Here is a 56566-nt window from a genome sequence, read left to right on the forward strand (position 1 = left end):
TCCGCCACCGGGTCGCCCTGCGGCTCCTCCGGCGACTCCACGTCCCGGAAGGTGGGCGCCTCACGGGTCATCCCCCACAGGCGCCACCGCTTCGAGCCATGCAGTTGCATCACGACGACATCGTGGTCGTCCCAATGCCGGCCGAAGCCCTCCCGCTCGGTCCACGAGGCGTACACGTTGGCCTGCACAGAAGTCCCGAGGAAGCGTTCCAGCCCCTCCGCAGCCGCCCCCACGGCGGGGTGGATCTTCTCCACCGCGTCGAGGACCAGCGACGCCCCGTCCCTGAGCTGGGCGTGGAAGTCGGACGGCTGGATACGGGACCAGGTGACCGCGCGGCGGTTCGTTGTCGGGATCGCGTAGCGGTGCAGCGGCACCATCTCGCCGTCAGCCGACAGGCGCAGCCGGGGCGGCTCCAGCCGCTGCGTGGCAATGATCCGGTTCAGGTCGTCCCAGGAAAACAGACCCGCCGCGTCGGCGACCCCGGGGAAGTGCGCGTACGAGCGGTGGTACGTCTGGGCGAGGAACCTGTCCCCGCCCAGACGCCCCGCCCACGAGGCTGCATCAAGCAACGCGGGCGCTCCCGTCAGTCGTTGCCGTCGGAACGGCCACTGCTGACGTCCGACTCCTGCTCGGCACGCGTGCGCGCGGCCACGATCTTCCGCTTCGCGACGAGCAGTCCACCCCCCTCGGGGGCGGCCGACGTGGTGTTCTCTTCCACCATCGGGCTTACCTCTCTCTTCTCGGGGACTCCCACCGGGATTCCGGCAGGAAGCAAAGGGACAGCGACGAGCGCGGCGGACGCCGACCTTGGTGACGACGGGCGCCCCGTGCACCGAGGGCACGCGCACGGCGGGTACTTGGTCGGCAAGCCAAGATCACCGGGATGCGGTGGTTCACCTGCACCATGCGCACCGGGTCGTACATCCGGCGCCCCTCGTATGACACCCGGAGAGTCATGCGCCCGGTCGTCATGAGCGCACACCAGCGTCAGGGCCGAACCTCCGCCGGTACCCCAGCCGCCACCCCACGCCGTAGCGGACCCACTTTTCGTTTCGCTCGGTCGCTGCCATGGGGGAAATCATTGGCCTACAAAGCGACGGCTGTGTAGTTCTTTCCCGTCATGGACTAAAGATCATGAACGGCAGGCGGCGGACCACTCTGCCAACAAGGCTCGCGCTTCGTCCCCGAACAGCGCATAACCCTCCAGTGTGGAGAAAAGTTCCAAGTGCATTTCGATGTCGCGTGGATCTCTCAGGATCACGACACCGGTGGTGTTCTCCACGGTGGCCAGGGTGTCGTCATAGATGGTGAAGGTGTCCATCGGAGCCATGGGCTTGTATCCCGCGATGGGGATGACGCCGAGCTTCACGTTCGCAAGGTGGGTCAGTGAGGCCAGCCGGTCAATCTGCATCGCCATCGCAGCCGGGGGCAGGAGTGGCCACCTCACTGCCTGCTCGGTAAGAATGAAAGTGAACCGCTTCTCCGTGTTGTAAAGAACCTCCTGCCGCTCCAGCTTCCTCGCGATCGTCTTGGTTACATCAGCCGGAGAATGGGCAAGGCTGGCGCGGATGTACTCAGGGGTGGACAGCAGTCCTGTAATCATCGAGAGCAGGAAGAAGCGGAACTCCGTGGACGAGGATTCAAGGGCGGCAAGTTCAGTCTGTTTCTTCTCCAGGCCCCTACGTCGGAGCGAGCGCAGGTCTTGCCATTCGGTGTTGGCCAGCCTCGCGAGGGCAACGACCTCCTCGATGACCTCGGGTGGAGCCACCACGGCCCGGAGGATCCTTTCCAGATCCAGCAGACTCGGCTGGACTTTCCCATTCTCGATCCGACTGATCTTCGATTGGGACATGTTGCAACGCCGAGCGAGCCGGTCCCCAGTGAGGCCGGCTCGCTTGCGTAGTTCTTTCAGCAGGGCCGCCAGTTCCTGTTTTGGCTGCCCGAGCTGCTCAGGATCGAACGTCACCCGCTGCTCACGTACTCCAGGAACGGCACGGATTCGGCAATGGCAATCCGCTTCCACTGCCGGTAGGGCTCCGGGTCGCCCCCGTACAGCTCGCGGTTTATCTGTGTCCCGTCCGACCGGTAGTTCATCAGGACCACCTTGGACTCGTCGAACATCCAGAAGTCCTGATCTGGAAGTCCCGGGTTCTCCCGGTCGGTGAGGTCGAGGATACGGATGTCCTCGCCCGCCTTCACGTGGTGCCGGTAGTAGTACTCGAATTCGAACCGAAGGTAGTCCGAGAGCGGGCGGGTCACGACGTGCACCCTGCCGACTCTCTTTCCTTCCGAGGCCCACTGCCGGACCTCATCCATCCAGGCCGATGTGTAATCGTCCGGCGACTTCTCCCCGGCGAGGAATCGCTTCAGCTTCTCCGCTTCCTGGGGCATGGTGTAGACGGGCAGCGTCTCCAGCCTCCACGCCTCACGCTCCATGGAATCGAAGCAGTCGTTCCAGGCGTCACCATCCAAGTGCATGGAACGCCTCCCTGAGAACCGCCTCCGGGATTTCCACAAGCCCTTCCCCTGCGGGCGGGGTGAAGGCGTCGGACACGTCACCCTGCACCACGAACGACCCCGCGGCCGTGCGGTACACGTTCGGGCAGTCCTTCTCTCCGCACTCGCCGTTGCCATTGCCCGTGAGCCGGGTGAGTGCCGAACGCTCGGACATGCCAAACCCCCTTGCTCTGGCCCCGATTGGGCCGCCTGCCCACGACGTTAGAGGGGGCGGGGCGCAGCGTCTATGCACGAACACGACTATGCGTGTCCTCGCATAAACCCGTGCGGCCGAAGGACCGCAGCCGAAGGGGAGGAAGAGGAGCGGCAGGGTGCGGGGGCTGACTGAGGGACCCCGTCCTACCTGCTCCCGGCAGCAGGCCACCCCGGTGCAGGCTGCCTTCAGGGCCGCCTACCACCTCCCGCCCGTGAACGCGGTAGCGGTCGGCACGGACAACCCCGACCACCTGCGAGAGCTGACCAACGCCCAGAGCTTCGCGGTGGACGAGGAGGCCGTCCGCCGCTACCGCAGCCTCCTGCGCAACCGCCGTCAGGAGTGAAGCTCGGCGATGAGCCGCGCCGCCTCCTTCCGGGCGGGCTCCAAGCGGGGATCCTGGGGATGGGCGTGCGGTCCTACGACCTTCGCACAGAAGAACAGGGCCATCAGCCGGCCAGACCTGCTCTCCAGGTCTGGCCGACGCTCCGCCCACACTCGTTGTGCCAGGGCGGGGACGGCGAGGGAGTTCCCCCAGAGGGTGGCCGCGTCCAGTCCGCGCGGCACCATCCCCCAATCCTCCCAATCGATGATGCAGAACTCGGGCCCGGTCACGTTCGCCCACGTCAGATCCGCATGTGCTGGCGTCCACTCATCCACGGTGGCGTCTACTTCGGGGAAGACTGCTCGGATCGTCCCAGTCACCAGTTCCTGGGTGGCCGTCTCTGTGTCCGGAGTGGCTAGGCGGTGCGTGCGCTGCGCGGCGAGTGCGTCCAGCGAAGCATTGAGTGCCGCCCACCAGCCGTCCGACAGTTGAGGATCCTCGATCACCAGAGCGGCTTGCCCAACGGGCGGGGCGGTGACCAGCACCATTTCGTCTGCCCGCCACATCACCGGCTCGTCCCGCTCGCGCCACGCCAGCCCCGCGTACCACTTCGGCATAGACACTCCATGCAAGACCGCTGCGGCCTCGGTGCCGTTCCAGCCCTGTGCTCCGATCCGGTCGAAGCTGCGCCGCTCAACCCTCACCCACGTTCCACGGTCCGTCCGCGCCCCAACCGAGCGCCGCTTGCACACCACGGTGTCACGGAGCAACTGCATTTGAAGGGACCGCTCCACGTGTTCGAGAACGTCATCAACCGGCTCAACACGCAAGTCCACGGCCCGTGCACCAGGCGAAGAGAGCGTCATCTGGACTCCTTGGGCCCTCGCTGTGGGGTCGGGGCGATCTGCCGTCAGGTGAAAGCACCCGTAAGTTGATTAATGTAGTGGGTGATGTGCGGCATCCTGTGCGGCAGTTGATCGAGCGGGGAGAGGCGGAGCGCCTGGCATTCGCCCCTTCGTTGCACACGAACGTCCCGAGCGTCGTCGCTGACAAGCGCCTGCGGGACTACGGACGGGTTGATCAGCCCATAATTGGAGTCAGTGCCGAGCGACCCGGCGCATCGCACCCGCCCCGGGTGCACTCACCGCGATCGGAGAGCATCGTGAAGAACAGCGCGTTGTGGCGAGTGGTTGACAACGAGAGTGGTACCCAGTCCATCGTCAGCTCGCCCTCCGAGGCGGTCGCGTTCGTCAACAGCCGGTTCGACACCGATGACGACGACGAGCCGTTCAGCATCACCGAGGTCGGTCCTCTCCTTCCGAAGCCGCTCGGGGTCATCACTGCATGGGCTGCCGAGAAGGACGGCGAGCGAACCGACGGGCGTACTGCCCCGATCACCATCAGGCCGGTTGTGACGGACAACGCCAGCGAGTGCGATGACGTCGTGCTCTGGGGCGACGTGTACGTCTCCTGGGACCACGACATGTACACCGTCGAGGAGACGGACAGCTCCGAGTACAGCGAGGCTTACAGCGCAGCCGAGTTGAGCGCGATCCTCGACGAGTACGCCGATGACTACGAGTACGCGCCTGAAGGGCCTGAAGGGCCCGACAGCCACAGGTGGCCGAAACCGGAAGAGTTGATCACCTACGGCGCCCAGGAGTGCGCCAAGCGGTTCGGGCACCTCGACGACGACGCCCTGCTGTGGCTCGCTGCCACCCGCATCACGCTCGCCGTGTGGCGCAACACACCCGTCGAGAACTGGCATGCCGGGGAGAGTCCGCTGCACGACGGCACAATGATGCGGATCAACGCGGCAACCACCCGACTCGTGCGCTCGATGCTGTCGTTCGACCATGTCGACTGGATCGGTCTCGGTCTCGCGATCGTCAACCCGTCCCGGGTTCTACCGACCGGGCAGTCTGTGCTCGAGCTCGGGCTGGCCTGCCACAACCCTGACGACCCGGCACACGAGGATGATCCGCGCGTAGAACTCGCGGAGATGGCACAGGTCGCGATCTCATGGGGGCGAAGGTACTGCCTTAGCGAGAAGGAGTTCGGTCTGCGAACCCTGGTCGAATCCTTGTGCGCGTTCGACAACGGCTGGTTCGGAGCACCGAGTTGGGGGCGCATCGTCGATCGGTTCCTTACGGCTGTCGACGACCGGGAGAATGCGCACTGGCGCATACACCGGGACAAGCCTTGGTTCGACGAGTGGTTCACCAACCGGCCGGCCGACATTGCGGACACCACGGAATTTCGTCGGCTGCTCTTTGCCGGGCCCGACCTGCTGTCCGAGGAGGCCGCCGAATGGTGCGTGGATGGCGCCATCGGCTACGTCTGTCAGGACGACCACGCAAACGGCTGCCCGCTGTGCGGTATCCCGCTGGCAACGGAGTCCTCAAACGAGTGACGGCAGTGGCCAGCGATTCTCAATCCCGTGTCAGTTCGGCCAGTCACATGACAGCGCGACTGAGAAAATGACACGGGATCTGAGAACCTACAGGGCCGCTTCATGTCCGTTGACACGATCTACCCGCCGATGCTGGCAGCACTGGAGGAAGACGTATGACCGAGCAAACGGCACAAGAGCGACCGGGCATCGCAGCCGCGATCGTGGTACAGGACGGCGCCGTGCTCATGGTTCGCCGCCGGGTCGCGGAAGGTCAACTGTCTTGGCAGTTCCCGGCGGGCGAGATCGAGGGGACGGAGACCCCTGAACAAGCAGCCGTGCGAGAGACGAGCGAAGAGGTCGGCATGGAGGTGACCGCTCTCAAGGTCCTCGGAGAACGGGTTCACCCCAAGACTGGCCGGAAGATGACCTACGTGGCCTGTGTCGTAGAGTCCGGCGCTCCTTACGTGGCGGACGACGATGAACTGGCTGAGGTGGCATGGGTCCGGCATGCCCAGATTCCCGCGTACGTGCCATACGGCCTCTTCGACGCGGTGCAGGTATATCTCGACGCCGCACTGAGCCGGTAACACCTCGGTGCGTGCCGCGGACGGAGGACGAGGCAGCTTCGGGTAATCAGACCGCCCTCCCGACGAGCTAAGGAACTGGTCGTGGACACTGAAATCGGCCTGATCTGCCTGCGGTTGGTTAGCGTGGCTTCGCCATTGCCTCGTCGACCAAGTGTTCACTCATGGAGTGCCAGGGCTTCAGGTTGTATAACTCTCGTACCACCTTCGTGTCACCCACGGACCGCGCTCGGCGGCCGACGCCTCATTTGTGTGCGTCCGGTGGCGTAAGACGCTGCCGCCATGGGTGGTCCGGCACGGTTACTGCGATGGCGTTCGCCAACCAAATGCGTTGAGGTTCGCCGAGCAGCGGCAGTACCGCTTCGAAGTCTGTCTCATCCTTCTCCCGTGTCGCCTTCGCCTTGTAGTAGAGCTGCACCTCGGGCGCCAGGTAGGGGATACCAGTCCCGCTTCTTCGTCCCAACCGCTCGATCGGAAGCCGGATCCGTGGGGTACGCCGGGAGACCCAATGGGTGCCCTCCGCCTCGTCCAGCATGAGCTGCACGGACCAGGGTGCCTCAGGCGTGCGTCGGCACCAGATGTCGTGGAGGGGCGGCTGAAGAGTCTCCCCAGAACGCCACGGGCGCAGCCGCCCCATGCCAGGTGGGTCCGCCACGTACAGGTCCCAGTCGGTCAAGAGATCGCGCACGCGAGCTTGGTCCCGTCGGAGGACGAGGACATCGAGATCGCCGTGCGGGCGTAGCTCACGGCCGACGGCGAGTTCGATCGCGTACCCGCCAGCGATCCACCACGGGAAGTCGGCCGCAGCGAACATGACAGCTAGATCTTCGGGACGAGCCGGCACCCAGCGCCCCACTCCCTCAGTACTCACCTGTCCATGCTCTCAGTGAACGAGGCCCCGGAAGGGAAATCCGACGTAGGCCAGCCATACACAGAGGCCAGCTATGGGGTGAGCCGGTTCGGCCCGCGGAAGAGGAAGGTGGCCTCGCGGATCGACTCCAGTCCCAGCAAGACCATGAGCACGCGGCCAAGGCCCATGCCCAGCCCGCCGTGCGGCGGGCACCCGTACCGGAACGCGTTCAGGTAGTCCTGCATCGGCTCCGGACTCATGCCCTTCTCCACGGCCTGCTTCAGCAACACGTCGTAGCGGTGCTCACGCTGGGCGCCGGTGGTGACCTCCAGCCCCTTCCAGAGCAGGTCGAAGCTCAGGGTCACGCTCGGGTCGTCGGCCGGCCGCATGTGGTAGAAGGGCCGGATGCCCACGGGGTAGTGGGTGATGAACACGAACTCGTGGCCGGTGGCCTGCTGGATGTGGGCGCTGATGCTCCGCTCGCCCTCCGGGTCCAGGTCCTCCTTGGTTCCTTCCGAGTCCCAGCCGCCCTTGCGCAGGATGTCATGCGCCTCGGCCATGGTGATGCGGGGGAAGGGCGTCGTGGGAACGGTGATCTCCACACCGAACTGCTCCCGGACCGCATCGCCGTGGGCGTCGGCGACCTTAGTGATGGCGTGGGCGAGCATCTGCTCCTCGAACGCCATAACGTCCTCGACGCCGTCAATCCAGGCCAGCTCGACGTCGACGCCGGTGAACTCGGTGGCGTGCCGGGAGGTGAACGACGGCTCTGCACGGAAGACGGGGCCGATCTCGAAGACCTTCTCGATTCCGGCCGAGATCGCCATCTGCTTGTAGAACTGCGGCGACTGTGCGAGATAGGCGCTGCGGCCGAAGTAGCCGAGCTCGAAGACCTCCGCTCCGGACTCCGAGGCGGTGCCCATGAGCTTGGGGGTGTGCATTTCCGTGGCGCCCTGGGCATAGGCGTACTCGCGCATCCCCTGCTCCAGGGTGGTCTGCACGGCGAACATCAGCTGAGCGGCGGGACGGCGGCGTACGTCCAGGAACCGCCAGTCCAGGCGGTGCTCCAGGCTGGTGTGCTCGTCGATGGGCAGCGGTGTCGCGGCCCGGTTCAGGATCTCGACCCGCTCCGGGATGATCTCCAGGCTGTGGAGCTTCACGATCGGGTTCTCGACGACGCGGCCGGTGATCCGCACCGCGGACTCCGGCGTGAGCTGCTGCAGGGCGGCCTCGATGTCGTCGCCTGCGCCGCCGCGCCGGTGGGTGACCTGCACCATGCCCGTGTGGTCGCGTACGACGACGAACTGGACCTTACTCAGCAGGCGCAGAGTGTGCGCCCAGCCCGACACGGAAACGGTTCGACCCAAGTGCTCGTGCAGGTCAGATACCAGTACACGATCGGTCGTATGGATCATCGCAGCCCTCCAGGGCGTCATGGTGATCCCTTGGGGGCGCGGGCGAGAAGGGGACTCGCGGTTCCACCACGCCTTCACCACCACTCGACAGTGGCGGCCTCATTCGTGGCCGGTAACGGGGCCAGCCGGCGGGGCATGGGACCACATGGCCGTTCCTCCCCGCACTCAGGAGGGTCTTCACCCCGGGGCGCGAGGCTGCCTTCCCAGCTGCCAGCAGCTCTCTCGGCTCGCGTGATCCCGGGCTACTCGTCTCCGTCATCGCGTTGTGACGGAGGATAGCGAGCCAGGGCCTCGAGACGACAGCGAGATTTCTGCTAGGTCGTGATCGTGCCAGTGGGCAGGTTCGGAAGCAGGTGCGGCCACCTGACGATCAACGGCGCCAGGAAGGAGGAGGTGTAGTCGCACTGATGATGACGCTACCCGGGGCGCAGCCTACGGGGCTCAGTCAGCGAATGGACGGACACGGATCCGCGTGACAATTTCCGTGGCGCCGGGAAACACAGCTCCCCCATCCTGACGGAATGCCCGACATCATCACCTCGCGCCTTCAGTACAACGCCACAGCGGTACGCCCAGACTGGAAGGACCTCCCACAAGACGTTCGCCAGCTCATCACCCGACGCCTCGGAGGCTCAGTACAGGCCGGGCGCAGCGCAGGGAGCGGATTTACCAGCGGCTTCGCCGCTGTACTGCGCGGGGCCTTCGGACCTCTGTTCGTCAAGGCGGTCAAGAGCCTGGACAACAGCGTGGTCGCCGACTCCTACCGCAGGGAAGCGTTGATCAACCAGGCGCTCCCGGCAGAGATTCCCGCGCCACGCCTGCAGTGGATTGAGGAGCACGACGGATGGGTCGTTCTCGGCATCGACGCTGTCCCCGGTGGCCGCATGCCCACCACACCGTGGAAGTCTGATGAGCTCACGGCCACTCTCGACGCGTACAGGATCACAGCAGAGGCACTCTCCACCCCACCCACGGCACTCCAGCATGTGGGCCTCAAGCCGGTGGGTGACGGCGGTGACTTCGCCGACTGGCGCAACGTCGCCCGAGGCGCCACGTCCACGAACGCCCTGCCTTCCTGGGTACCACTCGACCTACTGGACGTGCTGGCCAGCCTGGAAAGCGGATGGCGGGAGGCCGTCGCAGGCAATGCCGTCCTCCACCACGACCTACGACAGGACAACGTGCTGATCGATGCGTACGGCGCCGCGTGGATCTGCGACTGGAACTGGCCCTGCCTGGGTGCGAGCTGGTTCGACCTCGTCCTGCTCCTGGCCACCGCCTACGCCGACGGACACGACGCCACCGCCCTGTTCACCCAGCACCCCACCGCCCGCGGAGTCGCCGACGAACAACTCGATGCGGCGCTCGCCGCTCTCTCCGGTTTCTTCCTCACCTCCGGCGGACAGCCCGCAGCAGACTGGTCACCGCATCTTCGCCAGCACCAGACGTGGTGCGGAGAGGTCACACTGCGATGGCTGGCCAACCGGCGTGGTTGGGTACTCTGACCTGGGGCCCACCCGTTCAGTGTTCTACAGACGGCCCGCTCAGCTCAGGCCGAGGGCGGTGCTGTCAGGACGCCGCTCGGGATCCACTTGCGCAACACGTCGGGTACCTCCACCGTGCCGTCGGCCCGCTGGTGCTGCTCCAGCAGCGCGGGCACAAGCCTGCTCGTGGCCAGACCTGAGCCGTTCAGCGTGTGGACGAACGTCGACTTCCCCTGTTGGGGCCGGTAACGGATGTTGCCACGCCTCGCCTGGTAATCGCGGGCATTCGACACCGAGCTGACCTCGACGTACGCCTCGATGCTCGGCAGCCACACCTCGACGTCGTACGTCTTGGCCATCGCTGCGCTGGTGTCCCCGGCCGCGAGTCGCGTGATCCGATAGTGCAGGCCCAGTCCCTTTACCAAGTCCTCCGCTCTGCCGAGAAGCTCCTGGTGTGCGGCGTCCGAGGCGTCCGGGTGGGTGAACTGGAACAGCTCGACCTTGTTGAACTGGTGACCGCGCAGGGTCCCCCGCTCAGCCGTGCGATAGCCGCCGGCCTCCTTGCGGTAGCACGGCGTGTACGCGACGTACTTCCGAGGCAGCTCCGACTCGGGCAGCGTCTCGTCCCGGTGCAGATTGACCAACGCTGTCTCCGCGGTCGGTAGCAGGAACCGCTCCGGACCGTGCTCCCCCTGCTCCAAGGCGAAGACCTCGTCCGCAAACTTGGGGAACTGGCCCGCCGTGTACCCGGCCGCGAAGGTCAGGATGTGCGGCGGCAGCACGAACTCGTAACCGTCCCGCACATGGGCCTCCAGGAAGTGGTTCAGCAGCGCCCACTCCAGGAGCGCGCCGTCGCCCCGGTAGATCCAGAAGCCGCTGCCGCCGAGCTTCGTGCCCCGCTCAAAGTCGACCAAGCCCAGAGTCCGAGCGAGCTCCACATGGTCCCTGGGCGTGAAACCGAACTCCGGACGCTGGCCGGCTTCACGAATGACCTCGTTGTTCTCCTTGCCTCCGGCCAGCACGTCCGCGTCGGGTAGGTTCGGCAGCGGATCAAGGAAGACCTGACGCGCCTGCTCCAGTTCGATGAGCCGCGCCTCCACGGCAGTCAGCTGCTCGCCCACGGCCGATGCTTCACCGTGCAGACTTGCCACGCCCTCCCCAACCCGCTGCCGTTTCGCGATCTCGCCCGAGATCCTCTTGCGCTCCCCACGGAGGCGTTCCATCTCAGCCCGCACCTGTCGGTAGTCGTCGTCCAGTCGAAGAAACTCGTCGAGGTCGACGTGGACCGCCCGCTTGGCTAGCGCCTGCTGGACACGGACTGGGTTCTGGCGAATCAGGGTGACATCGATCATCCTGCCGTGCTCCATTCGATCAGTCATCATGACGTGATCCCTTGGGAGCGCGGGCGAGAAGGGGCAACTCGCGGTGCCACCGCGCCTTCGCCACCAGCAGATGGTGGCCTCATTCAGACCCGGTCACGGGGATCAACCGGCGGGGCATTGGACCTCCCCTGAGGCCGTTCCTCCCCGCACTCGGGAGGGGATTCACCCTGGGGCGCGAGGCTGCCTTCCCAGCTGCCAGCAGCTCTCTCGGCTCGCGTGATCCCTGGCTACTCGTCTCCGTCAACGCGTTGCCCGGAAGAATAAGTACGCGGCGATCGGGTCCGCAATCGAGAAACGCTTAGCGGCTCCCGCAGCGTCCAGGCTTCCCCTTTGCCCACGGCCGCGGATGCCCAAGACGTCCTCGCCGTCGCTGCCATATCCTCCCCAGGTGGCAACGACCAAGGTTGACTGGGCGTACGAACTGGCTGGTGAGCTGCTGAGTAGCAGCCTCCCGCGCAGGTGGGCACACTCGCAGGGCGTTGCCGCTTGCGCCCAGACGCTGGCGCCGCTGGCCGGTAACAGCGCCGAGGTGCTGGAAGCCGCTGCCGTGCTGCATGACATCGGCTACGCGCCCCCGCTCGCCTCTACCGGATTCCATCCGCTGGACGGAGCACGGTACCTCCGTGACGTGCACGCGGCGGAGGGACGGGTTGTCCGCCTGGTCGCGAACCACTCGTATGCGCTGCTCGAAGCCGAGGAGCGTGGCCTCCGGACTGATCTGGCCGACGAGTTCCCCCTCCTGGATGATCCGCTCCTCGTGGACGCGCTGGTCTACTGCGACATGACCACGACGCCGGACGGCCGACGGACGACGCCCCATGAGCGGCTGCAGGAGATCTTGGGCCGCTACGGCGAGGACAGCGTGGTCGGGCGTTTCATCCGCCGGGCCGCCCCGCACATCCACGCGAGTGTGGATCGGGTGCGGGCGGCAGCGGTCGAGGCCGGCGTAGAGCTGTAAGTCCGAGCGGTCAGCCGAGGTAGGGGTAAGCCCCGGTCAGGTAGTGGCCAATCTGCTCGTGCATGCTCGGGTGGATGTCGAGCTTGTCCAGGTCGTCCGGGTGAACCCAGCGCACGCCGTCGGCCTCCTCATTGACGGTGGGCTTGCCCCCTACGGGGCGGCCGATGTATACGGCCTCGTACTGCTGCCGGATCTCACCGTCGGTGTACTCGATGATGTGCTCCGGGTTGGAGTAGACGCCGAGGAAGCCGGTGACCTCCGCGACGATGCCGGTCTCCTCCTCGCACTCACGGACGGCACACTGCGCCGGGCTCTCGCCGATGTCCTGGGCTCCTCCGGGCAGGGCCCACTGGCCGGTGTCGCGGCGCCGCTGGAGAAGGATGGCGCCTTCGTCGTTGACCACAAGCAGGTTGCTGGCGGGGATAAGGGTGTTGGCCTTGGGGGCCTTGGGGTCGTGGTAGTACTCGGTCCTGCCCACGGCAGTGCTACTCCTGTCTGTCGGGCGCCCAGGGGCGCGCAGATGCCCACACGGCCTCGAAGCTGTCGCCGTACCGCTGGAACCACTCCCCGCCGTCTATGTTGCGGAGCTGGAGTAGCGGGTTGGCGCTGGCCGGCTGGCCCCAGATGTGCGGGTTGACCATGAGGTGGTCGTCGTAAGGGTGAACATGGACGAACGATGGCACTCCGGTCTGACAATCGGGGCGAGATCGTGGAACGCATCGTCTGGGCAGGCAAGATGGCACTGCTGGTGGTGATTACGGGTTCTGTCGCCGCTGTCGTCACATACTGCCGTCACGGTCCGAACCCCTCAGCGCACCGGCAAACACAGCAGCATGAAGCCCGCCCTTCCCGAAATCGGGGAGGCCGGGCTTCATGCGTCGAATGAAGGACGGACACCGGCGTTCAGCCAGCCGGGGCGCGCAGGAGCCGGTCCCGCGTGCTCGCCGGCAGCACCCGCCGCAGGACCGGTGCCGTCGAGCTGAGGGAGGCGGCGAAGGCGGCCACAAGGTCGTGCGGGACGCTGGCGGAGAAGGAAGCCGCCCACAGGCACGGTGCGCCGAGCGCGGGCTCGGCCCACGCTTGCCACCCGGCCAGCCCCGCCTCGTCGTCCTCGGTGATCAGGGCGCGCGGGTCGCCGTCCTGGATGAGAGGCGGCACCTCGCCGAGGCTGAGGTGCGAGGTGAACGTCGGGTCTGTCGCTGCCGCCTGGGGCTGGTCGATGTCGCGGAGCCATCCGTGTGCGGCGACGGCGTCCAGGACCAGCTCGGGTCCGGCAAGCGGCAGGGCGGGCTCGTCGCGAGCGTCGAGCGCGACGAGGAAGTCGGCTACGGCCTCGCCGGGGACCTCCGGGGTGAAGTAGGCCGACCACTGGGCGAGCGGGCTGCTCGTGTCCGCGCGGGCGGAGATCTGCCAGGCGATCGGCAGGTCACCCAGGTGGAACGGTTCGTCCGCCAGGCTCCACTGGGCCCAGCGCAGGGCGTCGGGGCTGATGTGCAGGACGGTGCTGCGCAGGACCTGGCGGTCCTGGGGTGCCTCGTCCGGCTCGTGCCGTCCGCGGACGATCGTCAGGCTCGTCCAGCCCAGGCCGGCGAGCGTGTCGGCGACGGCGTCGTAGAGGCGCCCATCGTCACCGGCCAGATGCCGGGGGCCGACCCAGAACGCGGGCTGGCCGCCACGTGGAGTGGACGGGTCGGGCGGACATTCGGGGTACAGGGGCGCCTCCAAGGGGCTCGGTGCGGGTCTAGTTGCCGCCGGCACGGCGGCGGGGGCGGCGCGGGGGTGCCTGGACGTCGCCCTGCCAGGTCAGGGCGACGGCGACCTCGGGCGGCAGGTGGCCGAGCTGTGAGCCCTCGTCCCGGCCTTCGGCGAGGTAGACGACGGTCTGGCCGGTCTCGTCCACGGACTGCACGACCTGCGCCAAACGGTGTGCCATCGGAAAGAACGGATTCATGGCCTGGCGGACCGGAGCACTGCGGTCGCAACCGGACAGCAGGTCGATGAGATCGCCGACGGTCATCTCCATGGACGTCATGAACGGCCTCCTTGGGTGAGGAAAACGGTGAGCGATGGAATCAGCCGGCGTCAGCCGACCACCCTCCCGGCGAGGACTACGCGTGGGCGCCTGCACTGTCATACGCGACGTGAGGTTTCCAGCACGCGCGCCACGGCGGCAGCGACGATGTCGGCCGGCGTCTCGGTGTCGAACGACAGCTGGTAGCCGGGTACCTTGGCGGTTCCGGTGACGGCGATCTTCCATCCCTCGCCGTCGGTGCCGGGACGACCGAGCGGGAACCAGCCGAGGTAGAACCGGCCGTCCTTGGAGCTGACGTGCACGTCCGCACGGTCGTCCACGATGAGGTTGAAGTCCTCGGCGCAGAACTGGTCCATGACGAGCGTGGGCTGGCCAGGGCCCAGCTGCCACTCGCGCAGCCGCAGGGCTTCGACGGTGGTGGAGAAACCGGGGCCGACGGAAGCCACGGTCACAGACAATCACCTCTCTGACCTGGGGTTTCTTGCAAGGTCGTCTACGTTGACATGCTCCCGCGCAGGTTGGCCAGTCTTTCTGTGATCTTTCCTGTCTGCCCCCGGCGAACTGTCGTCCTTGGACAGTGAAGCCAGTCGCCCTGGCATCTGATCCAGGCGCTTGACAGCGAACCAAGTCGTGGGGGCTTCCCACACCGCCACGGGCCCGAGGAAGTCAGCGGGAACGTCGCGATGCGGGTCTCTTGTCAGCGGCACCTCCTACACTCCGCAGATGCGACAGCCCAGGATGATGAGCTGCCTGGCCGTGGCCCTCCAGGCCATCAGGGCTGATGGGCATGGCGTCTGCCAGGCGCCTGCATGTCCCACAGGTCGCCGACAGCACGCGCCGGCAGAGCTTTCACGAGGACGGTCTCCGGTGCGGATGTCGGAGAGGGTTCCATTACCGTCCTTGTCTAACAGGGGGATTAAAGCTGTGCCTTCCGCTACTGGCTTGACCGACCTGCGCGAGCAGTGGATCCAGAAGATCTGCGCGGGGATTGCCACCTCTGTCGGTCGCCACCACCCGTTGCTGGATCCGGCGCGGATCGTCGGTAACCCGAGTGATCTGGATCTATTGCGTGCCCTCCTGATCCTGCGGATCGCCGTCTTGGACGCGCATGGCCGGTCCACCGCGCACATCACGGGACTGCTGGCAAAGCACCCGGTCTTCGCCGATCCCAAGCCTGACACGGATCAACTCACCAGCCTGGTCGAGCATGTCCGCCGGCACGTGGAGCGCGACGGCCTTGTCGGTTCCGTCCTGCTGTTCGGCCTCGGACTGCGCGCTGCGGATCCAGAGAGCACGTATGCCCTCCTCCTGGACCACTGGTCACGTCGGTCGTCCCGCGCGGCAACCGCCGCCCAAGTGGCCAGGGAACTGGCCCGGCACTGGGGCGTGGAGGCTCGCACCGGAGAGGCTCTGGTGCCTCTCTCAGTCATATCTCTTGATGCGTACTCCGACACCATCTGGTCCAGGCTGGAAGCGGAACGCGACGCTCATGTGCGGCATCCCGCCTCAGTTGCCTTGATCAGGAAGGGCAACGACGCTCATCGCCTGTGGCTGGCGCAGTTTCCCGCCGACGAGGCCAGGCACCTATGGAAGTTGGGCGCAGATGTGGCCTACTGCACCGCGGCCAAGGAGCACCTTCGAGAGGTAAGTCGACAGCTCCGGAAGAATCACGCTCTGCGGCCAGTGATCGCCCGAGCCTTGAAACTGGTCAACGAGCAGCTAGAGATGCTCGGCGAGGCGATCGGCTGCCTGAGCGACACAGAGCGCGACATGCTGCGGGCGCGCACCCATCAGGAGCGCTTCCAGGACGCCTGCATTCAGACCTTCCTGAACCACTCCCTCGACTTCCGGCAGTCGTACCCAGGCAGTTCCTGTGTTCCTGATGCCGAAGCGGTACACGGCACCTTCGGCCCTCTGCCCTGGTGGAACATCATCGTCCGAACCGCAGCAGAGGCGGAGGCTGCCCTCGCCGCATTCACAGAGGGGGTGCTGCCCCTCGGTTTCGAGCGGGATCCCGAACATCGGAACCGCCTTCTACTCATCTGCCGTAAGCCCAGGACGGAGTCCCCGGGCATGCACGCCCACTTCGTCTTCGACCTGGACAACCCAGGCCACGCCTGCGAGCTGCTCCTCATCGCGAAGCGTGCCGGCGTCCCTATCGACCTCTATGCCCAAGCACACAACGAGTACGACGAAATCGAGTCCACCCACCTAGGCACTGTGTACGCACACATCGGTCCGGAGCTCGCCAGTCTGATCACGGAAGCCGCCACCAATGCACTGGCCCGATCCCTGCCAGACTTCCGTAACCGCGACTACGACGAACATGAGGGGATCGAACCGCTCGAAGAAGCGTTGCGCTGTCTGTCCCGCGCTGAGGTGGAGCACTTCTCCTCGGGACGCCGCATCACCGTCTCATCCCGTCACAACCTCGAAGGTGGGATCGAAGTACTGTCGTCCGACCCGCCAGTCACGCTCTCCGGATTCTCCAGGGGCACCAAGAGGCACCAGAAAACCGGCAGCTCACGGAAGACGGGCAACGGGACTCCTCTGCCCCCTCCTCGGACCACTGGGTTCGTGTACGTCCAGCGGAACCCTGCCTTCCCGGACATGCTCAAGATCGGCTACACAGACCTGCTCGCGGAGGACCGAGCCAAGAACCTGTCGGGCACATCGGTCCCCTTCCCCTTCGACGTGCTCTTCAGGGCCCACACATCCCGGCCCAAAGACGTCGAACAGGCTGTCCACCGCCTCCTCACCGCCCAACGCGTTAACGCAAGCAAGGAGTTTTTCCGCGTCTCCCTTGACACGGCCATCGAGGCGATCCGCCGGTGCCAGAGGGAGGTAACCGGTATCAACAGCTGGGAGCCGATCCCTGCGCTTCATCGCCTGCCCGCGAATGACCGAGTCGTCCTGCCACTGAGGGCAGGGCAGTTGTTCGTGCTCACCGCGTACCCCCATCTGCTCAGCTCGTCCGCTGAGGTTCTCGACATCTGGATGGCCCACGCGGACGGCGACCTCCTGGAGATCCACTCCACGCATGACCCCGGGCACGTGGCCGGAATCAGCGACAACGATCCCGGCGCTTACGAGGACCCCGTTCCCTTTCTCGACAGAGACGGAACCGTGCGGAACGGCATGCTCCATGGCAGGGAGCGCCTGGTAGCCGGCGACCGGCTGATCTGGTTCTCGGACGAGGAGGGGCCGACCGACGCCCGCGGCGTCGTCTTTGAAGCGAACGCGTCCTGCCAGGTCACCTACCGGACATCAGCCCCCCGACGGGGCCCGCTGGGTATTCCTCTCCTGCTGAACGATCCTGACCGGGACCTTCCTGATGCTATGGGGGCACTCGTCAAGGATGTCCTCGCACTGCGCCCACCGCGCACCTGGGCTCCCCGGAACCCTCAAGAAGAGGACGGCTGGGCGGTAGCAGCCACGGATCCGCAGCCGCCCGAGCACTGGCTCCCTCAACTCGAACGACGGCGAAACGACGTGCGCCGGGACCGACCCTGAGTACCGTGCGGTATGGGGGCCAGCTCGACGTGTCCATGTCCGGCGCCAGGACTGAATTACCAGCCGGATCGATTGCGCCGCGGCTCCGTAGACGGCTCGATACCCGGCTCCGGGAGCGGTCTGAGCACATGCCAGAGTGAACCGCATGATCCCCGCGCACATCCCCGACGAGCCGCCGCTGACCTACCCCGACAGCTTCGACATACCAGTCCTGTTCCGAAACGGACCCGCGAAGAAGCCTCGGCGGCAGTGGCGGACGGCCAAGCACAAGGCGTGGGCGGGATCGGACGGGTTCCCGGCGGCCGACGGCTGGTACGCCCCGACCACCACGTGGCGGGAGATCATCAAGGCTGCCACCGAAGTCGGCCGCGACGTCACCCCGCACCTGCAGAACCAGCCGCGCTACGCACACGGGGAACTGGTCGCTCGGGTCTCTCCGCTGTACGCCTACCTTGGCGCGCACGTCGTCGAGCCCCGTCACCCTGTGCCTGGGGCCAAGGGCCAGCGCCTGACCTGGAACCCGGTGTACGCGCACGGCACCGAGCGCAGCGCGAAGAACGCCGCCGGCTACCGGCTGGGCATGACGATGACCGAGTGGGCCTGCCGTTCGTTGCTGGGCCTCGGCCAGACCGAGCACCTCGAACTCGGCGGGCCCATCCCCGCTCTGTACGACACGTTCAAGGACCCGAAGAAGAAGCTGCCCGACCTGTGGGGGCGCCACGAGGCAGAGGAGAGGTACTGGCTGATCGAGGCCAAGGGTGGCGACGTCGGCCTGGGCACGCTCCGCAAAGGGTGGGCGCAGCTGGCGGCCGGCAGCAAGATCCTCGGCGCGTATGCGCACCGCACCGTCCTGGTCGGAGCGTCCGTACGTCCCGGTGACGATCTCTTCCTCACCATCGACCACGACCTACACCCTGGCCAGCCGCCCCTCAGCCCTGATGGGTCTGGCATCGACGAGGAGGCGGCGGGCGCGGGCAACCTGGAAGACCGCCTCGGCGACAGCGACGACGCGCTCATCGGCGCGGCCCGCGCCCAGATGCTCACCTACCTCGCCTTGCGCTCCGCTCCCGTCTCGCAACTGCGCACCGTGCCCGTGCCCGCAGACCGCACTTCTCGCCGTCGGCGCACCGGACTCACCACGCCCCTGGAGCACGACGGCCTCACCCTCGCCATGCGGGCCGATGCCCGCGGAGCAGCGCTCCAAGCCGAGCAGCACACCTTGCGCGCCGGTATCCGCTCCATAGGGCTCGACGACTTCCTCACCTGCCGCATCCCCGGAACCGAAGTGCACCTCGGCATGTCCCGGAAGCTCTTCGCCGCCTGCGAGCGCCTCCATGAGGAAGACCTCGCCATCGCCCGGCGCACTCCAGGACTGCGCGCCGAGGACGAGCCGAGCGGTGACCAAGAGCTCAGCGACGAAGCCCAGGAAGAACAGCGGCTCACCCAGCGGCGGATCTTCCGCGAGCAGCAGGAGGAAGCCCGCCCCCGGCTGCGCCTCCTGCTCCGCGACGCCTACGAGCGGGGTGCGACGAGCGACTGGAGCAGCCTGCTGCGCCGATCCCAGGAGCCGGCACTCGACCTGGAAGGCGACGAGAGCCTCCTCGAAGCGGCGACACCAGAGACCTACCTGGCGGTCAGCCGCTACGACCTGCCCCCGGCCCGCGCCTAAATCTCCACATCAGCCGATACCAAGCGTTCGGGGGTGCGCCAAGGAGCAGCTCCCCTTGCCGGCATGACAGGCGGCAGCTGGCGCCTGGCGGTTGGAGCACCGAACGCACAGAGACGATTCGCTGATCTTGGGGCGCGGCCGACAGTCGGAGGCGGGAACTGATCACCGGCCGCTGGTCCTCATCGGCACCCCCAAGGGCGGTCCGCAGCGTCAAGGGCATCACGGGCCGCTGGTGTGGCGGGAAGTTCCCTACCGAATGTGCGTCCGTGAGCGCCGACTGAGCGTCAGCGTGCGTGATGCTCAGGTGCTCGCGCGCCCGCCCCTCAGTGTCCAGGGTGGATCACGACTGCGTGGCGGAACGGCAGTCTACGGAACCGCCGGCTGCACCCTGTTGGTCCTGGCGGACACACAACTCCCGCAGCGTCGCGAGGCGCAGATGGGGCCTCCTCCGGATGGCGCCGCCTCCCATCCGGGCGAAGGAAGTATCGCGTGCGCCGCCCGTCTCGCTCCCGTGTGAGGTAGCCGACTTGTTCCAGGTCCTCGATGATGCTCTGAACGGTGCGGTTCGGCGTCGATAGACGCCAGCAGGCCCCCGGATTCGCTTCTCGGGGGCCTGCGGCGGTGGTTGATGTTCGGCTAGTTGGTCTTGCTGTTGTCGTCGGGCTCGGACTCGGTCGTCGTACGACGGCGGACGGCGACCAGGGTGACGACGCCCGCGATGACGAGGATCCCCGCGCCTGCGGCGATCCAAGGCGTGGCGTCGGCACCGGTGTGGGCGAGGGAGCCTGCCGGGGTCGGCGGCGAGGAGTCGCCGTCCGGGGCCGTGGCTGCGGTGGACGAGGAGTCAGCATCCGCTGTGCCGGTGTCCGGCGCTGAGGGCTTGACCCCGCCGGTCCCGTCGCCCGGCGTGTCCGCAGGAGTCGGGGTGCCGGTGGGCTTGGACGTAGGCTTGTCCGAGGGGTGGGGCTTCGGGCTGGTGGCGGTTTTGGTGTTGGAAACGGTCACCGTTACCGGAGCGCCGGGGCCCGCGGTGAATGTCTTGGACGGCTTGTAGCGGTCGTATCCGGCGGGTGCCTTGACCTGCTTGACCCAGAACTCCATGTTCCGGCTCGACACCGGCAGCTCCCCTGAGGCCGTGCCCTTGTCCCCGGTCGTCAGGGTGAGCAGCGTCGATGTGCCGGTGCCGATGTTCACCGTTGCGCCGGGCAGGAGCTTGCCGGTCTTGTCGTCCTTGGCCTGCAGGAGAACCTTGGCGGCCTTAAATGGGTCGGTGATCGTCAGTCGCGTGGTGGCGCCAGGCGTGATGATGACGTCCTGGTCGGCGACAACCTCGTGGAGCGGGCTGTTGGAGGCGGTCTCCTTGAGTCGGTAGATGCCCGGGGCGAGGTCGGGGAAGGTCAGCTTGCCCTGCGCGTCGGTTGTCCCGTGTCCGGCCTCCTGGCCAGCTGAGTTGAGCAGCAGGAACGCGGCGCCGGGGAGCCCATCGCCGGCCGTGTCCCTGGTGGTGATCTCGACGCTGCCCGCGTCCGGGGCCGGTGTGTCGGCAACGGTGGCCGACGCGGAGGGGGTCGGTTCGGAGGGTTGGGCGTTCGCGGCCGGCGCCCAGGTGAGGGTGCCGGTCACTGCGGCGACGGCTGCGGCGGATCGGACGGCGCCACGGACGAAACGAGCGTGCACGAGGAAGGGGGCTCCTTGATCGGTTGGTGGAAGGTCGGTCACCGCACGGGGATTCAGCGGGTGCGGGCTTGGCTGCGGGTGGCTGGCGGGGCGGGCGCCCGGTGCGCTGCGCGGCTCGCCGCGGGGCTTGGCGTGGTCGCGGCCCAGGCGCCGGGGAACCAGACGGTGGTGTACTGCTCGATGGCGTCGCGCAGCCCGGTGGTGACGGCTCCCTCCCAGGGTGGCCGACCGGGGCGGCGGTTGGTGCTGAACGTGCCGTATTGCTTGGTGTTCGGCCGGGTGTTGTGGGCTTCGTCGCGGCGGTGGAAGGTGCCGTGATCGAGGAAGCTGAGGGCGACCACGTCGATTTCACCGCGGTCCGGGTGGATGACCGCCACACGAAGTCCGCCGTAGGTGTCCGCGTGGATGGTGGCGGTGAAGTCGATCCGCAGCCGCAGCGGTGCGCCCGGGACCGGGGCGGCGAAGTAAGTGGCGCCCACGACGGCGTGGTCGTGGAAGGGGAGGCACAGTTCGGCGAAGAACTCGGCGGCGTGCAGGGACAAGGGGGATCTCCGGTCGGGGACGGGCCGGCGCTATCGGCGCGGGCCGGGCAGGGCCGGTCGGCTGTTGGTGCTCCACCGAGGGACACTCGCAGCCGGCAGCGCGGCCGGCCGGCGAGAGGCAGCCCGCTGCACGTCGAGCGGAGTTGGGGCCTGCGGCTGCGGTGGGATGATGGGGGTGAGCTGGGCCATGCCCTCGATGTAGCTGAGGGTGTCCTGGCGCCACCGGGGAAGCGGAGCCGGATCGGCGACGCACTGGGTGACTGCGGTGAGCAGGGCGACGGGGGTGTCGGTGCTGGCCGTCGCGTACCAGACGGGCCGGTCGATGGATCTTCCCGCCCACAGCTGCCAGCGAGCGTCACGGGTGGTCAGCTCGGCTTCCGGATCGAGGTCCCCGGTGGTGAACTCCAGACCGGCGAGGCCGTCCGGGGCCTGGACGGCGAACACGCCCCAGCGGGGACGGTCGATCTCCCAGCCTTGTTGCAGGAGAGGCACGACGGCGAGGAAGGGATCGTGCTCGTCGGTTCCCGAGACCGGTCTGGCGAGGTAGGCGTCCGGCCCCTGTTCGTAGGCGGTGGCGAGGGCGGTGGTGAACGCCTGGACGAACTCGGTGGGGACGCGGTCGTTGAAACAGACGCCCCATGTCGGCGGGCCAAAGTGGTCCTTGTAGGCGTTGATGCGCCAGAGCCCGTCGTCCTCGCCTTCGGGCAGGTAGCCCAGGCGCATGCGCCGGTCGGGAGCGTTGACGTACACGTTGCCGAGGTCGTCGTGCTGGACGTCCCAGCCATGGTCGATGAGCGGGGTGAGGGCGGGGTCGCCGGTGTTGGTGCTGCTGGCGAGATGGCGCGGTGAGACGAAGACGTCTCCGTCAGGCGTGTGAGGGTCGTCGTGGAGGGACACGGGTTCCTGATTGGCGGCGTGGGCGGATGAGTCAGTCAGCGGGCAGCAAAGCTGCTCGTAGGGCGTCGGTCGAGCCGGTGTAGTGCAGCGTGCGAAGGCCCAAGCGGGCGGCGGCCTGGCAGTTGTCGGGGCGGTCGTCCACGAACAGGACACGTCGTGGATCACCGACCCCGGTGGCCGCCAGCGCCTGCTGGTAGATAGCCGGGTCGGGCTTGCACAGCTGCAGGCGGGCCGAGTAGAGCGCCTGGGTCATCATTCGGCGCCAGTCGTGGGTGTCCAGCACCGTACTGAGGTGGGCGGGTGCGTTGGACAACAGCACCATCGGCAGTCCGGTGGCATGGGCGCGGCGCAGGACGGACAGGACGCACTCGTCGGTCGCGGTCCACATGTCGGTGTCTGCGGCGAGGAGTTCGCGCAACAGGCGGGGGCCCGGATGGAAGCCGAGGACGCGGGCCCAGTACGCCAGGTCGCTGAGCTGGCCGGCGTCGTAGAGGTCGCGGGCGTTCCAGAAGACGCGCTGGAATGCTGCGAGATCGTCTTCGGGCCAGGAAGCGGTACGGGCCAGCCGTAGCCACTGGGCGCGGGTGGGCTGCAGGCCGAGGACGCCGTTGTAGTCAAGGATGACGGCGTCGGGGCCGGTGGGGCGGGTCAAGGGGCGGTGTTCTCCAGGGCTCGGCGGGTGAGGGCGGCGAGAGCGGCTGCGAGGAGGGCGGGCAGCAGCAGGGCCGTGGGCAAGGTGGTGGCGCTGGCGAGGGCGCCGATGACGGCGGGGCCGGCGAGGAGGCCGAGGTAGCCGGTGACGGAGACCGTGGCGACGGCCCTCGGGCCGTGTCTGCCGGCGGCGGTGATCAGGGAGGGGACGGTGCTGGACAGGCCGAGCCCGAAGACCGCCCAGCCGGCCAGCGCCGCAAGCACGCTGCCGACCAGGACGCCGGTGGTCAGTCCGCCGGCGGCGAGCGCAGCGCCGGTGCGGACCACGGCAGGAGCGCCGAAGCGGGTCGTGAGCCAGTCGCCGGTGAGCCGGCCGATCGCCATGCCCATGCTGTAGAGGGCAAACGCTGTCGCGCTGAGGGCGGTTGTGGCGTGCAGCGTGTGCAGGTGCACTGCGGCCCAGTCGGCCGCCGCCCCCTCCCCCAGCAGGCTCGCAGCCGCCAGCGCACCCAACAGCCACACACCTCCCGCCCGGCCCTGACCGGCCCCCCGGGGCTCCGGCAGCTTGGGCTGGTCGGCGCCGCTCAGCGCGAGGGTGCGCGGCCCGGCCACGAGCACGGTCGCGGTCAGCGCGAGGCCGGTGGCCATAAACAAGGCGCTGTGGGCTGTGCGCGCAGTGGCAGCGGCCAGGGCGGCACCGCCCAGGGCACCGATCGAGTACGCGGCGTGCAGGGAGGACATGACCGGCCGGCTGGCGGCGTTCTGGCAGCGAACCGCCGCGGTATTGGCGGCGACGTCCAGGACACCGTGCGCGGCACCGAAGGTGACAGCCGCCGCGAGTAGCGAGGTCAGCGTCCGGCACTGCCCCAGCACGGCGAGAGCCGCTCCCAGTGCGACAGCTCCGCCAATCAGGAGCAGGGGAAGTCGGTCGGGCCGGGCGAGTCGGCCGCCGGCCTGCAGTCCGGCAACCATGCCGACAGCGGCGGCGAGCAGGACGAGCGACAGGCCGGCGGTGGTGAGGTGAGCGGCGTGCTGGACGGCCGGCATCCGGGCGCCCCAGACCGCCATCACCACGCCCAGGCCGAGGAAGTAGCTGGTCAGCAGGACACGGCTGCGGCGCACGGAAGCGTCGGCGCGGGTCATGCGGGGCGGCCACCCGCAGCAGGCTCGTCGGCCGTGTGCGGCACCAGGGCGACCTGCAGATGGCGCACAGCCTGCTTGGCGCGGGCCTGTGCGAGGTCCGCGGTGGGCGCGGTGGTGATCAGGTAGCCGATACGGGCGGTGAACATGTTGCCGCCGTCGGCCGGGAGGAGCAGCTGGTCGCCGACCTGGTGCTGGAAGTGCACGCGTTCCAACCAGCGCGGGCTGACGCCGTCGAATCCGAGGCGGAGCAAGGTGCCGGAGGTGTCAGGGTAGAGCAGCTGCATCGCGGCGGCCGAGGACCGGGTCGGGGTGAGGTCGGGGGCACGGCCGCAGGCGATGTCGGCGGCGGTGCGCGGCAGGTCGATGCCGGTGGCGAGCTGGACGAGATGGCCGATCATGTCACCGGCGATCCGGCCGTTGACCTCGACCAGCCGCGGCCGGCCGTCGACCAGCCGCATCTCGACATGGGAGACGCCGTCGGTGATTCCCAGGGCGTGGATCGCGGCGCGTGCCGCCGGTGCGACCACGTCGAGCAGTGGGTCGGCGGCGTCGACCGAGTGGGCCAGTTCCTCGAAATACGGCGGGGCGCTGACCGTCTTGCGGGTGACGGCCACCACGGTGGTCTCACCGCCGTAGGTGACACACTCGGCCGACACCTCGGGTCCGTCGAGATACTCCTCCACCAGCACGCTGGTGGACTCGAGTCCCAGCCCGGCCGCCTGGTCGGCGAACGCGAAGGCGGCGGTGAGCTGTTCGGGGGTGTCGGCGCGGATCACCCCGATGCTGGCCGCGTGCGCGGCGGGCTTCAGCACGACCGGGTAGCCGATCCGCTCGGCCGCCACCTGGGCCTCGGCACGCGTGCGCACGCTCACCGAGGCTGCCGACGGAACCCCGTGCCGGGCGAACAACGTACGGGAGGTGGCTTTGTTGCGGCATGCCTGCATGGCTTCCGGGGCAGTGGTGGGCAGGCCGAGCTGGCGGGCGAGGCGGGCGACCGGGACGAGGTACCACTCGGTCCACGTGAACACGCCGGCAAGGTCGTAGCGGTCGGCCAGGTCCTGGCCGGCGGCGGACAGCGCCGCCTGGTCGGTCGGATCGGACACGACCACGCAGTCCCGCAGGTACGGCGTCTCCCACGAGGGCTCTTCGCCGGTGATCAGGACGACGTCGTAGACGGCGGCCACGGACTGAAGGCAGTACCCGCGGTACGCCTCGGCCTCCATGTCGGATGCGGCGACGACCAGGACGACAGGACGGTCGGGCAAGAACAGGCTCCTCAGAATCTAAAGAGGGGGCAGGGATATGTGGGCGGCGGCCCTCGGCGGCGCAGGGCCGCTGAGTGTCCGGCGAGCAGCCGCCGCGAGCGGGGCCGGCGGAGCAGAGCGGCGAAGTCGGTGCCGGCCGAGGATGCTTAGGCGGGAGGAAACCGGGAGCTGTCAGTCGGCACGACGGCGGCGCAACTCGAACGCCGCAGCCCAGTGCGGGTTTTCGCTGATCAGCCGACGGGCGTAGAGGGCGGTGAAGTTGTTGTTCAGCCCGGCGACCCCGTACGGGAGTTGGCGGCGCAGGTCCTCGAAGAGGTCCTTCACACCGACGCGTGTGGCGCCGGAGGCCAGACGGCGGGCGGCCATGCGTTCCAGGGCCCGGTAGACGTTCGGGTTGTGGGCGTCGAAGGCGTGGAACTGCTCGGTGATGGTGCGACCGGTCGCGCGGTGCGATCCGAGGGCGGCGATAGACATGAATTCTCCACAGGCTGAGGACGCAGCAGGGTCAGGTGCGCAGGACGGGATCGGTGCGAAGGCGGGCGAAGGAGCAGAACAGGCCGATGGCCTGCAGGGCGGCGCATGCGGTGATGACGTGTCCCAGTGCGTCGGGCGGGGCGAGCGCGGTGAGTACGCCGGCGACGGGGAAGGGCAGCAGGAGGATGAGGATGGTCGCCGACAGGGTGCTGCCGAACTTCTCCGGAGGGATCAGGCGGGAGCGCAGGGTGCGCAGGACGACCGTCATGCCTCCTTCGCCCGCCATGAGGACCGCGACTAGGACGAGGTAGGACCGGTAGTCGGGGGCCTGGGCGGCGGCGAAACAGCCGAGTGAGGCGAGGGCGGCGCAGGCGGCGCCGACCGGCCACAGACCGAGGCGGTCGATCGCAAACCGGCAGAATGTGACGCTGAGGAGCGTCGCTGCGGCAGCGGCGGACCAGACGAGGCCGACGGCGGTGGTCGACTGCCCGAAGTGCTTGACAACGATCACGGGGCCGGCCGCTTGGAGAAGGCCGGTGGCCAGGTTGGACAGGGTCAGCCCGGTCACGAGCCAGCCGAGCGCGGGCAGCGAGCGGATGGTGCGCCACCCGGTGAGCAGTCCGGCGCCGGACTGCCCCTTCGGCGCGCGGGCCGGTGCCACGGGCGAGGGCGGGGTGCGCAGGGCGAGCATGGCAGCCAGCAGCGAGAGCACGCTGATCATTGCGAGCATCGGCGGCGGCCCGGCGAGCAGGAGCACTGCGGCGAACGCCGGCCCGGCCATGGTTGCGGTCTGGTCGATGCCAAGCAGGACGGCCTGGACACGGTGGGCCCGCCGTCCTGCTCGCCGTCCGGCGGCGGCGCCCGCGGTCTCGGCCGCGATATAGCTGAACTCGGTGAGCACGCCGGTCGTCGCCGCCAGCACCATCACGGTCGCGCCCGCCACGGTGCCGGACGGGTGGAGGTGGAGCAGGACCGCGCCAGCGGCGAGGGCCAGCGCCCTCCCCAGGGAGGCAAGGTGGAAGACCACCGAGGCACCGCGCCGGTCAACGACCGAGCCGGCCCACCCGAACGCAGCCAGCCGCGGAATCCACTCCAGGGCGAAGGCGGCGCCCGTCAGCGCAGCGGATCGCGTCGTGGCTAGGACAAGCAGCGGGATGCCGTAGGTGGACATCGCGAACGCCAACGCGTCCGCCGTGCGCGGCAGGTAGATGCTGCGCATCAGCCCGCCGGTGTGGCGTGCGTGCCGCGGTGTGACCGCTGCGCTCACGCGACCGGCTCAGGCTCGGGCACCCTGGCCACCTGGGGGTTGTCGGCCAGCCACTGGATCAGGAGGGTGCGGGGACGGGCCAGCCCCGCCTCGGCACCGTCGCCGGTCTGCGGAGAGAGAGCGTGGGCGCGCTCGGTGGAGAGCGACGGTGCCAACAGGTCGAGGACGTGCCGGATACGGCGGCTGAACTCGCAGACGGGGGCCGGGACGGCGTGACGCCGGGCCCAGCGAGCCATCGCGTCGTACAGGTCGGCCAACACCGCTCCTGCCTCGGTAAGTTCGAGACCGGAGCCGGGTGCGATCCGGACGAGGCCGTGGGCGCGGGCCGTGTCGGAGGCGCTTCGCAGTTGGTGCGTGGAGAGGTCGGGCAGGGTGCCGGCCAGCCGTCGCGGCGGTATGGCGCCGTTGTCGTCGATCTCGGTGACCAGGCGGATCAAGGAGCGCGAGGCGAGAAGTTCGACGGCGTGGCGTACTTCGGCAGGGGTGAAGGGGGTGCTCATCGGCGCGGGCCTCCCGCCGGGATGGCTGCCTTCGGGCGGGCGGTCGTAGCGTGCGAGAAGAGATCGCGGTGGTGCCACGCCGGAGAGGATGCGGTCGTGCGAGCGGGTGGGAGCGCCGCGGGGGTCGGCCGTGGCTGGCTGCTGAGCCACGGCCTCGGCGCGGGCTTCGCCTGCGGGTGTCCCCAGACCGGGTGTTGGGCCGCCTGGTCGAGGCTCTGCCCGGCGGACCAGGCGGACAGGGCGCCGAGCACGGGGCCAAGGCCGTCGCCGGCTGCGGACAGCCGGTAGGGCTGGCCGATGCCGTCGGTGTCGACCAGGCCGTCGGCGACGAGCTGCCGCAGCGGCGGATAAATGTTGGTCCAGTCGCTGCTGGGCATCACGATCCGGGCCAGAGCCCGGCCGCTGACCTCCTGTCGGGACTTGAGCACCCACAGGATGGCGGCGGCGTGGCGCCGGGTAAGCAGGGTGAGGCCGTCCTCGATCTGCTCGATCGCGGGCAGCGGACCGTCCGCCTTCTCCAGGTGTTCCTCGGCCCAGGTGACGATCACCGGCAGGACCGGCAGCAGGGCCGCGCCACGTTCGGTGTGGCGGTAGCTCACGTGCCGTGCGGTGTGTTCGGTGCGTTCGACGAGTCCGGCGTCGCACAGAGACTTGAGCTTGGGGTGGAGTTGGCCGTTCTGCAGCCAGGACACCTTGGCCGCCAGCTCGCTGTAGCGCAGCGGCGGGCCGGAGAGGGCCAGGAGGATCCTCACGTTCCAGCGTGGGGTGATCATGGCGAGGGCCTCGGTGACCCGGGCGATGTCGGCGTCGGTGTCAGGGGGCAGAGCGGTGATGGCCAAGGGAGGAACTCCTGGGTGAAGGAAAGAGAGAGATCGCCTGGGTCAGCGGCTGTGTGCCGGGCTCGGCACCGGTAGAGGCGGAGCTGGAACGGACGGCGAGGGAGCCGGCGGGGCAGGCGTCGAAGCCGCGACGCGGGCCAGGCTCTGCAGGACGGCGGCGACCGACTTGGCCTGGACGTCGCGGACGGCGACGGCTTCGGCGAGCCGGCGTGCACCGTCGAGGAGGTGGGAGACCTCGTGCGGGTCGATCTGCCGCTCGGGGTGGATGAGCCGGGCGAGGTGGTCGCGGTGGACGTCGATGCTGCGCTCGGCGAGGGCGAGGTCGTCGTGCATGCCGAGCAGGGCGGAGAGCATGCCGGGCGGCTGGTCCTGGGCGTGGGCTTCGAGGTCGGCGAGCGGCGCGCCGTACAAGTCCTCGATCCGTCCGGCTATGTCGGTGGACGTGAGGTGGGGCAAGCGTGGGCTTTCACGGTCGGCGGGCCCGGGCCGCCCCGGCACGCTGCGGTGCCGGGGCGGCAGACGGGGGCAGGGTTGCGGTGGCCCTGAGCTGAGCCGTTCGTACGGGCCGAGCCTGCTGGGCAGGCGGGGGCATGGTGCGCAGCAGTCCGCCGAGGGCGGCGCGGTAGCCGTCGCGGGCCTCCAGTGCGGCTTCCAGCCACTGCGCGTCGAAGCGGAGCTTGTCCGCCGACAGTTCGCCCATGTCGCGGTCCGGGTCCATGTCGGCGTGGACGCGGTCGCGGACGCGGGCGACCTGCTCCTCGGTGAGCGCCAGGAACGAACGCAGCTCCAGGGCACGGGCGAGCGCGGGCGAGGCACCTGGGCTGGCAGCCGCCTCGTACAGCTCGGGTAGCGGGTTGCCGAAGACCTTCTGCAGGTCGGCGTCCATGGTGCTGGCCTTGTCCCGGCTCATCGGGCGGTCCTTGCCGGCCGCCACGCCGATGCCGGTGCGGCTGTGCCGGCGGGCCGGTGGGGAGCGCTGGTGTGCACCGCCGGGCCGGTTCGGGGCCGGAGGCGGGCGAGGCGCTGGGCGGCGAGGTCCTTCTTCCCCAGGGCGTCCGGGTCGAGGAGCCAGCGCACGACCATGGCTCGGCCGTCGCGGGCGGTGACGGCCGCGTTCACCCGGTGGGCGAGGCCCATCGTCGGATCGTCGATCTCGCTGGGCTGGGTTTGCAGCGCAGCGAGGAGGTCGTCCTCCGCACGCTCCAGCACGGACTGGGCCTCGACGAGAAGGCCATGCCACTTGACGACGTCGGTGGCATTGGGATTCGCGGTCGGCGCGGCGGCGACCGCGGCCTTCAACTGGTCCATGCCCATGTCGAAGCGCGCTTCGATCCGTTCGGTGAGCACGTCCACGACATCCTCAGACTCATCGGATATGCCATCGGGCAAACGGAAATCTCCTCTTCTGGAAAGGCCGATCCCTGGGGTGGGAGGGGCTGCCATACCCGGTGGCTGAGCCGCTTACGGGCACCTGCTGGGCTCTGTCAGTCCAGGCACATTCGGACGTCGCGGTAGACGTACGTTCCGGAGACCCAGCCCTTGACCCCGGTGGTCTTGTCCGTGATGTAGAGCCAGTTGCCGCTCTTCTTGTGCACGGTGAACTTGTGGCTCTTGTAGAGCACGCCGAGCGCGGTGGACTTCGTGGTGGCCTTGGACCGGATGGTCACGGCCTTGGTGTGTACCTCGTACGGCAGCGGCGGCTGGGACGAGCAGCTGCTCGCGGGGGTCGCGCTGGCGGTGGTGGCGGACAGCACAGGCAGAGCGAGTGCGCCGAGCATGGCTGCGGATATGGCAATTCGGGTGGAGCGCATGCGGAAGAAACCTCCGTGAAGGCATAGGGATTGCGGGGAAGGTGCCGCGGGTGTTGTCCCGGCGGCTGTATAAGAGTCCGGATATTCGCCGGTTTGGCTAACCGGCGATCGTCGGCTATGTTGCGCCGCCCTGGTCGGCTTTGACGCTCAGCGTGAGCGGCCGGGCGGGCGCGGGGCAGGAGCCTTCGGCAAGCCGGCCGGGCGGCTAACTGCGGCTGTCGGGCGGACCGGCGGAAGAGGGCCGGCCTCGCCCGCGAGGCGGTCGTCGCACCACTGCAGTGCCTCGCCGAGCGTGTCGAAGCCGCCCTCGCGCAGGGTGTGCGTCCACGTCTCGGTGTCGACCTCTTCGACCACGACGCGGAACGGCGAGGGAGCTCGCTCGTCCAGGGCACGCAGGGCCACGACGATGACCATGTCGTCCGGGTCGTCGCTGGTGTAGGAGTAGCCCATGGCGTAGTGGTCGCCGTCGCCGGCGAGGCGCAACTCCAGCGCGCGCGTGGCCTCGTCCGCTGGCGGCGGGCCCAGTGGGGCGAGGGCGATGGCATCGGACGGACAGCCACGGTGGATGAGCCAGGACTGCGCCATCGCGGGCAGCGGCAGAGGGGCATGCTCGAAGCTGAACGTCCGCTTCTCGCGGTCCCGTTGCAGATGCACGGCGAGCACCTGCGGCATGCCGGGGTGCCCCCAGGTGGTGGTGCGGTCGAACAGGACGTAGTAGCTGTGCGGGCCGTCGTGGTGTTCGGCGAGGGGAACGAGCATGTCCTCGTGGACGGCGACCTTGCGGTAGAAGTCGAGGTTTTTCTCCTCGTCAGCGTCGAGGTCGTCCAGGTCGAAGTCGACTTCGGGGAGGGACTTCCGGTCCGGCGCCGGGTCGGTGGGAGACAACAAGGGCCTTTCGGTGAAGTCAGCGCCGCTGCGCCGGGGTGGGCCGCGATGCACCGGGGCGAGCCAGGACCTTCGGCGCCTGCACCGTGGGAGGCCGGCGGGCGGCGAACAGCGCGGCCCGTCCGGCGTCGGTGAGCGCGACCGGGTGGCCTGCGTGCACGGGGTGGCCGGTGTCCCGGACGACCAGGCCGGCGTCCTCCAACTGCTGCAGCTTGGCGTGGGGGATGCGGGTACCGGAGGCGGCTGTGACGGACATCCGGCCGGTCAGCAGGTGTTCGTAGAGCTTGGCGCCGCCGGCGATGGCGAGCAGCGCCGCCTGGTCATCCGTCGAGAGCTGCCGTGCGTCGGGCGCGGAAGCCGCCGCTGCGGCTTCGATGGGCTCCAGGGCGGCGAGCACCGCCCGGGCGGCGGCGTCCCGCGCGGCGGCGGCCTCTTCCAGCTGGTCCACGGTGCGGTCGATGCGCGTGAACAGGGCGCTGTCGACGTCGAACTCGCCGCTGGACAGGCGGTTGAGGAGCCGGAGGTAGAAGGTGACGCTGGTCTGGGCCTTGGCCAGTTCACGGTGCCGGTCGACCAGGTGGGCGTGCTGCTCGTCGAGGACGCCGCGGTCGCGGTAGGCCCACAGGGTGTCGATGTCGTGCCCGGTGACGGCTTGGAGGCGGTGGTCGAGCGGGGAGACCGCGCGCCGACCTGGTGTCGGCGCGGGTGGAGGGGGCATAGGCGGACCTCGGTGCGTTCAGCGGGTGTGATGGTGCGCGGGGTTTGGGGCGGGACGGGGCAGTCCCGGCAGTGCGGTGGGCGGCGGACCGGGCCGGGGCACGGGAGCGCGGGTGGTCAGCTGCGGGGAACGCGAGCGTGCCGCGTGGGTGCGGGCGCTCAGCGGCCGGCGGGGCATCCCCAGGCGGCGGCCGACCTCGTCGTAGACGTCATTGCCTGCTCGCGGCCGGATGGCGACGACGTGGATCTCCTTGGGATGCGCGGACTCCGCAGGTGCCGGGCGGACGCCGTAGACGACGCGCCAGTCCTTGCGCGAGTCCACGAACAGCTTCCGGAATCCCTCCAGGTCACCGTCGAGACGCAGGCCGAAGCGCTGCGCGTTCACGACTTCCTGCAGGTAGGCGAGGGTGAGGTCGCGGATGTCGCTGGGGGCCTGGAGAAGATCGGTCAGCGCGCGGGGGTCGAAACTGAGTCCGAAGGCGGGCTGTCCCGCTCCCGCGGTCATGACGTCGGCTCGTCCGGTTCGGCGGCTTGTGTCGTGTTCGCCGTCTCCGTGCGCACGGACGGCGGCGGACCGGGCAGAAGGCGGTGCGCGGGCCGGTCGGGTGAGGTCATGCAGGCCGACAGCGGCCCACCCGGCGCGCGGATCGCCGCGACGGCGTGGGTGAGGAAGTCCCGGTGCCACACGAACAGGCCGGACAGCCCGGCTTCGGGATCCTTGTGCTGCTGGTAGGCGAGCCACAGGGCGTGGAGCCAGGCCACGACGTCGTCGTGCTCCTGCCACTGCAGGCACCAGGGTGCCGCGGTGGTGACCTCCGCCCCGTACACCGGGAGGAAGAAGTCATCCACCCAGTCGGACAGGGCGTCGAGTTCGTCCTCGCGTTCTTCTCCGTCGAGTTCCAGGATCGGGCGGGGCTCCGGTGGAGCGGCGGGAGGCGGCCCACCGAGTCCTGGCATGCCGAAGGCCGCGAACGGTGATCCGCTGGGCGGCGGGGCAGACGCGAGGTGGTCGAGCTGCTGAGCCTGTTGCGCCGACTGCTCCATGAGCCGCCGCACGCTCGCCTCGATTCCCTCCAGCTGTCGATCCGGAATACGAACCGGCTCCAACTCGCCATCGTCAGGCGACTTTGTTGATTCGGGCATTGAAAAGCTCGGCCTCCTACGAGACACGGGATGAGAAAAGGACGGAAGCGTCTGCGCGCGGCCCATCCGGCGAGCTGCACGGCCACTGCGGCGGTATGTCGCCGACGGCTACGCTTGGGGAGCCGGTCGCCTTGGCAGCAGGCAAGGACGGGGCTCAGCCGGTAAGGTCCACGTCGTCCTGCGTGAGAGTTTCGCGGGTCGTCTCGGTGAGCCGGTCGGCCGCGATCGACGCGTAGTGCTCGGTCTTCTCCACGCCGATGAAGTCCCGGCCTTCCAGCAGAGCGGCCACGCCCGTGGAGCCGGAGCCGGCGCAGAAGTCGAGGACCGTGCCGCCCTCGGGGCTGATCTTGACCAGCTCGCGCATCACCTCGACCGGCTTCTGCGTGATGTGCCGGCGCTGCGCGCCCGAGGGCTGCGACGCCGAGTACATGCCGGGCAGATAGACCGGGTTCCGGGAGCCGTCGATCGGCCCCTTACTGGCCCAGACGATGAATTCGCAGTTCTGGGTGAACCGGCCCTTCTGCGGCCTGGCCTGCGGCTTGTGCCAGGCCAGCACACCGCGCCACAGCCACCCGGCGGCCTGGATCGCGTCCGTCGTCGTCGGGAGCTGACGCCAGTCGGTGAACAGCAGCGCGGTCCCGCCGGTCTTCGTCAGCCGGTGCGCTTCGGTCATGATCTGCGTCAGCCAGAACGCGTAGGACCTCTGGTCCATGTTCTCGCCGGTGAAGTCGGCGAGGTCGTTCTTGGCATCGGCGGAGGTGTACTTCTGCTTCGCGGAGCGGGTGGTGCGCTCCTTCGCGGTCCGGCCCCCGCTGTTGTACGGCGGGTCGGTGATGACGGAGTCGACGCAGCCGTCCGGAAGGCCGGAGAGAACGGCCAGGGCGTCGCCCTGGTGAAGGGAAAAAGGCAAAGAGGGGCCCCTATTTCGGGTGCGGATTCACGGTGGGAACTAGCCGCCTCGCACAGGAGTCCTCGCAGGCCGGAAGTGGGCGTGCAGAAGCCCAGGGCCGCAGACCGAGGAGGCGAGGGGAGTCCAAAAACTGTAGAGGCGAATCCGCCGACGCCCAAGAAGTGCCGTGCGAGGGTGCCGGATTCCGGCACCTCGCGCCAGCTTTTTTGGTCAACCGCCAATCCGCATCTACTGTTTTTGAACCGCCCGGCGCACACCGCCGCTGGCTACTCCCCCGCCACACCTCACGGAGGTACCCCCTTGCCCCGGCACACCTAGCTCACGGCCCGGCCAGCTGGGAGCGAGCGGCAACTCGCCCCGCATCGGTCCGCCTTGATCGCCCACCCCGGCCGCCGCGCCCTTCCACCACGCCTCGCGCACGCGGCACGCCGGACACCGCACCCCCGAAGGACACGCTCATGACGTCTCGCTACCCACCCCTGCCCGACCTCGCTGACCCACGAGCGGTCCGCTCCGGTTGAAGGCGCTCGCCGCCGGCATCGGCGTCGTCTTCCTCTCCCCGCTTCTGCTCGCCGGCACCGGCATGATGATGGTGTCCTCCGCGGACGCCGTTCAAAGCAGCAGCAGCTCCCTCATCTGCCTGAACGACATCGACACCGGCAAGGTCGCCGAGCAGGTCACCAAGATCCTCGACGGGGCGTCCGGCAAGACCGTCCACGTCGAGGGCCTGGACCTGCCCGCCGAGCAGGTGCCCAATGCCCAGACGATCGTGGCCACCGGTATCAGCCTCGACGTCCCCAAGAAGGGCCAGGTCATCGCGCTCGCCACGGCGATGCAGGAGTCGAGGCTGCGCAACCTCAACTATGGCGACAGGGACAGCCTTGGGTTGTTCCAGCAGCGTCCCTCCCAGGGCTGGGGCACCGCCGAGCAGATCCGTGACCCGACGTACGCGAGCGAGCAGTTCTACAAGCACCTGCTCAAGGTGAACGGCTGGCAGCAGATGACCGTCACCCAGGCCGCCCAAGCAGTACAGCAGTCCGGCCTGCCGGACGCCTACGCGCAGTGGGAGCACCTGGCCACCGCGCTGCAGGAAGCCATCGCCAAGACCTTCCCCGGCGCCGGCAACAACAAGGACGCCAAGGAGCCGAACCCAGGCAAGGACCCGGGAGCCGGCACTACCGGCTGCGCTCCGGGCCAGGACGGCTCCGGCTTCGGCCCGATCCCCGAGGGCAGCGTCCCGAAGGGATACAAGATCCCCAAGGACGCCGCCCCGAAGGCACGCAACGCCATCGAGTGGGCGATGCACCAGCTCGGCACCCTCTACCAGTGGGGCGGATCCTGCACCAACGCCCACGGGCCCGACCCGATGGGCCGCTGCGACTGCAGCTCGCTGATGCAGCAGGCGTACGCACACGCCGGCGTCACCCTCAGCCGCACCACGTACACGCAGGTCAACGAAGGCAAGGCAGTCTCGCCCGCCCAGCTCAAGCCCGGTGACCTCATCTTCAGCCGCGGTACCGCGAGCCGTCCCGAGCACGTCGGCATGTACATCGGCGAGGGCCTCGTGATCGAGGCACCGCGCACCACCAAGCCGGTCCGGATCACCCCGATCAAGGACTGGACGATTCTCGCCGCCCGCCGCGTCATCTGACGCCACCGCCCGGCCACCGCTCCAGGCCGGCCGCCGCGGCGATCTCCCGCGCCTCGAGCGCATCGCCCCACCCCCTCTGCTTCCCCTCCCCCCGCCGGCCCCTCGTCTGGCCCGCGTATGCAAGGAGCCCGCCACACCTATGTCCCTCCCTCTCGCAGACCGCGTCATCCAGCTCGCCTACGACCCAGGGATCTCGCCCAAGGGCGGCGGCCTGCCCGGGCTCAGCGTGCTGAAGAACGTCGTCAACTCGATCAACATGTTCGGGATCATCGCCGTCGTCGGCGCCCTCGCCGTCTCGCTCGGCGTGTGGGCATGGGGGCACCACACCGGCGGCCACCAGGCCGAGGCCAACGGCAAGAAGGGCGCCGTCGTCGCCGCGGGCGCCGCCCTCGGCCTCGGCGCCGCGAACGGAATCGTCGCGTTCTTCTCCACCCTCGGCTCGCAGGTCCACTGATGCGGAACCGATTCCCCACCCTCTCGCTGACCTCTTACGGCGTCGGCTGGTCGGCCAACCGACGCATCGCCATCGTCGCTCTGATCGTCACCGTCCTGCTCACCATCGCCGCAGCCGTCGCCTGGCTGTCCGGCAGCGGCAACGCCCACCGGGATCCGACCGCTGCCGGGCCAGCCGCGACGCACAGCCCGTCCTCCTCCGAGGCCCCCGCCCCGAAACCCGAGGCCGACTCCGGTTCCGTGCCCAAGCCGCCGCAGATCTCCGAGCCGGTCGCGTACGCCAAGGCAGCAGCCCAGATGCTGTGGTCCTACGACACCCGCGACACCAGTCGCGACCAGCAGCTCGCCGGCATGCGCGAGTGGATGACCAAGGAGCCCACCTACGCCGACTGGGCGTCCGTCTCCGGCCAGGTCCCTGATCCGTTGCTGTGGTCGCGGATGGCCGACCAGGACCAGCACGCCACCGCCCGCGTCACCGAAGGCCACTACCCGGGCGCGTTCAAGCAGGCCCTCGCGGAGGACCCCTCGGCGATCACCGAGGCGTACATCTACGTCGTCACCGTCAACGGCAAGCAGCAGATCGCCTGGAAGAAGGGCGGCGGCGGAGCCGAGGACCGCGCCGTGACCCTCGCCGTGCAGTGCCGCCCCGGCCACGACTGTGCCCTGGCCGCCATCGCTCCGAGCGTCACGCAGTGACCCGCGCCTGACACGAGATAAGGAGGAGTAATTCCCCGTGGGTTTCTGTGATTACCCCCTGGCGGACAAGCTCTGTGCCGTCGGCGACGCGGTCGATTTCGCCTCGGACCCTGGCAAGGCCATCGGTGACTGGATGGCGAAGTCCGCAGGTGAGCTGGCTGCGGCAGCGGCCGACTTGGCCGCCAAGGCGGTCAACACCACCACGAGGGTCGACCTGAACGCCGGATGGTTCCGCGACAACTACGAGATGCTGCTGCCGTTGGGCCTGGTCCTGCTGGTCGCCACCTTCTGCGCGCAGCTCGTCCGGGCCGCCGTCAGACGCGACGGACAAGCCCTCACCCAGGCGTTCACCGGCACCATGTCAGGGGTCCTGTTCGCGTTCTGCGCCATCGCCCTGACCACAGTCGCCGTCGAAGTCGTCGACGCCGTCAGCGACGGCCTGTTCAAGACCGCGCACCTGAGCATCGAGTCGGCCGTGCGCCGCATCGTGAAGGTCAGCCAGATCGGGTCCCTGGCCGGACTCGGCTGGCTCGTCCCGGTCGTCGTCGGTCTCGGCGCCGCCATCGGCGCCTTCCTCTACTGGTGCGTGATGATGGTCCGCAAGGTCGGCATCCTCGTCATGGTCACCCTGGCCGTCTTCGCGTCCGCCGGCGGCGGCTGGGAAGTCGCACGCCGCTGGCGCAAGGGCTGGATCGAAGCCACCGCCACCCTCGTCGTCAGCAAGCTGCTGATGACTGTGATCTTCGTGCTCGGCATCGCCGCCATGGGCAAGACCGACGCCACCGACGGCATCGCCGCCCTCGCCGACGTCATGTCCGGCATCGTGATCATGATCCTGGTGCTGCTGTGCCCCTATGCCGTCTTCAAGTTCGTGCACTGGGCGGCCGACGGCACCGACGGCGAGTCCATCCACCGCGCCGGCGGCGCAGGAGCGCAGATCGCCAAGGCCCACGCCGAGAACGCCGCCCGCAAGGCCGCGGCAGCAGCCGCCACCGCCGGAACCGGCGGCGCGGCAGCCGGAGCGGGTGTCGCCGCCGCGCAAGGCCCCGACGCCGCAGGCGGAGGCGGATTCCCCGGCGACATCGCCGCCAACCCGACCGGCGACAGCGGCGGCGGCAAGGACGCTTCGCAGGGTGGCGGAACGGGCGGCTCGCCCGGTGGCGGTGCCATGAAGTCCGGCCTGGAGAAGGCCGTCCAGCCCGCGCCGACGAGCGTGTCGGATGACACCAGCGGCCAGGTGGGCGGCAGCCCGGGGCCGGGCGGATCCGGCGTGAGCGCCGCGGCCGGCCAGCAAGGCGGCTGGCAGTCAGTGCCGCCGACCACGACCCCGCCGCCGCAAGGCGCACCGCCGTCCCCTGGGGCACAGAACGCCACGCCCAGCGGGACGGCCTCACCGCCGCCGCCTGCGACCGGCCTCTGATCCCCTGTCCGTCTACCGGGGGCGGGACGTGTACTGCACCCCCGCCCCCGGGTTTCCGCCCGCGCCTTCAGGACCCGCCCCTTGACTGATCTCTCCGTCGCTCCGGTCACGGTGAAGTTTCCGCACCGGTCCCGCCGCGGCATCCTCCTCGGCCTCTCTCTGCCGCAACTCGTCCTTGTTTCCTGCACGCTGGCGCTGCTGCTGATGACAGTGGTCTCCACCGGGCTGATCGGCGCCGTCGCCCTGGCCCCGCTGTGGGCGGCTTCCGGTGCGCTCGTGGTGATCCGTCGGCACGGACGCTCCCTGATCGACTGGGCGCCGATCGTCGCCCGCTACGCACAGCGCCGACGCACCGGCCAGACGCTCTGGCTCGCCCGGCCCGTCACCCGGCCCCGGCAGGACGGCATCCTCCACCTGCCCGGCACGGCCGCCTCCCTCAAGGTGGTCACCCCCGGCGACTCCGCCAACGGCGCCGCGGCCGTGCACGACCCACACCGGCAGACCCTGACCGCCATCGCCCGGGTCAGCAGCCGCGCCTTCGCCCTCCTCGACCCCGCCACCCAGAACCAAAACGTGGGCAGCTGGGGACGCGCCCTCGCGGGCATCGCCCGCACCGGGCACATCGCCACCGTGCAGGTGCTGGAACGCACCGTCCCCGACAGCGGCGACACCCTCACCCGCCACTGGGCCCAGAACGGGCAGCCCCAGACACCGGTCGCCGGACAGATCTACTCCGACCTGGTCGCCTCGGCCGGCCCCGCCGCCGCACCCCACGAGACCTACCTCGCCATCTCCCTCGACCTCAAAGCCGCCCGGCGGCTGATCTCGCAGGCCGGCGGCGGGCTGCCCGGGGCGTTCACCGTCACGGAGCAGACCACCGCCTCCATCGCCCAGGCGGCCCGCAACGCCGGACTGATGGTCACCGGGTGGCTGACCGCGCGGGAGATCGCCGCCGTCATCCGCACCGCCTACGACCCGGGGGCCCTCGCCGCACTCCAGCAGTGGTCCGACACCGGCCGCGCCGAGGCCGATCCCGCAGCAGCAGGTCCCGTCGTCCAGGTCGAGGAGTACGACCGCCTCGCCACCGACAGCGCACGGCACGCCACGTATTGGGTGGAGAACTGGCCCCGCACCGAGACGAACGCCGGTTTCATGCACGACCTCATGTTCACGGCCGGCGTGCGACGCAGCCTGTCCCTCATCTACGTACCGCAGGGGCTCGAGTCCGCGCTGCGGGACGTCCAGCGCAAGAAGGCCGCGATCATTGCCGACGCCAACGAGCGCGCCCGCCGCGGGCAGGTCGACAGCGAGGAAGACTCCGTCGAGTACGCCGACGTCAAACAGCGTGAGCGCCAGCTCATCGCCGGACACGCGGACGTCGCCCTGACCGGCCTCGTCACCGTCACCGCCGAGACCGACGCCCTCCTGGACGCCGCCTGCGCCCAGATCGAGACCCACGCCGTCACCTCGGGCGTCGACCTGCGACGGCTGAACTACCAGCAGCCCGACGCGTTCGCCGTTGCCGCACTCCCCCTGGCCCGCACCACCCTGTAGCTGCCAGTTCGCCCCCACACCCCGCTCCCGCCTCTTTGGCGGCAAGGACCTCCCATTGATCCATCCCCGTCCCAGCGCGCCCGACGCGCACCCCTACCTTCGGGCCGCCACCGCAGGCGTCCGCCACCACGCTCGTGCACTCAACCGTGCCGCGCCCCCGGATCGCGGGCACCTCGACACCCTCCACGCCCACCTCACCGAACTACACCGGTTCATCGACCAGTTGGTCGAGGTAGCAGGGCCCCCGCATCCTGCAGCAGGCCGCCACCTCGCCACCGCGCACACCCGCCTGTGGCAGGCCGCTACCGAGATCCATGCCGCCTTCCACCTGCTGCCCGGCAATACAGCGCAGGCAGACACCGAGACGAGCGCGTGCCATCCGGAACGGCTGCCCGAAGGGCCGCCCGTGCTGACCATCTGCCAACGCCACCTCGCCACCGGGCACAGCATCCGGCGTAAGACCACCCCCACCGACCTCCGCCCACATACCACGGCCTGCGTGCGATGAGCACCACCCGCAGAATCGAGGGCCTCCGATGAGCCACCGGCCCGCTCGCCGCGCCCGCCGCGCCTCCGCCAGCCCGCTGTTCACCCCCCACGGCACCGACCGGGCCAGCCGCAAGGCAGCCCGCCGCCAGCTCGCCGAAGCCGCCGCCAAGGCCCGCGCCGAAGCCACCGCCCACCAGGCCGAGAGCACACCCGCCGAGCACGAGATGCCCGCTCCGCTCTACCCCCCGAGCGGACGGCCCGGGCCCGTCTCCGCGCGCAACAACCGGCTGAAGCTGCCCGCTCACCGCATGACCACCGCCGTGGCCGCCGGCGCCTACCCCTTCCTCGCCGAAGGCGGGCTCGGCGCCGAGGGCATCTACATCGGCCGCGACGTCCACGCGGAAGCGTCGTTCGTCTTCGACCCGTTCGCGCTGTACGGCAAGGTCGAGGGATTCACCAACCCCAACCTCCTGCTCGCCGGGGTGATCGGCCAGGGCAAGAGCGCGCTCGCCAAGTCCTTCGCGCTGCGCTCGGTCGCCTTCGGCTACCGCGTCTACGTCCCGTGCGACCCGAAAGGCGAGTGGACGCCGGTGGCGCAAGCCCTCGGCGGCCGGTCCGTCGCTCTCGGCCCCGGACTGCCCGGACGCCTCAATCCCCTGGACGCGGCCCCGCGACCGGACAGCGTGACGGAGGCGGACTGGGTCGGCGAGATCCGCAAACGGCGCCTGCTCCTACTCGGCTCCCTCGCCCGGACGGTCCTGGGGCGGGACCTGATGCCCATGGAGCACACCGCCCTCGACGTCGCCCTCGACGCCGTTGTCACCCGCGCCGCCGCCACCGGCCGCACCCCGCTGCTCGGCGACGTCGCAGCCACCCTCAACGACCCCAGTGCGCTCGACGAAGCCGCCGGCATGATGTCGGGCCAGCTCGGCGACGCCGCACGCGACCTGGCCCACGCGATGCGCCGCCTCGTCCACGGTGACCTGGCCGGCATGTTCGACGCCCCCTCCACCGTCGCCTTCGACCCGCACGCGCCGATGCTCACCATCGACCTGTCCCGCCTCGGCGGATCCGGCGACGACACCGCCCTCGTCCTGGCCATGACCTGCGCAAGTGCCTGGATGGAGTCCGCCCTCTCCGATCCGAACGGCGGCAGGCGCTGGATCGTGTACGACGAGGCGTGGCGACTGATGCGGCACGTCGGCCTGCTGCAGCGGATGCAGGCCCAGTGGAAGCTGAGCCGCGGCCTCGGTATCGCCAACCTCATGGTGATCCACCGGCTGTCCGACCTGCTCACCGCCGGCGACGCCGGATCACAGGGCCGCGCCCTGGCCGAGGGCCTCCTCGCCGACTGCAGCACCCGGATCATCTACCGCCAGGAGAGCGACCAGCTCCACGCCGCTGCCGCCCTGCTGGGCCTGACTTCCGTGGAAATGGACGCCATCGCGCACCTCAACCGGGGCCGTGGTCTGTGGAAAGTCGCTGGCAGATCCTTCATCGTCCAGCATCTGCTGCATCCCCACGAGCTGGCGCTCTTCGACACGGACGCCCGAATGCATTGAAAAAGCGTCGAGTTCACGAATCCTGACAACACCCCATCGAAGGACTCTCGTATCTCCCCGCGTGAACCGGACTTCGACCTGTACGACAACGTCGGCCGCGACGCCGACCAGATCCACGCCGCCCGGTACAACCTCGCCACCCGCGGCGACCTGAAGCGGTGGGCGCGACGCGATGCGCAGCCCTTCCGCGACGCGCATCCGCTGCCGGACCAGCCCTGGCCCGCACCTGATCTCACCCCCTACCTGGACGCCCTCGCCGCGGCTCAGACTCCGGCAGAGATCGAAGCAGTCACCGACCACGTCCTGGACGCCGCCGAACCTGCACTGCGCGCCGTGAGCGACTACCTCGTCGCCGCCGCCCGGTGGCGGCGGGAGAACCGCGGTGCGGCCAAGGGATCTCCCTCAAACCTGCTGATGACGGCGGCCAGCCGGGCGCTGTCGGTCCTGGCCCTCGCCGACGAGGCCGGCCTGAGCAGGCTGCGCGCCGCCTACGACCCGGCTCCCACCCCCGCGACACCGACCGGCGGCCAGCCTGGGGCCAGCGCAGGCGTCCCGCCCGCTCCTCCGTCCCCTGGTACCGCACCCCGCCGATAGCTCTCTTTCTGCGATTCCAGTGCCGCCCGACTCTCGCAAACGCGATCCCGAGGGACCACCACTGTTGATCGACACGGCACCGCCACCGCCTGCACACGGAGTCCTCTTGAAACGTCCCCCTCACCTGAACGCCACCGAATGGGCCGAATACCAACAACGCCGAGCCGAAGTCGACGACCTCATGGCACAGGTCGCCGACCAGGACGCCCAGATGGAACACGACCTGATCGCCACCCACGACGAGTACGAACTCGGCTTCAGTCAGGAGTCGCAGCCGGTAGTCACCCCCACTGGACGGACGCCTCCACCGCACCGATCTCCCGCCTCCTCCCGCGGGAGGAACCGTGGCCGCTGACGAAGCGAGCACCCCAGACTCCCGCCGCGTTGCCTCGCTCGCACCGCTTCCCGACCACCGCAATGTGGACACCCCGTGGTGGCAGGAGCTGTGGCGTCGCCACGCGCACATCACCACGCCGCTGCGGGCGCGCGGCCTGCAGTGCGACATCGAGTTCGGCCTCAGCGCCTACATCGTGCGCGTCTCTCTCCCCGACGACAGTTACCTGATCATCGGTCCGCCGCAGGAGCCGTCCTCCGACCGCCCGCCCGGAGACCCCGAGGGCTGGATCGCGACGCGTGAGCACCCCGACGACCCGTCGCTGTTCGAGGTCCTCTACGACTCGGCCCCCTCCGACGACCCCGGCGCTCCCCAGCGGCCCGAAGCCCGCCACGGCGGCAGCGCCCAGCCCCTGATCGAGGCGATCACCCACCGCCTGGCCAAGCTCGGACTGCTGCCGCACCCCGTCTTGCCCGGCGAAAGCCCACACGTGCACTCAGCCCAGCCGACGCCCCCGCCCCAGGCCCAGGGCGTCCCCGGCACACCCGACGACGCTCCCATCTACGTCTACGGCGACGCGCTGCGCGCTCTGACCGACCGGCTCAACGGAGCGGAGTCGCATGCGGATGCCGCTGCCCTGCTGCACCAGATCCTGGAGCCCACCGACGGACTGCTGGCGCAGCTCGGCGAGTTCTTCGAAGCAGCCGGGGAGAAGGCCAAGGAAGCGGAGGAGGACGACGGCTTCGACCTGTCGTACGACCTCGCCGACGCCGCCGCCGAGATCCGCAACCTCGGAGAGGTCCTGCACGTGGCCGAGGACAGGATGCGGGCCCTCACTCCGCTCGCGTCGGCACCGCGACTGCACTCCAGCCCGGCCCGTACACCGTCCCTGCCCCCGCGAGTGCTCCCGCCGGCACAGCCGCGGCACACGCGCTGACCCCGGACCATCGCTTCCCTCCCGGAACACATGACCTCACTCCGCACCGACCTGGCCGCCTTCGCCGCCGCCCTTTCCGCGCGCCTGCCCGGCACCTGGACCAGCCAGTACCAGCGCCACTCGCAGTACGCCGACCAGTTCCCCCGCACCGAACAGCTCTGGGACACCGGCCACGTCGACTACGTCGTCAGCCAGTACGTCCTCACCCACGACGCCGTGCTCCACGGGCCGGCCGACCAGCGGCTCTACGTGACCGACCGGCCTCGCTACCCGCACCAGTTCGTCGTCGCTGCGCTCGCCCCCGACGGCGCGCGCATCAAGCCCCACCACTTCGCCGGAGTCGCGGAACCCAACGGCATCGCCGTTCCCAAGGACCCCGCGCGGGCGGCAGCACGCATCGCCCGGCGGCTGCTACCCCGCTACGAACAGGCCCTGCGGGCGGTCCTCAACAACGCGGAGCACCAGCCCCAGCCTCCGCACCGGCCCGCCCCACCGCAGGTCGACCAGGTCCTCACCCTGACCCTGTACAGCGACGGAGCCCTCGGCGCACCGTACGAGAGCGTGCCGGTGGATGCCCGCATGACCCTGTACACCCACGGCTTCCAGTACCACCCGCACCAAGCAGCGTTTCTCCTGCCCACCGCCTACGGGGACACCGGTCGTGCCCTTCGCGTCCACTCCGTGGTCCAGCAGCTCACGGCCAAGGGCATCGGCGTGAACCTGCGCCACTCGGCGCCCACCACCAGCGCTGCACTGCTGCCGGCCCCAGCGAAGGCCGTGTCCCCGCTCCGCCGTACGCGCTGACCCCCCTGCCCCTAGATCCTTGGAGTCTCCATCCGCATCGCCCGCCGCACCCTGCCGCTGTTCGTCGGCGCCGCCTGCCTCGCCCTGGCGCTCACCGGTTGTGCCACCGACAACGATGCTGCCATCGCCAAGCAGACGCCCAGCGCCAGCAGCGCGCCGCAGCCGGCGCCTGCCCTCAGCGCCGCCCAGGCCCGCGCCGTCATCACCCACTACTCGCAGATCAACAACGAGGCCAACGCCGATCGCAACCGCGCCCTGCTCGGCACCATCGAGGACGGCCCGCTGTACGCCATGTCCGTCTCGGACTACGCCGAGACCGAGGGACTTCCCGCGGCCGACCGCACGCCCTACAAGCCCTGGTCCTACGACACCGCCAGCACCAAGCTGTACATCCCGCGCCTGGCCGCCGGACAGGACCGCTGGTTCGCCGCCGCGCTCTCGGACGACAAGGGCAAGGCCCCCTCGCGTCTGGCGGTGTTCGCCGAACGACCCCAGCACAAGCGCTGGGAGATGGTCTCCGTCGTCGACCTCGACAGCCCGAAACTGCCGGACATCGCACTCGACCACGACGGGTACGCGACGGCCGTCGCCGCCGACGGCAACAAGCACCTCGCCGCCGACGTCGGCGTTCTGCGTGCCGCGGTGCTCGACAACTTCGCCACCGGCGGCACGCACACCGGGACGAAGGTCTTCACGCCGACCACGGCGAGCAAGCGGCAGATCGAGGTCCACGACAAGACCGGCACCCGCTACGGGGACCAGGGCACCACCGTCTTCGCCGGCGCCGACAACCGCTACAAGGACGCCTACGCCCTCAAGACCACCGACGGCGGCGCGCTAGTTCTCTTCTCCCACATGCACACGCAGACCGACGCCGTCGCGCACTCCGGCCTGCAGATCAACCCGGGCAAGGAGGACCGGGCCTGGCTCCACGATGTGCCCCGCACCTCCATCAGGTACACGTTCGTGTGCAACGACGCCGCCACCGTCCCCGCGAAGGCTGCCCCGTCCCGCCTGATCGGCTACACCTGCGCCCGCACCGATGCCTCCGGCCCGCCGGTCCCGTCCTGGTCGGACCGCGTGTAGACGCACCCGCGCGCCACCTGATGGCCGCCGAACATTTCCCGCCCCCTGCTTGCTGCGGAGAGCTCCCTGTCCACTCGCTCCTTCATCGCCCGCCCCACCGTCGGCACGGGCTACACCGGCATCCACGTCCAGCTCGACGGCGTGCCCAGCCACCACCTCCCCCTGCTCCTGGCCGCCTACCAGTACAAGTTCGGACGCGACATCAAGGCCATGTGCCGGCACCTCATCGACGACGTCGCCGTCGGCTGGGACGAACTCGGCACCGATCTCCTCGACGATGCCCCGCCCGCACTCGTGACCGCGCTGACCGGCGGCAACCACTGGCCCAGCCGAACCCTCGACCACCTGGTCACCCCGGACGGCTCGCCGCCGGTACGCATGTCGGTCACCGACGAGACCGCCGATGCGCAGGACATGGAGTGGGGGTACGTCCTGCACAAGGAGGGCGTCGAGGTGATCAGCCTCCTGCACGAGGACATCGGCCCCATCGTGAGCTGGGCCATCGACCCGCGCACCGCCTTCAACGACCACCCGGCGGCCTGGTCCTCCCGCGACTCCCCGCCCGCTATCCGGGCATCACGCAGCACGCCGAGTCCGAGCGCTCCTGCCGCAGCCCCGGCAAAGGCCGGCCCCTCGCGCCCCACCGCCCGCCGCTAGCTTTCCCTCGTCTTCCCGGAGCCTTCCCTGCCCCCGCGCACCACGCCCTTGATCACCGTCGTCATCGCCAGCCGCCTGCGCGAAGACCGGCTCGACTACCTGACCGCCATGCACTCGAGCCTGACCCGGCAGTCCGTGCCGTGGGAGGCCGTGATCGCACTCGACGGTGCCTCGCCCGACCGCCTGCCGGCCCCGCTCGCACAAGATGCCCGCGTTCGCACCCTGTCGCTGCCCCGGCCGGTCGGCGCCGCCTGCGCCCGCAACCTGGCCCTGAACCACGTACGCACCCCGTACACCAACTGGGCGGACGATGATGATGAGTTCACCGACGATGCGATGGCTCTACGGCTGAACACCCTGGAGTCCACCGGAGTCGGCTGGTGTGCCGGCTGGAGCGAGGACCAGCACCCCGACGGCTCGACCACCCTGTGGCGCTGCCCCACGCCGCCCGGCCGGCACGAGGCCGGTGACGTGTGGACGTACTGGAAGTCACCGGCAGACACCATCCCCATCGGGCCGACTACGATCCTCGCCCGCACCGACCTCGTGCGCGCCGCGCCGATGGGCGGCCTCGTCCAGGGCGAGGACTACTGCGCGGCCCTCGGCGTCACCGCTCTCGCGCCCGGGATCCTGCTGCCGGTCCCCGTGTACCGATACCGCAAGTGGAACGGGCAGATGACAGCCCAGGTCGGATACGACCAGCTGGAGGCGGCTGCCCGTGAGCACGCCTGGGCGTACGGCCGCAGCCTGCGTGCCGTCCTGCGCGGCGGCGAGGACCTGGTCCGTGACTGAGGCGCAGATCATCCTGGCGCACAGCCGGGAGTCCGGGATCGTCGCCATCGCCTCGGGCGAGCGGTATGCCTGGGCGCACACCGCCCTCGCGGAGAGCGGCTTCCAGCGGGACGACGAGGGCGTCTGGCACCTGCCCCCGGACGGCACCCAGACCACCGTGGTCGACCTGGTCACGTGCGCGAAGCGGCACCGCACCAGCGTGCACACGAGCAGCCGCCGGTTCATCGGCGACGCCGCCCGCGACCTCGCGCGCCTCCTGCCCGGCCAGTGGCACGCCTCGGTCGAGATCTACTCGCACCCGGCCTGGCAGGAAGACCTCGTCCCCTGGATCTGGGACAGCGGCGAACTCGGCCGTGCCGTCCAGACCGAGCGAATCCCCTACGCCGCGCTCCTCACCGACGCGGTGCAGGGCACCGCGCTGCTGTTCATCGAACGTCCCGGCCGTCAACTCGACTACCTGGTCGGAGCCTTCTCGCCCGAGGGACTGGAAGGGGGCTACGGCGATCCCCACGCCCCGCGCAGCATCGTCCTGCCGCCGGTTGCCGGGCAGGCTGCCCAGGCCCTCACCGGCCGGTACCTCCCCGCCTACGAGCAGGCCGTCCACGCCCGCCAGACGGCGGCCATCGCCGCCGTGCTCGGGGACATCCGTTGCGAGCACGACACCTGGCAGGCCATGAACGCCTCCGGCCGCTACAGCGACGCCACCCCGCTGAGCGCCGCCGCTCTCGGCGCCGCGACGGAGTTGTTCCTCGACCACGCCTGGCGCCGTTTCCTGACCGTCGTCGACCACGCCCCTGCGCTGCTCGACCGGTGCCGACCCACGAGCAGCCCGTGGCCCGACGACGCCGCGACCCTCTCCCGTTTGGCCGACGCCGTGATCGATGCCGAGACCCTGGTCGACGAGATCGTCCACGGCGGTTTCGTGCCGGAGCAGGAGCGCCGAGCACGCGCGTGGCCGGCCATCGAGACCTGGCTCACTGACGGCGAAACGCTCTTGCGGCAGGCCCGCATCAGCGCACCCCACCGCCGCCCGGCCCTGCCCGTCGCCGCGCCGGCCCGCCCCTTCACCACGGCCCGCCCCGCGCACCGCGGCCCCTGACCCCTTCCGCCCCACGCCCCGAGGAGAACACTGCCCCCTTGCACCCCGGCACCCACTTCGCCTTCGGCGACCACGAGGAACACGGCTTCGTCGCCTCCTTCACCGCGTCTATGCCCCCGCACCTCGCCCACTGGTACCTGGAGCGCGAGCAGTTCGAGCCCGTTCCCGGAGAACCCGGCCTGTACCGGCTCAGTGAGCCCGAGCGCGACGGAGTCCGCCGCACCCGCCAAGCCGTCCACGACCTGCGCCGCCAGGGCTACACCGTGCAGGCCGACATCCGGCTTGACCCGTCCCTCTCGGCCGGACCGGCACACCCCGCCCGGCCCCACGGACTCGAGGAGCGCCGCAGCCGTCTCGCCCAGGCCGCTGCCGGCCGGACGACGCAGCGCTCTACACCGCCCACCACCTCCCCGCCAGCGGCCCGGTCGATCCCGCCGAAGCCCACCTACGCTCCGACCGTCCACCTGACGGCCGCGACCGGCGGGCGGTCCCGATGACTCCCGCGAGCAGTCCGGCCCCCGACGGCCCCTTGCCGACCGCTCCCGAACTGGCCAACGCGGCACGCGACTTCCGTTTGCGGCTGGCGGTCATCGACCGCGAGACCGAGGCCGCGCTCGATAGGACACGCGACCGCTACGGTCGTACCGTTAACGCGGGCGCCGCGGCTGCCGCACGAGCCCACCGCGACAAGGCCGCGGTGGAGGCGTACGCCGCCCACCTCGCCCCGCACGCCGAGGCTCTCCTCGATGCCGCCCGCCTGGTGCTCGATGAGCTGCCACCCGCTCGGCACCTGGCCGGGTGGCGGGCCGTCCTGGACGGCCTGGCCGTTTCGGCCGCCGAGATCCGCCGGGCGCTCGACCGGCCAGCCGCCCCCGGTTCCCCGGCCGCGCGCGCTCAGCACGCGGCCCTGTGGCCGCACCTGGCCGCCTGGGCGGACCACGGCTCCATCGCCAGCAACCTCGCCGACCAGCAGGGCGGCCAGCACCACAAAGCTCCGCTGACCGACGAGGAACAGCAAATGTGGACCAAGAAGGCCCAGGCCGCGCAAAGGCGCGGCGAGCTGGAGCTGACCGAGTCGTGGTACGCCGCCGACGGGCAGCCGATCACCCTCGCCTATTTGGTCGAGGATGACGACTCGACGGTGGTCGCGCTGCGCGGCGACCCGGACGCACCGGGCTGGCAGGTTGTCGGGCACTACGCCCACGAGTACGAGGCGGGCAAGGTGCTGCCCGCTCCGGTTCCGCCCGGCGTGCTGCGCGCGGACGTCTCCCGGTTCAACCGCCCGGCACCGGTTCCGGAGGTGTCCCTGCAGGACCTCATCCGCGATGTCGTCGAAGGCCACAGTGCCGGTGACGCCTCCAATGCGCTTCTCAGCGCTGTCCAGCGCGGCTATGACGCCGGCCCGATGGTCCGCCTGCAGGAACTCCTGGAGACCGTGCAGTGCCGCCAGATCGCCGCCCGCCTGGCAGCGCTGAGCCGGCAGATCGAGTTCCTCACCCGTGAAGTCGAAGAGGCGGCCGAGGACCTCGGCGCGACCGTCGCCGTCCTGCCCCCGCACCGCACCCCCGTGCTGCGCACCCGTCCGCGCCCCGCCGTGGACACCACACCGCCCACGCCGCCACCCCGCGCCAGCACCACCGCCCGACACCGCTAAGCCCATGTCCCACCTGGTCTTGACGAACACGAGCCCATGGAGCAGTACGCGATCAACCTTGCCCTCGCAAAATACGAGCACGATCGTGAGCTGTCTTGAGCGCCCACGGCCTAGGGGCGGCCATGCCAGCCGCCCCGGAGCAGCGGCTACTACTGACGCTTACTCACATGTGACACGGCGGTCATGCCGGCGCCGTAGGTGAAGGCAAGGACGGCCCCGCCAGAAGCGACGGCGGTGAGGGCAAGCTGCCCCAGAACAGCGGAGCCGATCCCCGCAACCAGCCCAGCGATGACGGATACCAGCGCAACGACGACAACGTGATACACGCGGTGGTCACAGGTAGAAGTGGTGGCAGACAAGTAGGGCCCTCCCATACTCCGTCGGAGCGCCGTCACCGAATCAGGGCAGGGTGCATCCTGCGCTGGATTCACGTCACAGCGTCGCCGCCCAGCGGGCGTCGCGATAGGGAAGCGCCGGCCAGGCGCGCCTATCGCTCCTCGGATGGAGCGCCGTAGCGGTTGGCCATCATCACCGATGCACCATGCCTTTCAAGGATCTCGTCGACCACGTCCATAGTAGCCAACCCCACTGACACACAGACAAGTTGGTGACCTCGGGGGAGCCCAAGCGCCGATCTGCAGCGACTCCCACTTACCTGGTCTTCACGCGCGAAGCCTCGTTGCAGGCACTGGTGGCCGTGCTCCTGGCCAAGCGTCCCGCCCGCCGCACCGCCCTCGCCGGACACCTCGCCAAGCAGCCGCTCGCCGACCCGGCGCTCCCTGGCACCGGCGCGGCCTTCGCTCTCACCGTCCTTCTCGCCGCGCGCCGACGTCTGGGCCCCGCGGGCAGTCGCGGTGCGGCTGGCGCCGGTGCCTGCTCCGAGGCCGGCATAAGACGCCCTGATCAGGGTGCAACCCCCACCTTGCAACCCCTTTGAGGAGATCGAATTATGGCTGTTCGTACGCACTGGACCGTGGAGCACGCCTGCTCCCACCGCGTGGATCATGACCTGTCCAATCGCCCTGCCGACAAGCGGGCAGGCTTCGCCCGCTGGCTCGCGTCGAAGGACTGCACCGACTGCTGGAAGGCGGCGCGCGACGCCGACACCGGGTCCAAGGAGGAGTGGCTCGCGGCCAAGCGGGCCGAGGAGCAGGAGGCAGCCCTCGCGTGGGCGAAGCAGTTCGACATGCCGCAGTTGGAGGGCCCGGCCAAGGCCCTGGACTGGGGCGAACGCTCCCGCCACCAGCTGATGACATCCGCGCACACCGCGCTCGTCATCGAGGGCACGTGGGACGAGGCGGACTGGGCGGAGCTGGAGGAGAAGGCCCGCGCCATCACCCGTGCCGGATGGTGGATCGACCAGCGCGACGCCGAAGGCACTGACCTGCTCGAACTCCTCGACGCAGCCAGTGAGGCGGACCGCGGGACGGAGAACCCGTTCCACTGACGGCTGGGCAACATAGCCGGATAACGCCGGTTAGCCAAACCGGCGTTCCTCCGGACTATTGATGCTCCCACCCCGCCAGCACTTGCGTGGAAGGAACTCATGTCCCAGCTTCCGCCCACCTCGGCGTTCGCACCGACGCCCGACCCGCTCACCCCCGATCGAGACATCACCCACGCCCACTTCCAGGCCGGTGACACTGTCGTCGTCCTGAAGGGGATGGCCGGCGGAGAACTGTGGGGCGATGCGATGCGCGTCGTGGCCCCGTCCTGGCACACCCCGACCGACGAGGACGGTTGGCGGCTGCGTGATGCGACTGGCGGCGCCCAGTCCTACGTCACCGCCCACCCCCGCTACCTCGTGCACCTCTCGCGCCGCTGCCCGGACTGCCTGATCTACCTGCGCGCCATGGAGGATGCCCTCTTTACGCGGTTCGCCGACCGCGACGAGCTGATCGACTGCGGCTGGTACACCACCACCGCCCTGGGCCAGCTCGTGCACATCGCGGACATCCGGAGTGGCCAATGACTTCCCCCACGCACCGTCCCGGCCGTTCCGCCGCGCTCGACAGAGCCAGGGCCCGAGCCACCGCATCTCCGGTCGATTCTTCCTGGCCGCTTCACTTGGCCGAAGACCTCCGCGACATCGAGGCCGACTGGAGAACTTCGGCCGAGGTGTGCGCGGATGCTGCCTGGGCGGCACGGTCGGCCGGCCACAGCGTCCTGGCCCTGCTGTCCCCGCAGGACGTCACCGCAATGGGCCTTGACCCGATCACCGCCCGCACCTTGGCTCATCTGTACCTGAGCGCCCTGCGGTTCGACTTCCGCTGCCCCACCCTCCAACGCCTCGTCGAACAACTCGCGGAAACCGCGCGTCAGCCGCTGGACTGCTACACCCGGGCCTTGTACGCCTTCGCGCTGCTGGGCCAGTCCCGCCCGGAGGGCTTGGCGGTCATGGACGAGGTCCTCGCGGAGGCCGGGCAGCACACCAAGACCCTGCACGTCCTGCTGCACGGGCTGTGGCTCGGCCAGGACCTGGACCACGGCGCGGAGCGTCTCCTGGCCCTCAGCTCCCGTCCGGCCCTCGCCACCGGCAGCGACCCGATCGTCCTCTTCCGCGTGGCGGGTGCCCTGCGCCGACTGGGCCGGTACGACGAAGGGCTGGGCGCCATCGACAGGGCGATCGACTGTCTCCCGCCGGGGGACACCTCGGTGCACGCCGACCTGGTCCGCGAGCGCTCCCTGCTCTGCACAGCGCGCGACCTTCATCAGCATCGGCCGCCCACCCGCACGTCGAGCGGGGTGCCGTCATGATCCCCCGCCTGCACGCGCGGACCCACTCGCCGCGCGACCCGCTCGCCGAGGCGCTCGGGCGGCCCCTTTCCCCGAACGAGGGTCTGACGGAGTACACCATCGTCGCCCACTGGCCGGACCTGGACTACTACACCCTCAACGACGAGCAGAGAACCTGGACATCCGTTCAGTGGGCCGAGCACCTCGAAGATCCCTACCTGGAGCATCCGTTCACTGCCAGGGCGGACGACGACCGACGGGCGATCCTCCATCTCGACATCCGCCTCCACCCGGACGACCGGGAGCTGACCGGTCCCGAGTGGGCTGAAACCGCTCACCGGTTCGCGCGAGCCGCCGGTATCGAGATACCCGGCGCCGCGGAGCACGGCTGGCGGTGGATCGCCGTCCAGGCACAGCCCGGGCGCCTGGACCTGATCGCCAACCTGATCCACCTCGACGGCACCTGGCGCACCCCGCCCTCAGACATACTGCGGCGCCTCGCGGACGAGGCACGCCGCATCGAACAGGACCTCAACTTGATCCCCGCCCGCACCGGACCCGCGACACGCCCCGCTGTCCGTACGGCGCCCACCGCATCCGCGCAGTTCGCGAGCGTCCTTACGCAGCTCGCCGACGAGCAGGCCGGCCCGCTGGCCACGGTCCGCGGACTGATCGAGCACACCGCTCACCGCATCGCCCGCCAGCCCGGAGCCGCCAGCACCGAAGCGGCACACGGCCTGGAGCTGATCGCCCGCCGGCTCTACGCGATCCAGCAGGACCTGGACACCACTGCGGCCCACCTGGTCCGCCGGTCCCGGATCGCCGCCGCACCGCCCGTAGCCCGGCACACCGCCCACAGATCTCCGTAGGAGCAACGCCTTCTTGCCCCATACCGGCCGCTTCATGGACATCCGCCGCGACTCGAACTCCAGCGAACTCCTCGCGCGCGGCGGCGACTTGGCGGCACACAGCATTCTCCAGCGCGCGGGATTCATCGCGGTCGTCCGCCTCCACGAGACCTACCACCGCGCCCCCGTCGGCCTCACCGAGGATGACGAGTCCCGTCTCGCCACCGATGCCGTAGCGCGCCTGCGGGCTGCCGGGTACCACGTCGACTGCGACGAACCTTTCGACACCGACGCCCGCCCCGCGCGCTATACCACGCTCGGTACCTCGGTCTCCCACCTCGCCGAACGCCTGCGCGAAGCCACCGACACCGCCGAGGCAGCCGACATCCTCACCGACCTCACCGCGCCCCACGACGGCATCCTCGCCGGGTTGGAGGAAACCCTCGGCGCTCTGGCGGAGTTCTTCGACGGACTCGGCAACGCGACCGATCCGCACACCGCCCGGCGCCTGCGCTACCTCGCCGACGAATACGTCCGCGTCATCCACTCCGACCTCGCGTACACCCGCGAACGGCTGGCCGACCGGCACGCCCCTCACCCCGGCCGCCGCCCCTGCGCCGAGCAGGTGCCCGACCACGAGCCCGAACGCTCCGCCGTGTGCGCCGGCCCACCCCCGCCGCGTGCACTGCCGGCCCCGGCACCGCCGCCCGTCGGTGCCACCCGCCTGCGCCGCTGAGCCCCTGCAACTGCCCAAGGACACCATGCACGACCACGACACCTCCGAGCACCTCGCCTCGTACGCCGACGTCCTCGCCGGTGAACTCCCCGATACCTGGACCAGCACGCACCTGACAGCCGACGCCAAAGACGACCTCGCCGAACTCGCCGACCGGATCTGGGACCTGGACCTGGTCGCCGCCTCCCTCGCCGAGCACCCGCTGACGCAGGCAGCCGTCCTGAGCCGCCCCGACGGCGCCCAGCTCGTCCTCCTGGACCGGCACGACGGACGCGACGGCTTCCTTCTCGCCGCCGTCGCCCCGCGCGCCCTGCCCGACGAGGCGTACCGGGCTGTCCCTGAGCCCAACGGCGTCGCCCTGGCAGACGACCCGTTCCTGAGTGCCGAGCAGGTCGCCGGCGATCTGCTCGCCCGCTACGACCGTGCGCTCGCACAGGTCCGGCACAACGCCCTGGGTGGCATCCAGCCCTCCCAGCCGGACCGGATCGTCCTGACCTGGCAGCCGGACGGCAGCGTCGCCACCGCCCCCGCCGACGACCGGGCCGGCACGATCCTCGTCGCCCACGGCTTTATCCAGGACCCGCAGAGCGGCATCTACCGCCTGAGTGGTGACGACACCCAGGTCCAGGCCCGCGCCCTGCGCGAGATCGGCCCGCGCCTCGACGCGCTCGGCATCGGTGCCGCCCTCCAGCACCCCGCCGGACGGACCGCGCCTACCTCAGCCCCGGCATCCATGCCGCCGACCCCGTCCGGCACCCGTACGCCAACCGCCAGGACTCGATGAACCAGGCGGAGGCCGACCTGGGCATCCCTGCCCTGCTCCTGACCGGTCATGACGTCAAGTGCACGCCCGGCATCTTCGACGAAGCCACCTGCCGGCTGGCCATGCACGGCCTCCGCACCAGAGCGGCCCGTCCCGCAGCGCAGCAACCGGCACCGGACGGCTCCCCGTTCACTCCGCACCGGCCCGCCGTACCCCGTAAGAAGCCCGAGCGGCCCCGGCACCACGCCGGGGCCGCCCAGCACACCGCCCGACTCCCGGAGAAACCCGTAGCACCCCGCACACCCCCATCGATCAGCAACCGGCTCAAGCCCCGGCTCGCCACAGCCCTGTTCCGCCGCTATCTGCGCGCTTGCATACCGACCGGTCCCGACCACACCTCCCCGCTGACCGGCGCCCGCCCGGAGGGCGTCCTCACCGAGTCACAGCGCGTCGGGCAGCGCCACCACCACTGACCGTTCACCGCCCCGGAGGAGCATGTCCCACCCCGCCCCCTATCCGGTGAGACTGGCCGACGAGATCACCCGCCAGCTCGGCCAGCTCGCCGACCACCTCTCGCAGCTTCCCCCGCCCCAGGCCGCGCAGGTCATCGCCCGCGTTCTCGACCCGGACGCCGGAGTCCTCGGCGGCGTCACTCACCTCGTCGCCACCGGAAGCGTGTTCGCCAAGGACCAGGCAGAGCGAGGCGCGCTCCCCGCGGAGGTGTGGCTCGCTCTGGGCCGTGCCTCGAACGAACTGCACGACATCACCCTCGACCTGGACGAACACAAGGACGCCCTGGCGCACGTCAGCACCCAGCCCGCCACCACCGAGGCGAAGCGCCCAGTGCCCGCACCGCTCGTGGTCCGGCGGCGCCGGTGAAGAAGAAGCAGTGGCAGGGCTGGGGGCCCGGCGAGCAGGCCGAGCAGCACTACCTCGTCCAGCCCCGTGCCCTGGCAGGCGGCGGCGACGTCCGGCACGTCTCGGAGTTCCTGCGTGCCTCGGGCTGGCGGGACGAGTCCAAGACCGGCGGCCCCTTGTTCATGGAGGGCCCGGACCGGACGGTCCGCGTCGCCTACGACCCTTACGTCCTTCCCGGCGGCTGGACCATCCACGGCCGGGCAGACGGCGCCAGCGGCGAGTGGTCGGCGCACCTGGGCCGTCAGGCCCCGGTGGAGATCGTCGCCGGCCTGACCGACGCCCTCACCCGTCCCCGCTCCGCACACGCCCCCAACGTCTGGGCTCCGCTGCAGGAGCAGAACTGGCACACGCGTTTCGAGGGCGAGCACTACGTGGCGACCAGCCCCGATGGCACCGCCTGGATGCAGTACCGCCAGAACCCCGACGGCACGGCGATGTGGTGGACCGGAGCGCAGGACAAACAGGGCAACGGCTGGACGGCCCACTTCACGCCGAACACCCCGATGTACCTCGTGCAAGCCTTCTCCACCGAACTCGCCAGCCCCGACCCCGTGATGCGCCCGCCCGGACGCGTCCCGCACAGCGCGCAGATCCGCACCTGGTCGGTATCCGTCAAGCCCTCCCAACTCAGCGCCTGGCAACAGGCCCGCATCACGGCCGCCCGAGCCGCCACCTGGGCCCGCAACAGCGCCCGAAGCACCAGACCGCGCACCACCGCCCGCGCCCACGCTGCCGGCGACAGCAC

65 protein-coding genes (2 of these 65 only partly in view) are annotated in these 56566 nt (G+C 69.7%); 33 read left to right on the forward strand and 32 right to left on the reverse strand.

Going from position 1 to position 56566, the window contains the following annotated elements; genetic code table 11:
* The 5 genes from ACGF3H_RS27830 to ACGF3H_RS27850 all read right to left on the reverse strand — a co-directional run.
* A protein-coding gene (locus ACGF3H_RS27830) for a JmjC domain-containing protein (RefSeq protein WP_362491057.1) crosses the window boundary here: on the reverse strand, positions 1-569 show its beginning. It extends 619 nt beyond the left edge of the window; only the first 569 of its 1188 coding nucleotides appear in the window; the start codon lies at positions 567-569; its stop codon lies beyond the left edge, outside the window.
* Between the two features lie 14 nt (positions 570-583).
* Entirely contained in the window at positions 584-721 is a 138-nt protein-coding gene (locus ACGF3H_RS27835) for a hypothetical protein (RefSeq protein WP_006143122.1), read from the reverse strand.
* 411 nt (positions 722-1132) lie between these two features.
* Positions 1133-1966, reverse strand: a complete 834-nt coding sequence (locus ACGF3H_RS27840; protein ID WP_362491060.1) for a helix-turn-helix transcriptional regulator — start codon at positions 1964-1966, stop codon at positions 1133-1135.
* A complete protein-coding gene (locus ACGF3H_RS27845) occupies positions 1963-2478 on the reverse strand; it encodes a DUF6879 family protein (RefSeq protein WP_362491062.1) in 516 nt (171 codons plus the stop codon). The genes ACGF3H_RS27840 and ACGF3H_RS27845 overlap by 4 nt, the downstream gene beginning before the upstream one ends.
* On the reverse strand, positions 2462-2671 hold the full coding sequence (locus ACGF3H_RS27850; protein ID WP_362491066.1) for a hypothetical protein: 210 nt from the start codon (positions 2669-2671) through the stop codon (positions 2462-2464). The genes ACGF3H_RS27845 and ACGF3H_RS27850 overlap by 17 nt, the downstream gene beginning before the upstream one ends.
* Positions 2672-2924: 253 nt before the next feature.
* Between ACGF3H_RS27850 and ACGF3H_RS27855 the strand changes: the two genes are divergently transcribed.
* A complete protein-coding gene (locus ACGF3H_RS27855) occupies positions 2925-3056 on the forward strand; it encodes a hypothetical protein (protein WP_362491069.1) in 132 nt (43 codons plus the stop codon).
* On the opposite strand, the gene ACGF3H_RS27860 is transcribed toward ACGF3H_RS27855, so the two are convergent.
* Positions 3047-3901, reverse strand: coding sequence for a hypothetical protein (locus ACGF3H_RS27860; protein WP_362491071.1), 855 nt, complete (start codon positions 3899-3901; stop codon positions 3047-3049). The genes ACGF3H_RS27855 and ACGF3H_RS27860 overlap by 10 nt on opposite strands.
* Positions 3902-4197: 296 nt before the next feature.
* On the opposite strand from ACGF3H_RS27860, the gene ACGF3H_RS27865 reads away from it, so the two are divergent.
* Positions 4198-5448, forward strand: a complete 1251-nt coding sequence (locus tag ACGF3H_RS27865; protein WP_362491074.1) for a hypothetical protein — start codon at positions 4198-4200, stop codon at positions 5446-5448.
* Positions 5449-5603: 155 nt separating this feature from the next.
* A complete protein-coding gene (locus tag ACGF3H_RS27870; protein WP_040896670.1) occupies positions 5604-6017 on the forward strand; it encodes an NUDIX hydrolase in 414 nt (137 codons plus the stop codon).
* Between the two features lie 241 nt (positions 6018-6258).
* Here the strand turns inward: ACGF3H_RS27870 and ACGF3H_RS27875 are convergent, their stop codons facing one another.
* Complete coding sequence (locus ACGF3H_RS27875; protein ID WP_234519199.1) at positions 6259-6828, reverse strand: nucleotidyltransferase domain-containing protein; 570 nt, start codon at positions 6826-6828, stop codon at positions 6259-6261.
* 128 nt (positions 6829-6956) lie between these two features.
* Positions 6957-8279 (reverse strand): aspartate--tRNA(Asn) ligase, encoded by a 1323-nt coding sequence (gene aspS, locus ACGF3H_RS27880; RefSeq protein WP_362491077.1) that lies wholly within the window; start codon positions 8277-8279, stop codon positions 6957-6959.
* Between the two features lie 521 nt (positions 8280-8800).
* Here aspS and ACGF3H_RS27885 point away from each other — a divergent pair.
* Positions 8801-9784, forward strand: a complete 984-nt coding sequence (locus ACGF3H_RS27885) for a hypothetical protein (RefSeq protein ID WP_362491079.1) — start codon at positions 8801-8803, stop codon at positions 9782-9784.
* A gap of 44 nt (positions 9785-9828) precedes the next feature.
* On the opposite strand, the gene serS is transcribed toward ACGF3H_RS27885, so the two are convergent.
* A complete protein-coding gene (gene serS, locus ACGF3H_RS27890; protein WP_362491082.1) occupies positions 9829-11115 on the reverse strand; it encodes a serine--tRNA ligase in 1287 nt (428 codons plus the stop codon).
* Between the two features lie 418 nt (positions 11116-11533).
* Between serS and ACGF3H_RS27895 the strand changes: the two genes are divergently transcribed.
* Positions 11534-12103: an HD domain-containing protein gene (locus ACGF3H_RS27895; protein WP_392828466.1), complete on the forward strand. Its 570-nt coding sequence runs from the start codon at positions 11534-11536 to the stop codon at positions 12101-12103.
* A 10-nt stretch (positions 12104-12113) separates the two neighbouring features.
* Here ACGF3H_RS27895 and ACGF3H_RS27900 read toward each other — a convergent pair whose 3' ends face one another.
* From ACGF3H_RS27900 to ACGF3H_RS27915, 4 genes are all read right to left on the reverse strand, one after another.
* Positions 12114-12581: an NUDIX hydrolase gene (locus ACGF3H_RS27900; RefSeq protein ID WP_061915903.1), complete on the reverse strand. Its 468-nt coding sequence runs from the start codon at positions 12579-12581 to the stop codon at positions 12114-12116.
* A gap of 425 nt (positions 12582-13006) precedes the next feature.
* The gene (locus ACGF3H_RS27905; protein WP_362491089.1) at positions 13007-13828 is read right to left on the reverse strand and encodes a DUF317 domain-containing protein; all 822 of its coding nucleotides are present in this window, start codon (positions 13826-13828) and stop codon (positions 13007-13009) included.
* A 16-nt stretch (positions 13829-13844) separates the two neighbouring features.
* Positions 13845-14135 carry a hypothetical protein gene (locus ACGF3H_RS27910; RefSeq protein ID WP_362491092.1) on the reverse strand — a complete coding sequence of 97 codons (291 nt, stop codon included), beginning with the start codon at positions 14133-14135 and terminating at the stop codon, positions 13845-13847.
* Between the two features lie 98 nt (positions 14136-14233).
* Positions 14234-14587 (reverse strand): DUF317 domain-containing protein, encoded by a 354-nt coding sequence (locus ACGF3H_RS27915; RefSeq protein ID WP_093724906.1) that lies wholly within the window; start codon positions 14585-14587, stop codon positions 14234-14236.
* A 490-nt stretch (positions 14588-15077) separates the two neighbouring features.
* Between ACGF3H_RS27915 and ACGF3H_RS27920 the strand changes: the two genes are divergently transcribed.
* Together ACGF3H_RS27920 and ACGF3H_RS27925 are read left to right on the forward strand one after the other, a co-directional pair.
* A complete protein-coding gene (locus ACGF3H_RS27920) occupies positions 15078-17648 on the forward strand; it encodes a GIY-YIG nuclease family protein (RefSeq protein ID WP_362491095.1) in 2571 nt (856 codons plus the stop codon).
* A 145-nt stretch (positions 17649-17793) separates the two neighbouring features.
* Positions 17794-19317 (forward strand): gamma-glutamyltransferase, encoded by a 1524-nt coding sequence (locus tag ACGF3H_RS27925; RefSeq protein ID WP_362491098.1) that lies wholly within the window; start codon positions 17794-17796, stop codon positions 19315-19317.
* 636 nt (positions 19318-19953) lie between these two features.
* On the opposite strand, the gene ACGF3H_RS27930 is transcribed toward ACGF3H_RS27925, so the two are convergent.
* From ACGF3H_RS27930 to ACGF3H_RS28020, 19 genes are all read right to left on the reverse strand, one after another.
* On the reverse strand, positions 19954-20994 hold the full coding sequence (locus tag ACGF3H_RS27930; protein ID WP_362491101.1) for a SpaA isopeptide-forming pilin-related protein: 1041 nt from the start codon (positions 20992-20994) through the stop codon (positions 19954-19956).
* 53 nt (positions 20995-21047) lie between these two features.
* Positions 21048-21536 (reverse strand): hypothetical protein, encoded by a 489-nt coding sequence (locus tag ACGF3H_RS27935; RefSeq protein ID WP_006143140.1) that lies wholly within the window; start codon positions 21534-21536, stop codon positions 21048-21050.
* Positions 21537-21566: 30 nt separating this feature from the next.
* A complete protein-coding gene (locus ACGF3H_RS27940; RefSeq protein ID WP_362491105.1) occupies positions 21567-22433 on the reverse strand; it encodes a DUF317 domain-containing protein in 867 nt (288 codons plus the stop codon).
* 31 nt (positions 22434-22464) lie between these two features.
* Positions 22465-23085: an HAD family phosphatase gene (locus ACGF3H_RS27945; RefSeq protein ID WP_362491107.1), complete on the reverse strand. Its 621-nt coding sequence runs from the start codon at positions 23083-23085 to the stop codon at positions 22465-22467.
* Positions 23082-24227 (reverse strand): MFS transporter, encoded by a 1146-nt coding sequence (locus ACGF3H_RS27950; protein WP_362491110.1) that lies wholly within the window; start codon positions 24225-24227, stop codon positions 23082-23084. Before ACGF3H_RS27950 ends, ACGF3H_RS27945 begins: the two co-directional genes overlap by 4 nt.
* Complete coding sequence (locus tag ACGF3H_RS27955) at positions 24224-25450, reverse strand: ATP-grasp domain-containing protein (protein WP_362491357.1); 1227 nt, start codon at positions 25448-25450, stop codon at positions 24224-24226. Before ACGF3H_RS27955 ends, ACGF3H_RS27950 begins: the two co-directional genes overlap by 4 nt.
* 213 nt (positions 25451-25663) lie before the next feature.
* Positions 25664-25966, reverse strand: a complete 303-nt coding sequence (locus ACGF3H_RS27960) for a hypothetical protein (protein WP_040896681.1) — start codon at positions 25964-25966, stop codon at positions 25664-25666.
* 31 nt (positions 25967-25997) lie between these two features.
* A complete protein-coding gene (locus ACGF3H_RS27965) occupies positions 25998-27233 on the reverse strand; it encodes an MFS transporter (RefSeq protein WP_362491113.1) in 1236 nt (411 codons plus the stop codon).
* The gene (locus ACGF3H_RS27970) at positions 27230-27733 is read right to left on the reverse strand and encodes a regulator (protein ID WP_362491116.1); all 504 of its coding nucleotides are present in this window, start codon (positions 27731-27733) and stop codon (positions 27230-27232) included. Before ACGF3H_RS27970 ends, ACGF3H_RS27965 begins: the two co-directional genes overlap by 4 nt.
* Positions 27730-28572: a winged helix-turn-helix transcriptional regulator gene (locus ACGF3H_RS27975; protein ID WP_006143148.1), complete on the reverse strand. Its 843-nt coding sequence runs from the start codon at positions 28570-28572 to the stop codon at positions 27730-27732. Before ACGF3H_RS27975 ends, ACGF3H_RS27970 begins: the two co-directional genes overlap by 4 nt.
* 42 nt (positions 28573-28614) lie before the next feature.
* Positions 28615-29028: a hypothetical protein gene (locus ACGF3H_RS27980; protein WP_360964998.1), complete on the reverse strand. Its 414-nt coding sequence runs from the start codon at positions 29026-29028 to the stop codon at positions 28615-28617.
* A gap of 10 nt (positions 29029-29038) precedes the next feature.
* Positions 29039-29482: a hypothetical protein gene (locus ACGF3H_RS27985; RefSeq protein WP_362491119.1), complete on the reverse strand. Its 444-nt coding sequence runs from the start codon at positions 29480-29482 to the stop codon at positions 29039-29041.
* On the reverse strand, positions 29479-29961 hold the full coding sequence (locus tag ACGF3H_RS27990) for a hypothetical protein (protein WP_362491122.1): 483 nt from the start codon (positions 29959-29961) through the stop codon (positions 29479-29481). The genes ACGF3H_RS27985 and ACGF3H_RS27990 overlap by 4 nt, the downstream gene beginning before the upstream one ends.
* Positions 29962-30056: 95 nt before the next feature.
* The gene (locus ACGF3H_RS27995) at positions 30057-30350 is read right to left on the reverse strand and encodes an SH3 domain-containing protein (protein ID WP_061915846.1); all 294 of its coding nucleotides are present in this window, start codon (positions 30348-30350) and stop codon (positions 30057-30059) included.
* 180 nt (positions 30351-30530) lie between these two features.
* Positions 30531-31271, reverse strand: a complete 741-nt coding sequence (locus ACGF3H_RS28000; RefSeq protein WP_362491124.1) for a hypothetical protein — start codon at positions 31269-31271, stop codon at positions 30531-30533.
* 16 nt (positions 31272-31287) lie between these two features.
* Positions 31288-31986: a hypothetical protein gene (locus ACGF3H_RS28005; RefSeq protein ID WP_362491126.1), complete on the reverse strand. Its 699-nt coding sequence runs from the start codon at positions 31984-31986 to the stop codon at positions 31288-31290.
* 18 nt (positions 31987-32004) lie between these two features.
* Complete coding sequence (locus ACGF3H_RS28010) at positions 32005-32490, reverse strand: hypothetical protein (RefSeq protein ID WP_362491129.1); 486 nt, start codon at positions 32488-32490, stop codon at positions 32005-32007.
* Complete coding sequence (locus ACGF3H_RS28015) at positions 32487-33029, reverse strand: DUF4913 domain-containing protein (protein ID WP_061915836.1); 543 nt, start codon at positions 33027-33029, stop codon at positions 32487-32489. The genes ACGF3H_RS28010 and ACGF3H_RS28015 overlap by 4 nt, the downstream gene beginning before the upstream one ends.
* Before the next feature lie 253 nt (positions 33030-33282).
* Positions 33283-34038: a site-specific DNA-methyltransferase gene (locus ACGF3H_RS28020; RefSeq protein WP_362491132.1), complete on the reverse strand. Its 756-nt coding sequence runs from the start codon at positions 34036-34038 to the stop codon at positions 33283-33285.
* A gap of 517 nt (positions 34039-34555) precedes the next feature.
* Here ACGF3H_RS28020 and ACGF3H_RS28025 point away from each other — a divergent pair.
* The 26 genes from ACGF3H_RS28025 to ACGF3H_RS28150 all read left to right on the forward strand — a co-directional run.
* Positions 34556-35689 (forward strand): C40 family peptidase, encoded by a 1134-nt coding sequence (locus ACGF3H_RS28025; protein WP_362491135.1) that lies wholly within the window; start codon positions 34556-34558, stop codon positions 35687-35689.
* 139 nt (positions 35690-35828) lie between these two features.
* Complete coding sequence (locus tag ACGF3H_RS28030) at positions 35829-36143, forward strand: DUF6112 family protein (protein WP_006143162.1); 315 nt, start codon at positions 35829-35831, stop codon at positions 36141-36143.
* The gene (locus tag ACGF3H_RS28035) at positions 36143-36838 is read left to right on the forward strand and encodes a hypothetical protein (protein WP_362491138.1); all 696 of its coding nucleotides are present in this window, start codon (positions 36143-36145) and stop codon (positions 36836-36838) included. The genes ACGF3H_RS28030 and ACGF3H_RS28035 overlap by 1 nt, the downstream gene beginning before the upstream one ends.
* Positions 36839-36875: 37 nt before the next feature.
* Positions 36876-38258 (forward strand): ATP-binding protein, encoded by a 1383-nt coding sequence (locus ACGF3H_RS28040; protein ID WP_362491141.1) that lies wholly within the window; start codon positions 36876-36878, stop codon positions 38256-38258.
* Positions 38259-38339: 81 nt separating this feature from the next.
* On the forward strand, positions 38340-39812 hold the full coding sequence (locus ACGF3H_RS28045; protein WP_362491143.1) for an SCO6880 family protein: 1473 nt from the start codon (positions 38340-38342) through the stop codon (positions 39810-39812).
* A gap of 55 nt (positions 39813-39867) precedes the next feature.
* Positions 39868-40320 carry a DUF6238 family protein gene (locus tag ACGF3H_RS28050; protein WP_362491144.1) on the forward strand — a complete coding sequence of 151 codons (453 nt, stop codon included), beginning with the start codon at positions 39868-39870 and terminating at the stop codon, positions 40318-40320.
* A gap of 28 nt (positions 40321-40348) precedes the next feature.
* Positions 40349-41863: an ATP-binding protein gene (locus ACGF3H_RS28055; protein WP_362491146.1), complete on the forward strand. Its 1515-nt coding sequence runs from the start codon at positions 40349-40351 to the stop codon at positions 41861-41863.
* Positions 41864-42196: 333 nt separating this feature from the next.
* Entirely contained in the window at positions 42197-42457 is a 261-nt protein-coding gene (locus ACGF3H_RS28060) for a hypothetical protein (RefSeq protein WP_006143170.1), read from the forward strand.
* A 106-nt stretch (positions 42458-42563) separates the two neighbouring features.
* Positions 42564-42812, forward strand: a complete 249-nt coding sequence (locus ACGF3H_RS28065) for a hypothetical protein (protein WP_361226377.1) — start codon at positions 42564-42566, stop codon at positions 42810-42812.
* On the forward strand, positions 42802-43728 hold the full coding sequence (locus tag ACGF3H_RS28070; RefSeq protein WP_362491149.1) for a hypothetical protein: 927 nt from the start codon (positions 42802-42804) through the stop codon (positions 43726-43728). The genes ACGF3H_RS28065 and ACGF3H_RS28070 overlap by 11 nt, the downstream gene beginning before the upstream one ends.
* Positions 43729-43758: 30 nt before the next feature.
* Positions 43759-44532, forward strand: a complete 774-nt coding sequence (locus ACGF3H_RS28075; RefSeq protein WP_362491152.1) for a hypothetical protein — start codon at positions 43759-43761, stop codon at positions 44530-44532.
* Positions 44533-44823: 291 nt separating this feature from the next.
* Positions 44824-45618: a hypothetical protein gene (locus ACGF3H_RS28080; RefSeq protein WP_362491154.1), complete on the forward strand. Its 795-nt coding sequence runs from the start codon at positions 44824-44826 to the stop codon at positions 45616-45618.
* A gap of 141 nt (positions 45619-45759) precedes the next feature.
* Positions 45760-46275, forward strand: coding sequence for a hypothetical protein (locus ACGF3H_RS28085; protein ID WP_360965049.1), 516 nt, complete (start codon positions 45760-45762; stop codon positions 46273-46275).
* A gap of 48 nt (positions 46276-46323) precedes the next feature.
* Entirely contained in the window at positions 46324-47067 is a 744-nt protein-coding gene (locus ACGF3H_RS28090) for a glycosyltransferase (protein ID WP_362491156.1), read from the forward strand.
* Positions 47060-48166, forward strand: coding sequence for a hypothetical protein (locus tag ACGF3H_RS28095; RefSeq protein ID WP_362491158.1), 1107 nt, complete (start codon positions 47060-47062; stop codon positions 48164-48166). The genes ACGF3H_RS28090 and ACGF3H_RS28095 overlap by 8 nt, the downstream gene beginning before the upstream one ends.
* Before the next feature lie 38 nt (positions 48167-48204).
* On the forward strand, positions 48205-48663 hold the full coding sequence (locus ACGF3H_RS28100) for a hypothetical protein (RefSeq protein ID WP_362491160.1): 459 nt from the start codon (positions 48205-48207) through the stop codon (positions 48661-48663).
* Complete coding sequence (locus ACGF3H_RS28105; RefSeq protein ID WP_362491162.1) at positions 48660-49820, forward strand: hypothetical protein; 1161 nt, start codon at positions 48660-48662, stop codon at positions 49818-49820. Before ACGF3H_RS28100 ends, ACGF3H_RS28105 begins: the two co-directional genes overlap by 4 nt.
* A gap of 949 nt (positions 49821-50769) precedes the next feature.
* On the forward strand, positions 50770-51267 hold the full coding sequence (locus ACGF3H_RS28110; protein ID WP_208611265.1) for a hypothetical protein: 498 nt from the start codon (positions 50770-50772) through the stop codon (positions 51265-51267).
* A gap of 99 nt (positions 51268-51366) precedes the next feature.
* A complete protein-coding gene (locus ACGF3H_RS28115; RefSeq protein ID WP_362491165.1) occupies positions 51367-51792 on the forward strand; it encodes a hypothetical protein in 426 nt (141 codons plus the stop codon).
* A 95-nt stretch (positions 51793-51887) separates the two neighbouring features.
* Positions 51888-52577: a hypothetical protein gene (locus ACGF3H_RS28120; RefSeq protein ID WP_362491168.1), complete on the forward strand. Its 690-nt coding sequence runs from the start codon at positions 51888-51890 to the stop codon at positions 52575-52577.
* Positions 52574-53425 carry a relaxase/mobilization nuclease gene (locus ACGF3H_RS28125; RefSeq protein WP_362491170.1) on the forward strand — a complete coding sequence of 284 codons (852 nt, stop codon included), beginning with the start codon at positions 52574-52576 and terminating at the stop codon, positions 53423-53425. The genes ACGF3H_RS28120 and ACGF3H_RS28125 overlap by 4 nt, the downstream gene beginning before the upstream one ends.
* A 34-nt stretch (positions 53426-53459) precedes the next feature.
* Positions 53460-54140: a hypothetical protein gene (locus tag ACGF3H_RS28130; protein ID WP_393816550.1), complete on the forward strand. Its 681-nt coding sequence runs from the start codon at positions 53460-53462 to the stop codon at positions 54138-54140.
* Between the two features lie 25 nt (positions 54141-54165).
* Complete coding sequence (locus ACGF3H_RS28135) at positions 54166-54924, forward strand: hypothetical protein (protein ID WP_362491176.1); 759 nt, start codon at positions 54166-54168, stop codon at positions 54922-54924.
* Positions 54921-55376: a hypothetical protein gene (locus ACGF3H_RS28140; RefSeq protein WP_362491179.1), complete on the forward strand. Its 456-nt coding sequence runs from the start codon at positions 54921-54923 to the stop codon at positions 55374-55376. Before ACGF3H_RS28135 ends, ACGF3H_RS28140 begins: the two co-directional genes overlap by 4 nt.
* A 22-nt stretch (positions 55377-55398) precedes the next feature.
* On the forward strand, positions 55399-55782 hold the full coding sequence (locus ACGF3H_RS28145) for a hypothetical protein (protein WP_061915785.1): 384 nt from the start codon (positions 55399-55401) through the stop codon (positions 55780-55782).
* Positions 55779-56566 carry the 5' portion of a DUF317 domain-containing protein gene (locus ACGF3H_RS28150; protein WP_362491182.1) on the forward strand. It continues 16 nt past the right edge of the window, so the window shows 788 of its 804 coding nt (coding positions 1-788); its start codon is at positions 55779-55781; its stop codon lies beyond the right edge, outside the window. The genes ACGF3H_RS28145 and ACGF3H_RS28150 overlap by 4 nt, the downstream gene beginning before the upstream one ends.

The organism is Streptomyces sp. NPDC048185, from assembly GCF_043202495.1.
Lineage (GTDB): Bacteria > Actinomycetota > Actinomycetes > Streptomycetales > Streptomycetaceae > Streptomyces.

Coding starts and splice junctions, on each gene's coding strand:
- ACGF3H_RS27835 (WP_006143122.1), bottom strand. CDS start 721: ATGGTGGAAGAGAACACCACGTCGGCCGCCCCCGAGGGGGGTGGACTG.
- ACGF3H_RS27845 (WP_362491062.1), bottom strand. CDS start 2,478: ATGCACTTGGATGGTGACGCCTGGAACGACTGCTTCGATTCCATGGAG.
- ACGF3H_RS27850 (WP_362491066.1), bottom strand. CDS start 2,671: ATGTCCGAGCGTTCGGCACTCACCCGGCTCACGGGCAATGGCAACGGC.
- ACGF3H_RS27860 (WP_362491071.1), bottom strand. CDS start 3,901: ATGACGCTCTCTTCGCCTGGTGCACGGGCCGTGGACTTGCGTGTTGAG.
- ACGF3H_RS27870 (WP_040896670.1), top strand. CDS start 5,604: ATGACCGAGCAAACGGCACAAGAGCGACCGGGCATCGCAGCCGCGATC.
- ACGF3H_RS27875 (WP_234519199.1), bottom strand. CDS start 6,828: ATGTTCGCTGCGGCCGACTTCCCGTGGTGGATCGCTGGCGGGTACGCG.
- aspS (WP_362491077.1), bottom strand. CDS start 8,279: ATGATCCATACGACCGATCGTGTACTGGTATCTGACCTGCACGAGCAC.
- ACGF3H_RS27885 (WP_362491079.1), top strand. CDS start 8,801: ATGCCCGACATCATCACCTCGCGCCTTCAGTACAACGCCACAGCGGTA.
- serS (WP_362491082.1), bottom strand. CDS start 11,115: ATGATCGATGTCACCCTGATTCGCCAGAACCCAGTCCGTGTCCAGCAG.
- ACGF3H_RS27910 (WP_362491092.1), bottom strand. CDS start 14,135: ATGACGTCCATGGAGATGACCGTCGGCGATCTCATCGACCTGCTGTCC.
- ACGF3H_RS27925 (WP_362491098.1), top strand. CDS start 17,794: ATGATCCCCGCGCACATCCCCGACGAGCCGCCGCTGACCTACCCCGAC.
- ACGF3H_RS27950 (WP_362491110.1), bottom strand. CDS start 24,227: ATGACCCGCGCCGACGCTTCCGTGCGCCGCAGCCGTGTCCTGCTGACC.
- ACGF3H_RS27955 (WP_362491357.1), bottom strand. CDS start 25,450: ATGGAGGCCGAGGCGTACCGCGGGTACTGCCTTCAGTCCGTGGCCGCC.
- ACGF3H_RS27960 (WP_040896681.1), bottom strand. CDS start 25,966: ATGTCTATCGCCGCCCTCGGATCGCACCGCGCGACCGGTCGCACCATC.
- ACGF3H_RS27970 (WP_362491116.1), bottom strand. CDS start 27,733: ATGAGCACCCCCTTCACCCCTGCCGAAGTACGCCACGCCGTCGAACTT.
- ACGF3H_RS27985 (WP_362491119.1), bottom strand. CDS start 29,482: ATGAGCCGGGACAAGGCCAGCACCATGGACGCCGACCTGCAGAAGGTC.
- ACGF3H_RS27995 (WP_061915846.1), bottom strand. CDS start 30,350: ATGCTCGGCGCACTCGCTCTGCCTGTGCTGTCCGCCACCACCGCCAGC.
- ACGF3H_RS28005 (WP_362491126.1), bottom strand. CDS start 31,986: ATGCCCCCTCCACCCGCGCCGACACCAGGTCGGCGCGCGGTCTCCCCG.
- ACGF3H_RS28010 (WP_362491129.1), bottom strand. CDS start 32,490: ATGACCGCGGGAGCGGGACAGCCCGCCTTCGGACTCAGTTTCGACCCC.
- ACGF3H_RS28015 (WP_061915836.1), bottom strand. CDS start 33,029: ATGGAGCAGTCGGCGCAACAGGCTCAGCAGCTCGACCACCTCGCGTCT.
- ACGF3H_RS28030 (WP_006143162.1), top strand. CDS start 35,829: ATGTCCCTCCCTCTCGCAGACCGCGTCATCCAGCTCGCCTACGACCCA.
- ACGF3H_RS28035 (WP_362491138.1), top strand. CDS start 36,143: ATGCGGAACCGATTCCCCACCCTCTCGCTGACCTCTTACGGCGTCGGC.
- ACGF3H_RS28055 (WP_362491146.1), top strand. CDS start 40,349: ATGAGCCACCGGCCCGCTCGCCGCGCCCGCCGCGCCTCCGCCAGCCCG.
- ACGF3H_RS28075 (WP_362491152.1), top strand. CDS start 43,759: ATGACCTCACTCCGCACCGACCTGGCCGCCTTCGCCGCCGCCCTTTCC.
- ACGF3H_RS28080 (WP_362491154.1), top strand. CDS start 44,824: ATGTCCGTCTCGGACTACGCCGAGACCGAGGGACTTCCCGCGGCCGAC.
- ACGF3H_RS28105 (WP_362491162.1), top strand. CDS start 48,660: ATGACTCCCGCGAGCAGTCCGGCCCCCGACGGCCCCTTGCCGACCGCT.
- ACGF3H_RS28110 (WP_208611265.1), top strand. CDS start 50,770: ATGGCTGTTCGTACGCACTGGACCGTGGAGCACGCCTGCTCCCACCGC.
- ACGF3H_RS28115 (WP_362491165.1), top strand. CDS start 51,367: ATGTCCCAGCTTCCGCCCACCTCGGCGTTCGCACCGACGCCCGACCCG.
- ACGF3H_RS28125 (WP_362491170.1), top strand. CDS start 52,574: ATGATCCCCCGCCTGCACGCGCGGACCCACTCGCCGCGCGACCCGCTC.
- ACGF3H_RS28130 (WP_393816550.1), top strand. CDS start 53,460: ATGGACATCCGCCGCGACTCGAACTCCAGCGAACTCCTCGCGCGCGGC.
- ACGF3H_RS28135 (WP_362491176.1), top strand. CDS start 54,166: ATGCACGACCACGACACCTCCGAGCACCTCGCCTCGTACGCCGACGTC.
- ACGF3H_RS28140 (WP_362491179.1), top strand. CDS start 54,921: ATGAACCAGGCGGAGGCCGACCTGGGCATCCCTGCCCTGCTCCTGACC.
- ACGF3H_RS28145 (WP_061915785.1), top strand. CDS start 55,399: ATGTCCCACCCCGCCCCCTATCCGGTGAGACTGGCCGACGAGATCACC.